55 protein-coding genes and 1 riboswitch (1 of these 56 running past the window's edge) are annotated in these 57,671 nt (G+C 40.0%); of the genes, 30 read left to right on the top strand and 25 right to left on the bottom strand.

Going from position 1 to position 57,671, the window contains the following annotated elements:
• Together MORIYA_RS02115 and MORIYA_RS02105 are read right to left on the bottom strand one after the other, a co-directional pair.
• A protein-coding gene (locus MORIYA_RS02115; RefSeq protein WP_197713341.1) for a ShlB/FhaC/HecB family hemolysin secretion/activation protein crosses the window boundary here: on the bottom strand, positions 1-1,193 show its 5' portion. 481 nt of this gene lie to the left of the window's left edge; only the first 1,193 of its 1,674 coding nucleotides appear in the window; its start codon is at positions 1,191-1,193; the stop codon falls past the left edge of the window.
• A gap of 395 nt (positions 1,194-1,588) precedes the next feature.
• Positions 1,589-2,047, bottom strand: coding sequence for an HPP family protein (locus MORIYA_RS02105; protein WP_112712308.1), 459 nt, complete (start codon positions 2,045-2,047; stop codon positions 1,589-1,591).
• A gap of 93 nt (positions 2,048-2,140) precedes the next feature.
• Here MORIYA_RS02105 and MORIYA_RS02100 point away from each other — a divergent pair, with 93 nt between their 5' ends.
• Positions 2,141-2,719 carry a TetR/AcrR family transcriptional regulator gene (locus tag MORIYA_RS02100; RefSeq protein ID WP_112712306.1) on the top strand — a complete coding sequence of 193 codons (579 nt, stop codon included), beginning with the start codon at positions 2,141-2,143 and terminating at the stop codon, positions 2,717-2,719.
• Positions 2,720-3,109: 390 nt separating this feature from the next.
• Here the strand turns inward: MORIYA_RS02100 and MORIYA_RS21180 are convergent, their stop codons facing one another.
• From MORIYA_RS21180 to MORIYA_RS02075, 6 genes are all read right to left on the bottom strand, one after another.
• Entirely contained in the window at positions 3,110-3,454 is a 345-nt protein-coding gene (locus MORIYA_RS21180) for a CAP domain-containing protein (protein WP_232011471.1), read from the bottom strand.
• Positions 3,423-3,728 carry a hypothetical protein gene (locus tag MORIYA_RS21175; RefSeq protein WP_232011470.1) on the bottom strand — a complete coding sequence of 102 codons (306 nt, stop codon included), beginning with the start codon at positions 3,726-3,728 and terminating at the stop codon, positions 3,423-3,425. Before MORIYA_RS21175 ends, MORIYA_RS21180 begins: the two co-directional genes overlap by 32 nt.
• A 38-nt stretch (positions 3,729-3,766) precedes the next feature.
• Entirely contained in the window at positions 3,767-4,543 is a 777-nt protein-coding gene (locus MORIYA_RS02090) for a hypothetical protein (protein WP_112712304.1), read from the bottom strand.
• 107 nt (positions 4,544-4,650) lie between these two features.
• Positions 4,651-5,520, bottom strand: coding sequence for a TraB/GumN family protein (locus tag MORIYA_RS02085; protein ID WP_112712302.1), 870 nt, complete (start codon positions 5,518-5,520; stop codon positions 4,651-4,653).
• A gap of 65 nt (positions 5,521-5,585) precedes the next feature.
• Complete coding sequence (locus MORIYA_RS02080; protein WP_112712300.1) at positions 5,586-6,320, bottom strand: ABC transporter permease; 735 nt, start codon at positions 6,318-6,320, stop codon at positions 5,586-5,588.
• A gap of 3 nt (positions 6,321-6,323) precedes the next feature.
• A complete protein-coding gene (locus tag MORIYA_RS02075; RefSeq protein ID WP_112712298.1) occupies positions 6,324-7,064 on the bottom strand; it encodes a Crp/Fnr family transcriptional regulator in 741 nt (246 codons plus the stop codon).
• A gap of 243 nt (positions 7,065-7,307) precedes the next feature.
• Between MORIYA_RS02075 and MORIYA_RS02070 the strand changes: the two genes are divergently transcribed.
• A complete protein-coding gene (locus MORIYA_RS02070) occupies positions 7,308-8,561 on the top strand; it encodes a uracil-xanthine permease family protein (RefSeq protein ID WP_112712296.1) in 1,254 nt (417 codons plus the stop codon).
• Positions 8,562-8,627: 66 nt separating this feature from the next.
• Here MORIYA_RS02070 and MORIYA_RS02065 read toward each other — a convergent pair whose 3' ends face one another.
• Both MORIYA_RS02065 and MORIYA_RS02060 read right to left on the bottom strand, forming a co-directional pair.
• Positions 8,628-9,044: a GFA family protein gene (locus MORIYA_RS02065; RefSeq protein WP_112712294.1), complete on the bottom strand. Its 417-nt coding sequence runs from the start codon at positions 9,042-9,044 to the stop codon at positions 8,628-8,630.
• Between the two features lie 30 nt (positions 9,045-9,074).
• On the bottom strand, positions 9,075-9,290 hold the full coding sequence (locus MORIYA_RS02060) for a dodecin (protein WP_112712292.1): 216 nt from the start codon (positions 9,288-9,290) through the stop codon (positions 9,075-9,077).
• An 81-nt stretch (positions 9,291-9,371) separates the two neighbouring features.
• Here MORIYA_RS02060 and MORIYA_RS02055 point away from each other — a divergent pair, with 81 nt between their 5' ends.
• From MORIYA_RS02055 to MORIYA_RS02045, 3 genes are all read left to right on the top strand, one after another.
• On the top strand, positions 9,372-10,094 hold the full coding sequence (locus MORIYA_RS02055; RefSeq protein ID WP_112712290.1) for an SGNH/GDSL hydrolase family protein: 723 nt from the start codon (positions 9,372-9,374) through the stop codon (positions 10,092-10,094).
• Between the two features lie 274 nt (positions 10,095-10,368).
• Complete coding sequence (locus tag MORIYA_RS02050) at positions 10,369-10,734, top strand: hypothetical protein (RefSeq protein WP_112712288.1); 366 nt, start codon at positions 10,369-10,371, stop codon at positions 10,732-10,734.
• Between the two features lie 73 nt (positions 10,735-10,807).
• A complete protein-coding gene (locus tag MORIYA_RS02045; protein WP_112712286.1) occupies positions 10,808-11,734 on the top strand; it encodes a GGDEF domain-containing response regulator in 927 nt (308 codons plus the stop codon).
• A 58-nt stretch (positions 11,735-11,792) separates the two neighbouring features.
• Here MORIYA_RS02045 and hrpA read toward each other — a convergent pair whose 3' ends face one another.
• On the bottom strand, positions 11,793-15,701 hold the full coding sequence (gene hrpA / locus MORIYA_RS02040) for an ATP-dependent RNA helicase HrpA (RefSeq protein WP_112712284.1): 3,909 nt from the start codon (positions 15,699-15,701) through the stop codon (positions 11,793-11,795).
• Positions 15,702-16,204: 503 nt separating this feature from the next.
• Here hrpA and glpT point away from each other — a divergent pair.
• Entirely contained in the window at positions 16,205-17,566 is a 1,362-nt protein-coding gene (gene glpT, locus MORIYA_RS02035; RefSeq protein ID WP_112712282.1) for a glycerol-3-phosphate transporter, read from the top strand.
• Positions 17,567-17,635: 69 nt separating this feature from the next.
• Here the strand turns inward: glpT and MORIYA_RS02030 are convergent, their stop codons facing one another.
• Positions 17,636-18,061 (bottom strand): CBS domain-containing protein, encoded by a 426-nt coding sequence (locus MORIYA_RS02030; RefSeq protein WP_112712280.1) that lies wholly within the window; start codon positions 18,059-18,061, stop codon positions 17,636-17,638.
• Between the two features lie 392 nt (positions 18,062-18,453).
• On the opposite strand from MORIYA_RS02030, the gene leuC reads away from it, so the two are divergent.
• The 5 genes from leuC to MORIYA_RS02005 all read left to right on the top strand — a co-directional run bounded on the left by leuC (position 18,454) and on the right by MORIYA_RS02005 (position 25,739).
• Entirely contained in the window at positions 18,454-19,854 is a 1,401-nt protein-coding gene (gene leuC, locus MORIYA_RS02025) for a 3-isopropylmalate dehydratase large subunit (protein WP_112712278.1), read from the top strand.
• Between the two features lie 31 nt (positions 19,855-19,885).
• The gene (gene leuD, locus MORIYA_RS02020) at positions 19,886-20,506 is read left to right on the top strand and encodes a 3-isopropylmalate dehydratase small subunit (RefSeq protein WP_112712276.1); all 621 of its coding nucleotides are present in this window, start codon (positions 19,886-19,888) and stop codon (positions 20,504-20,506) included.
• A 497-nt stretch (positions 20,507-21,003) separates the two neighbouring features.
• Entirely contained in the window at positions 21,004-22,926 is a 1,923-nt protein-coding gene (locus MORIYA_RS02015) for a PrkA family serine protein kinase (protein ID WP_112718376.1), read from the top strand.
• Between the two features lie 23 nt (positions 22,927-22,949).
• On the top strand, positions 22,950-24,218 hold the full coding sequence (locus MORIYA_RS02010; protein ID WP_112712274.1) for a YeaH/YhbH family protein: 1,269 nt from the start codon (positions 22,950-22,952) through the stop codon (positions 24,216-24,218).
• A 9-nt stretch (positions 24,219-24,227) separates the two neighbouring features.
• Entirely contained in the window at positions 24,228-25,739 is a 1,512-nt protein-coding gene (locus MORIYA_RS02005) for a SpoVR family protein (RefSeq protein ID WP_112712272.1), read from the top strand.
• Between the two features lie 58 nt (positions 25,740-25,797).
• Here the strand turns inward: MORIYA_RS02005 and fadR are convergent, their stop codons facing one another.
• Complete coding sequence (gene fadR, locus MORIYA_RS02000) at positions 25,798-26,577, bottom strand: fatty acid metabolism transcriptional regulator FadR (protein ID WP_112712270.1); 780 nt, start codon at positions 26,575-26,577, stop codon at positions 25,798-25,800.
• Between the two features lie 241 nt (positions 26,578-26,818).
• Here fadR and nhaB point away from each other — a divergent pair, with 241 nt between their 5' ends.
• From nhaB to MORIYA_RS01985, 3 genes are all read left to right on the top strand, one after another.
• Positions 26,819-28,405, top strand: coding sequence for a sodium/proton antiporter NhaB (nhaB, locus tag MORIYA_RS01995; protein WP_112712268.1), 1,587 nt, complete (start codon positions 26,819-26,821; stop codon positions 28,403-28,405).
• A gap of 161 nt (positions 28,406-28,566) precedes the next feature.
• On the top strand, positions 28,567-29,091 hold the full coding sequence (gene dsbB / locus MORIYA_RS01990) for a disulfide bond formation protein DsbB (protein ID WP_112712266.1): 525 nt from the start codon (positions 28,567-28,569) through the stop codon (positions 29,089-29,091).
• Positions 29,092-29,104: 13 nt separating this feature from the next.
• Entirely contained in the window at positions 29,105-29,413 is a 309-nt protein-coding gene (locus MORIYA_RS01985; protein ID WP_112712264.1) for a DUF1244 domain-containing protein, read from the top strand.
• 72 nt (positions 29,414-29,485) lie between these two features.
• Here MORIYA_RS01985 and ppnP read toward each other — a convergent pair whose 3' ends face one another.
• The 3 genes from ppnP to MORIYA_RS21165 form a co-directional block, all read right to left on the bottom strand.
• On the bottom strand, positions 29,486-29,767 hold the full coding sequence (ppnP, locus tag MORIYA_RS01980) for a pyrimidine/purine nucleoside phosphorylase (protein ID WP_112712262.1): 282 nt from the start codon (positions 29,765-29,767) through the stop codon (positions 29,486-29,488).
• 203 nt (positions 29,768-29,970) lie between these two features.
• Positions 29,971-30,252: a hypothetical protein gene (locus MORIYA_RS21170; protein ID WP_232011469.1), complete on the bottom strand. Its 282-nt coding sequence runs from the start codon at positions 30,250-30,252 to the stop codon at positions 29,971-29,973.
• 14 nt (positions 30,253-30,266) lie between these two features.
• A complete protein-coding gene (locus MORIYA_RS21165) occupies positions 30,267-30,407 on the bottom strand; it encodes a hypothetical protein (RefSeq protein WP_232011468.1) in 141 nt (46 codons plus the stop codon).
• 160 nt (positions 30,408-30,567) lie between these two features.
• Here MORIYA_RS21165 and MORIYA_RS01970 point away from each other — a divergent pair, with 160 nt between their 5' ends.
• The 13 genes from MORIYA_RS01970 to MORIYA_RS01910 all read left to right on the top strand — a co-directional run bounded on the left by MORIYA_RS01970 (position 30,568) and on the right by MORIYA_RS01910 (position 47,565).
• Positions 30,568-31,524, top strand: a complete 957-nt coding sequence (locus tag MORIYA_RS01970; protein ID WP_112712260.1) for a lipid A deacylase LpxR family protein — start codon at positions 30,568-30,570, stop codon at positions 31,522-31,524.
• Between the two features lie 130 nt (positions 31,525-31,654).
• On the top strand, positions 31,655-32,710 hold the full coding sequence (locus MORIYA_RS01965) for a Preprotein translocase subunit SecY (protein ID WP_112712258.1): 1,056 nt from the start codon (positions 31,655-31,657) through the stop codon (positions 32,708-32,710).
• An 83-nt stretch (positions 32,711-32,793) separates the two neighbouring features.
• Positions 32,794-33,498, top strand: a complete 705-nt coding sequence (gene pdsR / locus MORIYA_RS01960; protein WP_112712256.1) for a proteobacterial dedicated sortase system response regulator — start codon at positions 32,794-32,796, stop codon at positions 33,496-33,498.
• A complete protein-coding gene (locus MORIYA_RS01955) occupies positions 33,495-35,555 on the top strand; it encodes an ATP-binding protein (protein WP_112712254.1) in 2,061 nt (686 codons plus the stop codon). Before pdsR ends, MORIYA_RS01955 begins: the two co-directional genes overlap by 4 nt.
• A 24-nt stretch (positions 35,556-35,579) precedes the next feature.
• On the top strand, positions 35,580-36,245 hold the full coding sequence (locus MORIYA_RS01950) for a DUF2982 domain-containing protein (protein WP_112712252.1): 666 nt from the start codon (positions 35,580-35,582) through the stop codon (positions 36,243-36,245).
• 105 nt (positions 36,246-36,350) lie between these two features.
• Entirely contained in the window at positions 36,351-38,393 is a 2,043-nt protein-coding gene (locus MORIYA_RS01945; RefSeq protein ID WP_112712250.1) for a hypothetical protein, read from the top strand.
• Between the two features lie 165 nt (positions 38,394-38,558).
• Positions 38,559-39,041: a hypothetical protein gene (locus MORIYA_RS01940; protein ID WP_112712248.1), complete on the top strand. Its 483-nt coding sequence runs from the start codon at positions 38,559-38,561 to the stop codon at positions 39,039-39,041.
• 1 nt (position 39,042) lies between these two features.
• The gene (locus tag MORIYA_RS01935; RefSeq protein ID WP_112712246.1) at positions 39,043-39,879 is read left to right on the top strand and encodes an FTR1 family iron permease; all 837 of its coding nucleotides are present in this window, start codon (positions 39,043-39,045) and stop codon (positions 39,877-39,879) included.
• Positions 39,880-40,021: 142 nt separating this feature from the next.
• Complete coding sequence (locus MORIYA_RS01930; protein ID WP_112712244.1) at positions 40,022-41,497, top strand: FAD-dependent oxidoreductase; 1,476 nt, start codon at positions 40,022-40,024, stop codon at positions 41,495-41,497.
• Positions 41,487-42,143, top strand: a complete 657-nt coding sequence (locus MORIYA_RS01925; RefSeq protein WP_112712242.1) for a hypothetical protein — start codon at positions 41,487-41,489, stop codon at positions 42,141-42,143. The genes MORIYA_RS01930 and MORIYA_RS01925 overlap by 11 nt, the downstream gene beginning before the upstream one ends.
• Positions 42,127-43,617 (top strand): hypothetical protein, encoded by a 1,491-nt coding sequence (locus MORIYA_RS01920; RefSeq protein ID WP_112712240.1) that lies wholly within the window; start codon positions 42,127-42,129, stop codon positions 43,615-43,617. The genes MORIYA_RS01925 and MORIYA_RS01920 overlap by 17 nt, the downstream gene beginning before the upstream one ends.
• 91 nt (positions 43,618-43,708) lie before the next feature.
• The gene (locus MORIYA_RS01915) at positions 43,709-46,675 is read left to right on the top strand and encodes a multiheme c-type cytochrome (RefSeq protein WP_112712238.1); all 2,967 of its coding nucleotides are present in this window, start codon (positions 43,709-43,711) and stop codon (positions 46,673-46,675) included.
• A 230-nt stretch (positions 46,676-46,905) separates the two neighbouring features.
• Positions 46,906-47,565 (top strand): EAL and HDOD domain-containing protein, encoded by a 660-nt coding sequence (locus MORIYA_RS01910; protein ID WP_112712236.1) that lies wholly within the window; start codon positions 46,906-46,908, stop codon positions 47,563-47,565.
• Positions 47,566-47,595: 30 nt separating this feature from the next.
• Here MORIYA_RS01910 and MORIYA_RS01905 read toward each other — a convergent pair whose 3' ends face one another.
• Together MORIYA_RS01905 and MORIYA_RS01900 are read right to left on the bottom strand one after the other, a co-directional pair.
• Positions 47,596-48,177, bottom strand: a complete 582-nt coding sequence (locus MORIYA_RS01905; protein WP_112712234.1) for a thymidine kinase — start codon at positions 48,175-48,177, stop codon at positions 47,596-47,598.
• A gap of 95 nt (positions 48,178-48,272) precedes the next feature.
• Positions 48,273-49,868 (bottom strand): Na+/H+ antiporter NhaC family protein, encoded by a 1,596-nt coding sequence (locus tag MORIYA_RS01900; RefSeq protein ID WP_112712232.1) that lies wholly within the window; start codon positions 49,866-49,868, stop codon positions 48,273-48,275.
• A gap of 111 nt (positions 49,869-49,979) precedes the next feature.
• Positions 49,980-50,165, bottom strand: a riboswitch (Lysine riboswitch).
• Between the two features lie 399 nt (positions 50,166-50,564).
• Here MORIYA_RS01900 and MORIYA_RS01895 point away from each other — a divergent pair.
• Complete coding sequence (locus tag MORIYA_RS01895; RefSeq protein ID WP_112712230.1) at positions 50,565-50,972, top strand: H-NS family histone-like protein; 408 nt, start codon at positions 50,565-50,567, stop codon at positions 50,970-50,972.
• Between the two features lie 10 nt (positions 50,973-50,982).
• Positions 50,983-51,414, top strand: coding sequence for an HIT domain-containing protein (locus tag MORIYA_RS01890; RefSeq protein ID WP_112712228.1), 432 nt, complete (start codon positions 50,983-50,985; stop codon positions 51,412-51,414).
• A 62-nt stretch (positions 51,415-51,476) separates the two neighbouring features.
• Here the strand turns inward: MORIYA_RS01890 and MORIYA_RS01885 are convergent, their stop codons facing one another.
• Both MORIYA_RS01885 and MORIYA_RS01880 read right to left on the bottom strand, forming a co-directional pair.
• Positions 51,477-51,719, bottom strand: coding sequence for a DUF3820 family protein (locus MORIYA_RS01885; RefSeq protein ID WP_112718374.1), 243 nt, complete (start codon positions 51,717-51,719; stop codon positions 51,477-51,479).
• Positions 51,720-51,853: 134 nt separating this feature from the next.
• Positions 51,854-52,480: a tRNA-uridine aminocarboxypropyltransferase gene (locus tag MORIYA_RS01880; RefSeq protein WP_112712226.1), complete on the bottom strand. Its 627-nt coding sequence runs from the start codon at positions 52,478-52,480 to the stop codon at positions 51,854-51,856.
• 31 nt (positions 52,481-52,511) lie between these two features.
• Between MORIYA_RS01880 and rrtA the strand changes: the two genes are divergently transcribed.
• The gene (gene rrtA, locus MORIYA_RS01875) at positions 52,512-53,090 is read left to right on the top strand and encodes a rhombosortase (RefSeq protein WP_112712224.1); all 579 of its coding nucleotides are present in this window, start codon (positions 52,512-52,514) and stop codon (positions 53,088-53,090) included.
• A 37-nt stretch (positions 53,091-53,127) separates the two neighbouring features.
• Here rrtA and pyrF read toward each other — a convergent pair whose 3' ends face one another.
• From pyrF to rpsA, 5 genes are all read right to left on the bottom strand, one after another.
• Positions 53,128-53,829, bottom strand: coding sequence for an orotidine-5'-phosphate decarboxylase (gene pyrF, locus MORIYA_RS01870; protein WP_006034596.1), 702 nt, complete (start codon positions 53,827-53,829; stop codon positions 53,128-53,130).
• Between the two features lie 78 nt (positions 53,830-53,907).
• On the bottom strand, positions 53,908-55,077 hold the full coding sequence (gene lapB / locus MORIYA_RS01865) for a lipopolysaccharide assembly protein LapB (RefSeq protein ID WP_112712222.1): 1,170 nt from the start codon (positions 55,075-55,077) through the stop codon (positions 53,908-53,910).
• 8 nt (positions 55,078-55,085) lie between these two features.
• Positions 55,086-55,373: a LapA family protein gene (locus MORIYA_RS01860; protein ID WP_112712220.1), complete on the bottom strand. Its 288-nt coding sequence runs from the start codon at positions 55,371-55,373 to the stop codon at positions 55,086-55,088.
• 231 nt (positions 55,374-55,604) lie between these two features.
• Positions 55,605-55,889: an integration host factor subunit beta gene (gene ihfB / locus MORIYA_RS01855; RefSeq protein WP_017219653.1), complete on the bottom strand. Its 285-nt coding sequence runs from the start codon at positions 55,887-55,889 to the stop codon at positions 55,605-55,607.
• Positions 55,890-55,956: 67 nt separating this feature from the next.
• The gene (rpsA, locus tag MORIYA_RS01850) at positions 55,957-57,624 is read right to left on the bottom strand and encodes a 30S ribosomal protein S1 (RefSeq protein WP_112712218.1); all 1,668 of its coding nucleotides are present in this window, start codon (positions 57,622-57,624) and stop codon (positions 55,957-55,959) included.
• Positions 57,625-57,671: the final 47 nt, after the last annotated feature.

Below are 57,671 nucleotides of genomic sequence, written 5' to 3'. Positions count from 1 at the left end.
GCGCCAAACCAGGGGAGCCCCTGTTCAACACTTACATTCAAATTCAGCTGACCTGCCGGTAAAATCTGCATATGGCTAACACCTACTTCGGCAACAGTTAACGTCGGGCTGCTGATATCGAGGCGTACCGTCTCAAAATAGTTATCTACCTGTTTATACGACAACTGAGTAAAGATGCTGTCTAGCTGATCTTGATCGCGATAAAACACATAATCAGCTTTTATCCCTGTTTGTTGGGTTTTACCGTGTAAAGCAACACGGTGAATTTTTAACTGCTGATTATTTAAATATTCCGAAAAACTGACAAATCCATTAACCGTAAAATAGCCAAATGGCACTGAATACAATAATGAATAACTTCGGTTATACCTTTCGCCATACTCTGTCAGTGATGAACTGACACTCACATTAACAAAGTCAGAGAGATTGAATGGATTATCCAGTGTTGCGCCAACCCGGGTTATCCATTTGCCGGTACTTTCTTGGCCGTAATTATCCATCGATGCTGACAGCTGCCACGGCTTGGCGCTGTCATTATGTAATTTGATCCATGACCCCCCAAGTTTACTGCCGGGAGTAATATCGAGTTGAACCTGATTTGACTGCAGTCTATTTGCCTGATCCAGGCCTTGTTCCAAATCCCGCAAGTTTAATGGCTGCTCGATTACACCGGGAAATAATTGGGTTAAGTTAAGTCGTTGGCTTGGATCGTCGATACCTTCGACAAATCCTTCTATTATTTGCAACCCTAATCTGGCCTGCTGATCCGGTGGTATAAATTTAACCCGGGTCGTGATGTATCCTCGGCTTACGTATAACAGGGTTATTTCTCTCACCAACACATTTAATTGTGTACTGGTAATACAGTGTTTAGGTAGCGCGGTTAGCCCACCCAGATCCTGACTCGTAAATAGCGTTATGCCCTGTAAATACACATTATTAATGGGTAAACATTGAGTTGTATCCGGCAATAGGGGTTTAGTTTCATCCCGAGCCTGTAGTTTTCTGCTATTTAATTGCTGATAACGACCCTGTTCAATTAATTGTTCAATGTTGCGCTGATTTGTTTGTAGCGCCTGACGCGCTTCATTGACGGGAGAAAGAGTGTTTAGCACATTTGTTTGAGCACTATAAGCCTGGACACTTATAATGATAGAAAAAACAAATAATAACGGCATGTATATTCTGCTCAATAATCACCTTCTTTAATTCTTACAATCATCCCGATTAAGAAAATCGAGCTTATTTAATAAAGAGCGACTATTTTCATTTAAAAATTAAATTTTATGAGTCCAAACGTTTATAAATCGCATAACGCACGTTATAAAAACGGCGTGGTAGTTAAAACGTTCATCGAAAACGGTGAACCAGGCTACCGATTTAGGGCTTATCGTCGGCGCGACGGGGTGCAATCATAGGCTCATTCGTCGGGACTAAATTACGTGGCCTAGCTGACAACAATCGATTACTGTTTACCATCAAATTACTACTGAGCCTATTAGCGATAAAGCCCTGATTGCAGGGCCTTTCACTGTCAACCAAAGTACCGTTACAATCAAACAGTAAACATTTTTTTCATGATAATCCTTCAGTCACTACTTTCAAAATACGATGTTCTCAATTTATTTAATATTAACCCTAAACCAACAATCACGCATGCTCCGATCAGCACAGGATTAAATAAGAATGCCCAGCTTTGACCTGCTAGCATAATAACCATGGGGTTTGCCCCAGCTGGCGGGTGCGTTGTGTTTGTCAGTAGCATAATAGTAACCGCTAATCCCGTTGCAATAGCCAGCGACCAAGGTGCCACGCCAACATATTCAACAAATAACACACCGATAAACGCTGTTAATAAGTGCCCAAAAATAACATTCTTAGGCTGAGCACGTGGACTTTTAGGTACGCCAAAAACTAAGACAACCGTAGCGCCAAAGGGGGCCATTAACCACAGTACAGAATTTGTAATACTACCTAAATAAGCCAAAACACCGATAGTTAGCGTTGCAAAAGTGCCCGCAATAATCGGAAAAACAAATTTTTTCATATAATCTCCTTTTGTGTAGACCACTCTGTCTACCCGTCATAGTAGACAGAGTGGTCTACATGTGTCAACATATTTCATAACAAGGGGTTATTCATGAATGAAAAGAAATTAGTATTAATTCAAACAGCCTTACAACTTTTTTATAGCAAAGGCGTTAATTCTGTTGGTATTAATGAAATATTGAAGCAGTCCGGTATTGCGAAGAAAACGCTATATAGTCACTTTTCTAGTAAGGATGATCTGGTATTAGCGACTCTTGAATATCGAGATAGTATTTTTAATCAGTGGTTTAAGGATATTATTGATAGTGAAGAGTTAGGCGAAAACGCCATACTTGCACTATTTTACGGTTTAGACGATTGGTTTAATAACAAGGTGCCAGAACTTAGCCCATTTAGAGGTTGTTTTTTTATCAATACAGCCGCCGAATACAGCGTAACCGACTCTCTGATACGTCAGTACTGTCGTTCGCATAAACAAGCCATCAGATCATTAATAAAGAACAAAATTAGTTTATTTATAGAAAATCCAGAAGACGTAAGCTCGCTTACAGACATGATTTTCATGCTTAAAGAAGGGGCTATTGTTTCAGCTTTAGTCGAAGGAAATAAAAACGCAGGCAAGGCATGCATCCCCGCTGTGACTAAGATCCTTGCTCTAAAAATAAATTAGAATTAGATACGCCATGTCTGGTTATCGATAAGCGCAAACTGATGCATAACATTGAAACAATGCAACTATTCTGACACTGGGGGGAATAATAAATATAACAATTTTTAATCATCCACGTTGATTAAAAAAGTATGATTAAACGAACGCTTTATTCACCGACATGACATTAGTCAATTACTTGGGTCATACATTTAGTTATAGTGACAGGGTATTTTACTTAACACTAAATTTATCGAACAAAGAGGATATTATTATGAGTTGTTGTGGTGGCTGTGGTGGACAAGATCAAGAAGAAACAAAAAAAGTTGAAGAAACGGAACAAGATTCAGAGTAGTTAGTAATTCTAACGCTTTAAATTAAGACCTTACTTATCATGAGTAGGGTCTTTTGCTATAACGGCGTCGCTAATACCTGTGTCCAATAAATCCCATAATAGGAATTTTTATTAGTATAAGGCGCCATGCCCATTTGCGAATACTCCGCATCCATAATATTCAAGCAATGCCCTTTACTGCCTAACCAGCCCTGGATGACAACGCTAGCCTCGAGCTGACCGGCTGCAATATTCTCACCCGCAGCACGCCAATTATACCCAGCGGCATAAGTCCGCTCTCCAACTCGATGGCCTTGTTTATCTCGATGATTGAAATAATCACCAGCGGCCATATTTTGCGAATGGGCATAAGCTGATTGCTGTAATTGCTCATCCCATACCACAGGGGCAACCGCTGACACGAGCAGCATTCACCGCGGCTAGCATCTGACGCTTAAAACCTGGGGTTGGCTCTGGACCAAGCCTTCTCGTCGGTTTTGAGGAAGGCGGAGTAACTTGCTCAACCGCTTTATCTGGTGATACAGCCTCACTATCGGTATTATCATATCGGCCATCACTTACACATGCGGTTAGCAATACAGCCATCACACAAGTCGAGATCCATTTCGACATCACTTTCGATTTAGCTCTTAATGTCGTCTGTAATCTAGCTTTAACTCGCTCAGGTTTGATCATTCGCTCTCTCGTTTCTATCTACTTACGGTGTAGTTATACTACTTTAACGCCAATAACTGCTGTAAGCGCACTGGCTCTCGCTCAATTTGCTTTAATGCCTGTTTAAAATCACGTCTTAAATAACCTTTCAAATTACGGGTCGCGTCGCTGGTTGAAATGCCTTTTAATCGGCAAAACAGGGCTAATGCAAAGACGACATTGTCTTCTGACAAACTGGCTTGTCGATTGGCTTGCGCATTATAACAACTGCCACAACCGCCCCTGAAAGTATAAGCAGAGTTCGCCATCATGATCCCAAAACCCATAAAAATAGCCACTATCTCGGTGCTCGCATTAAAATATTCAGCTCCACCTGGCGGTAATTGTTGGGATTGAGCCACAATATGTTGGGCTAAATGATGGGCATAACTCGAGGCTAGATCACCCGGCTTTGATGCCTGCTGTGGATTGTAGGTAATGGCTAAAGGCTGAGATACGATCAATGCAGGCAAAGTGTTAGGCGCAGATGAATTTCGTTTAATAACAGATAAATGGAGCAATGCAGGCGGTTGGCTACTGAAACTCTGCGGTGCTTGTAACTGTAGCGGCCAATGGCTTAATCCTGCATATTTAACTACGTGATCAAAAATGGTTTCTGCCATGCCGTGACGGCTGTCGATATTACCGGGAAAAAAATTATTCGTTGGTTGGATCAACTGACTGCGCTGAAAAAATTCTTGTGGGTCGAAATGTGTTAACGCCCACTCAAAAGTATCAAACATCCATTCACAACTGGCGTCGTCAATGAGCGGCTTAGAACGAAAAATTTTCAGCATAGATAGTCTTCAAACATAATAATAAGTTAACAAGTATCATATCCTAACTATCAATACCTTCCTAAAATCCAATGCCCATTTTTGGCTTTCACCACGATTTTTATCGATTATAACGGCGAGATCTTATACCCAGCAGCTTCGAGTCGCTGTAACAAACCATCTTTACCAACCAAATGTAGCGTTCCAACCAGGATTAATTCCGTTTGTTGATTATTAAACATCGCTTCAATTTGGGGTAGCCAGTTGTTATTACGCTGTACTAATAGTGATTGATAGATGTCGGGAAAATCTTTAATCAAAGGCGTGATGGCAAGATCAACCAATGCTTGCGGATCACCATTACGCCATGCCACTTTCATTTCTTGCATAAATATTGGCAGTGTTTTTAAATCTTCTAAACTGTAGCGGATCAAAGCATCCTCTTTGTCTTTACCCATACTGGCAATAAACGTCAGTTGCTCCTCAACAGTTTCTAACTTACCTAAGGGTTTAGCATCTGCGATGGCCTTATCATTATAGTACTGATCAACACCCATACCAGTGAAATTGAGACGCTGTAATTCAATCATGGTTAACATTAACGAGATCATGCTCGGTTTAAAGTTATTAATGACCTGCATACCTATACCGCGAGACTCGCAATATGCAGTTAACAGTTCATATGTTTCAGGCGTTAAGTGTTGCGTTAAATTTTGACCTTCAGAATAACTAAGCTGGCGTAGCATCGCTTGCTGGAATTGAGGGCTTGCTAATTTAGCCATATCAGTTTCTAATACCAAGGTATCAGCCAATGCATAGGCTTGGTCAAACTCGGCTGGTAACGGGTAATCATCGGCCCTTAAAACATGCACCGTCCCACCCAGATATAAACTTGATTTGCCGTTACTCACCTTCCATACCGATGATGTCGCATGCACGCTATTAGCCACACCGAAAATAAGCATAGAAAATATATACCATAATTTAACTATTTTCATTGAAGCCTCTACTTTATTTTACAACGTGGTTATAGTCATGATGATAAGTATCAGTATTGTACAACTTAATTTTTATTCAGCATAACAGGTTTAGTCGACATCAAAGGTTTTATCAACGATAAGAAAAATGCAGCGGAGATCACCGATGAACCGAACATCATGCACATGATCATTATCTGATAACGCACAGCAATAAACGGCGAAACGCCAGAAAGGATCTGCCCCGTCATCATGCCAGGCAAAGACACTAACCCGACAGCAAACAGTGCATTTATGATCGGAATTAACGATGCTTTTAGCGCAATACGACGTGCGATAAGATAATCTTCTCCTCGCCGCATTTCGGCATGTAAACGCTCTGCGGATAAGCTGACACTGTTCATTGCATTCGCAAATGCCATTCCCGCGAGTGGCACCATATATTGGGGGTTATACCAAGGGTCTAGGCCAAGTACACCCACACTCATAATAAATAAGGTAAAACCGCCGCCTAAGATCACCGCGGCTAACGCATATTTATACATTTTCCAGCGTTGGTCTGGCACCGCGCCTAAAGCAATCCAACTGGAGGCTATCACCATAATTAGCAGTACACCAACGACAATTCCGGCACTATGTGACTCAAAGATATAAGATAAAAAATAACCAATTAATAACAGCTGGATCAACATACGAGATAAAGCATACAAACCATTTTTAATCGGTAATCGCCATTGCAATAAGATCGCCAACGCCACTAAGACGGGAATAAATGCAAACGCTAAATGGCTAAACGAGATCACCTGCACAGCATTATTCACAACTTACTCACCCGGTACGAATTTCGTAGGAATATTACCCGTCACCGATTGTAGTGGAATACCCGACGCCGCATATAACGCGTCAATATCAACAATGCGAATAAGCCCTTTTCGCTCTTCGATTAAACCTTCTTTGGTCATTTTTTTAAGCAAGCGAGAGAACGTTTCGGGTTGAATGGACAATAACGATGCGAGCGTACGTTTTGGTATATCCAGTTCAATAATACCTTCATTACCGTTGTTATCTTGTAGGTTTTTTAATAGGAATAAGAGTAAGCGGTTTTTAGCATTTTCAACCGACAACATCTCAATTTCATTCAAATCATGGTGTAAACGAATACTCATATTCGCCATAATTGCGATACCAGCTTCAGGATTAATCTTGAGTATCTTTAAATATGTTTCATTATCAATCGCAATCAGGTCACTTTCCGATACGGCCTGTGCGGCAACCGGATAAAATGGCTTATTGTTAAACATTAATGCTTCAGCAAAGGTATTACCTTGGCGCATTACTTCAACCACTTTCTCTTGGCCACTTGGGCTAGTACGATAAAGTTTAAGGTGTCCGCGTAACACGAGGTAAAATCGATTGGCTTCATCACCTTGGTGAAATACGTTCTCTAATGGTTCCACTTTAAATCTTTTTGCTGTAGCAAATAACTGCTTAAATTCAGCGTCAGTGAGTGCCGAAAACAAATGATGTGTTGATACTATATCAATGATATGACTGTCGGTGATCATGGGGTTAGACCTTTAAATACGAATGTTATCGGCATATATGGAAGATAGCGTTAAACAAATGATACGAGTCAATATAATGCCACGATTTTGGTTTTAAACAAGCGCACTTATAACGATAACCAATCACGTAACAATGTCTAATTTGACTTACCACCTAAAAAGTAGCGGTTTATCTATTTTTAATATGAATTAAAATCCTTTTGTGCTACCTTCCAGCGGTTTGTTCACAAATGGAGAAAAAAAATGCAAGTTTTGCTCGGTCTACAAATGCTTTTTGTCGCATTTGGTGCCCTCGTACTAGTTCCACTGCTTACTGGCTTGGATCCAAATGTCGCTCTTTTCGGTGCTGGTCTCGGTACCTTGGTTTTTCAAATTATTACTAAACGTTCTGTCCCTGTCTTTCTTGCTTCCTCTTTTGCTTTTATTGCCCCGATCATGTTCGGCGTGCAAACTTGGGGTATTGCCAGCACGATGGGTGGTTTAATGGCGGCCGGTTTTACTTATGTATTATTGTCAGTCGTGATTAAATTTCGCGGTGTTAGTATCATTCATAAGTTACTGCCTCCAGTCGTTGTGGGTCCTGTGATCATGGTAATTGGTCTAGGCTTATCTCCTGTTGCAGTGAATATGGCAATGGGCAAAACGGGTGACGGAGCAATACAGTTAATTGATAATGAAGTTGCCATTATCATTGCGGCTATCTCATTATTCACCACGATTGCGGTAAGTGTTTTTGGTAAAGGTTTGCTTAAACTTATGCCAATTATGGCCGGTATTGTGGCTGGTTACATAGCAAGTTTGGCTTATGGCATTATTGATTTTACGCCTGTTGCTCAAGCAAGCTGGTTATCACTGCCAAACTTTACTTACCCAGAATTTAACATCAATGCGATATTGTTTATGATCCCTGTGGCATTAGCCCCTGCGATTGAACATGTTGGTGACATTCTCGCTATCTCTAATGCGACAGGTAAAGACTACCTTAAAAAACCAGGTTTGCATCGTACCCTTGCTGGTGACGGACTGGCGACAATGGCTGCGTCTATGTTTGGCGCGCCACCAAATACCACCTACAGTGAAGTAACAGGTGCTGTGATACTAACCAAAGCATTCAACCCTGCCATCATGACATGGGCAGCGGTGATCGCAATCGTGTTGGCTTTTGTGGGTAAACTCGGGGCGTTGCTGCAAACCTTCCCGGTACCAGTAATGGGTGGCATCATGATCTTACTGTTCGGTACAATCGCAACCGTAGGTCTTAATATCCTTATTACTAACCGTGTCGATCTACACAAATCTCGCAACTTAATCATTGTGGCGGTGACATTAGTATTCGGTATTGGTGGGATGGCATTTGGTATTGGCGATTTCAGCCTTCAAGGTGTGAGTCTATGCGGTATCGTAGCGATTATTCTTAACTTAATATTGCCTGATGAATTAGGTGATAACCATGTTGTTGATAATGTTGAAGTGAACACCGATATTAACACTAAGTAATATCGCTTCTGATTAGGTAAATAACAAGTTATAACGGATAATGTATCGGTTATAACTTGTTAATTCTTACTTTGGAAATCCTGCAAACGTCGGCGCAGCTAAAGCCGCGTCATACCAAACCGCCCGTTCATGCCAAAATATATTGTCTTGCGGTGCAACGTTAAGCACAGTCTCTTCGTCTAGATCCAATGAACCCGCAGGTACGATTAAGGTTTTACCTTTATTGACTAAATACGGTAATCCAGTGCCACATTCAGTGCAAAATACCCGTGCGAAATGACGGTCAGGATAATCGAAACGCTTGGTTTTATCCGTGCCTGCCAACCACGTAATGTGGCTGGATTTGCAGAATAAATTCGATGCATGCGCAGAGCCAGTGATCTTTTGGCACTGCTGACAATGACACAAATGAAATTGGCTAAAATCATTGCTCACTTCAAATTTAACCGCGCCACATAAGCAGCCCCCTGTTATCTTACCCATCTGTTATTTCCTTATAATTTAATTGCAAAGTTAACTTTCTCCGATACGGAAACCTATTTTCAGTGTCACTTGAAAGTGTCCAACCGCACCATCAACAATGTGTCCGCGAGTTTCAATCACTTCAAACCAATCCATATTTTTTACCGTTTTATTACACTCTGCAAGCGCATTCTGAATCGCGTCTTCAATACTTGTTTTCGATGAACCAACCATTTCAATTTTTTTATACGTATGATGATACGACATAATCAACTCCAATTAAATATAGAACAACCTAAGTGTAAATATAGCTCGATATTGCTACTATGATAAAAACAAGGAGGTTATATGTTCAAGTCATTAAATAAATTATTTACTAAAGCGGTGTATGCACCGATCATTATTGCACAAGGGCATTATGTAAAAAAAGTGACGCTGAAACTGCCGGAAGCGGCAGGTGAACGTTCTGGAACAGCAGGTAAAGGGCAAAAATTAAGACTGCTGATTGTCGGAGATTCAGCCGCTGCGGGGGTTGGTGTAGATGACCAATCACAAGCGTTAACCGGAAATTTAGTGTCTGCGTTATCCGACTGTTATCAAATTGATTGGCTGTTATTAGCCAGGTCAGGTCATACCACATTAGACAGTCTGAAAATGATATCGGAACAACCACAACAAACTTTCGATATTATCGTCACGTCATTAGGCGTGAATGATGTCACCGGTACATTACCCGTATCAACTTGGCTAAGCCAACAACAAGATTTAATCACGTTATTACGCAAACAATTTAGCTGCCAGCAAATTCTTATCACACAAGTCCCACCCATGGGACAATTCTCAGCACTACCACAACCATTACGACGTTATTTAGGTGCAAGGTCCGCCCTATTTAACCGTAAGTTAACGACCCTGATTGAAAGCCAAGATGATTGTCAGTTAATTGATATCAATAGTGAATTAAATAGAGATGATATGGCTGAAGATGGTTTTCATCCAGGACCAAACATTTACCAACACTGGGCTGAAATTGTTGCAGAGAAAATTAAATCACAATACAATTATAAATAACGAAAACAATGAAGCCCTGTATCGACAGGGCTTCTTAACTCATTATCATGACTCGATAACAACGTCTAAAGAGAACATAGTTACTTTCGTTATACAAAATCACAAGCCTCCATCGGTCTCTCCCTCACAGAACAAAACCTTAACACCATGATAATTAATTAAAAATAATTAATTAATTATATCATTCCATTTTTAAAGTAATAAATACTTGCAAACATCGCCTCAAAACACTACTGTATGCATAACCACTGGATATAAAAACAGGTAAATTACCATGCAAACTAAATCTCTTATGTATAGCGCGAACACAACTACACACGACTCTGATGTTATGGGTGTAAATAAAAAAATAATAGAAGACAGCCATGGTCAATGGACCGCCATTATTGCACCACCAATGACAATCACAGCGGCACTGTTATCACAGCATGGCATTAGTGCCGAGAGTGCATTAATCATCCACAAAGCTAAGATCAATAATAAATTCCATACATTGCTAAAAGCAGCCCAGAGCCCTACGATTTCAACAATCGTAACTTGGGATGACGAGTTAACCACGGATGAAATATTCCAAGTTAAAGCAACCATGAAAGCCTATAACACTAAGTGTGTGATACAGAGCAACAAGAAATTACACTAATTAAACAAATACTTGCTATATTTAGTTATTAGATCCGTATATTGGATAACAACTAAAAGAGCAAGGACTGCCGATGAAGATCCTCATAATTGATGACTCTAAAATTGAACGTGTAATTATTCGCTCTTATCTACAACATCTCAATCATGAAGTCTTCGACGCTGGTAACGGTGAAACCGGTATTACTTTATTCGCAGAATGCAACCCTGACATTGTGTTATTAGGTGTTGTCATGAGTGGCATTAACGGCTACGAAGTTGCAAGGAAAATCAGACAAGAGTTCACCGATTGGGTACCTATTATTTTTCTTAGTGGCAAAACCGCCCCTGAAGATATCATGATTGGTATTGAAGCCGGTGGCGATGATTACTTACCAAAACCAATCCAAAAAACAATTCTGATTGCTAAAATGACAGCGATGGAACGTATTGCTGCAATGCGAACACAACTATTAAAAACCAAAAACGATTTAGAGTTAGCCAATGAAGAGTTAGGGCGTCTGGCAACGCTTGATGGCTTAACCGGTATTGCCAACCGCCGACATTTAGACATCACCATAGCGGAAGAACTCGCACGTGCACAACGCCATGCACAACCACTTACCTTCATCATTGCAGATATAGATTTCTTTAAAAAGTACAACGATCACTACGGCCATATCCAAGGCGATGAATGCTTGAAAGCTGTTGCATCCATACTTGATAACTCTTTACGTCGCCCTGCAGAGCTGGCTGCACGCTATGGCGGCGAAGAATTTTGTATGGTATTACCCAATACTGACACAAAAGGTGCTAAGTTAGTTGCTGATAAACTTGTTAATGCAGTGCGCTCATTAGAGATTCTCCATGCAGGACTGCATGAACATGCCATTGTCACCATGAGTTTTGGTGTGGTTAGTATGATTCCAGACAGAAAGGTCACCGTCAAAAGCTTGATGCTCGAAGCAGACGCGAAACTATACCAAGCCAAACATAACGGTCGAGATCAGTGGGTTATATAACAACACAGGGTAGCCGATATGGCTTCCCTGTGTTGCTATAACTGATCATTAAGTCAAATTACAAACTCGCTTTAAACTCTGCAAATGCGATTTTAACGCGTTTAATCGACACCGGATAACTAGTCCCTAATTGTTGCGCAAATAACGATACTCGCAACTCTTCCAACATCCAACGCAATTTTAATAACTCACTTTGCTGCGCAAGTGTTAATCGTGGCATCTTTGTTAACTGCACATACTTTTCCAATAACGGTTGCACTTCAACTAAATGACCACGATCACGGATAGGATCAACCTTTAGCTTATTCAATCTATGTTCTATCGCAGCAATGTAACGTTGTACATCTGCTAATTTCTTAACACCGGTATTGGTCACAAAACCACTGTAAATAAGCTTTCCTAGTTGCGCTTTGATATCACCATTCGCCACGATCATATCAAGAGAAACTTTACCTTTAATCTGCTTATGCACTTGATGCGCAGCAGTGAGTATCTTCTCAACCTGCTTGGCTATTTCAACCGTTTCATCAGCAATATTGGCACGAACCAATTCTTTTAATACTTCAAAGCTGTCAGCATCACTCGGTGCAGGCTGTTTTTCGATTATGTTATCAACAGCACAAGAAATACAATCGTGGATCAAGTCAGTTATTTTACCAAACGGGTTAAAATACAGTCCGAGTTTCGCTTTGTTTGGTAGTTTCTGTTCAAGGTATTTAATCGGTGACGGTACATTAAGTAAAATCAAACGACGCAAACCAGCTTTTGCAGCGACAGCAGCATCTTCTTGATGATCGAACAACTTAATTTCAACCGAATTTTTGTTATCAACTAATGCCGGATAAGCTTTAATTTCATAACCACCATGTTTTTGCTTGAATTCAGTGGGTAAGTTACCGAAATCCCAAGTAATAAGGTCCTTTTTCTCAATGCCTTTATCGGCTACTTTGACTAACGTTTCTTGGATATTACCTTGTAGCTTTTGCTTTAACGCACCGAGATCATCACCAACACAAATTTGTTTTAGATTTTCATCTACAATCTTGAAATGCATTTTAAGGTGCGTTGGTAGCGTTAAGAGCTCCCATACATCTTGATCTAAACGGACACCCGTCATGCGCAATAACTGTTTATTCAGACTTGCGGCTAATTCACCTTGGCTAGGCTCCATATTCTCCAGTGCTGCTCCAGCATAATTTGGTGCTGGTACAAAATTACGACGTAGTGTTTTTGGCAACGCCTTAATCATGGTAATGATTAATTCTTCACGTAAAGCAGGGATCAGCCAATCAAAGCCTTGTTCATTCACTTGATTGAGGATCGCTAATGGAATAATCACCGTGATACCATCTTCAACGGTACCCGGTTCAAAATTGTATTCCAATTTAAATTTAAAGCTGTTTTGACTCCAAAATTCTGGATAGCTATGTGCAGTAATCGCTTCGGCATTATGCTTCATCAAACGAGCTTGGGTGAGCGTTAATAAATCCGGTGTTTGCTTGCTCTCTTTCTTCCACCAGCTATCAAAGTGACGACCAGAGCAAACGTGTTCAGGAATAAGATCAGCGTAAAAACCAAATAAATCATCGTCACTAACCAAAATATCACGACGACGAGATTTATGTTCTAATGCATGAATACGTTCTACTTCCGCCATATTGTGCTTAAAGAACGCATGTTTAGTATTAAACTCACCTTCAACTAACCCACTACGAATAAATATTTCACGGCATAATGCAGGGTCAATTTGACTGTAGTTCACCATGCGTTTAGCAACAATGACTAAACCATACAAGGTTACTTTTTCTGCAGCCACAACCGCAGCTCGGCGTTTTTCCCAATGCGGTTCACTGTAACTTGATTTGTTTAAATGTGTCGCAAGCGGTTCAATCCATTCCGGTTGGATCTTCGCCGCAATACGGCCAAATAAACGTGATGTTTCTACCAGTTCTGCAACCATCACCCATTTAGGCTGTTTCTTAAATAAGCCAGAACCTGGGAAGATATTAAATTTACTGTTACGCGCACCTAAATAATCTTGGTCTTTATCTTTAAAACCAATGTGGCTTAACATGCCTGATAATAAGGCTTTATGAATATTATCGCTGTTACTTACTTCACCCGCTTCATTCACTGCAACAGGGTTTACGGTAAAGCCTAACTCTTTCACTACTTGTGATAATTGACTGTAAATATCCTGCCATTCACGTACCCGCATATACGCAAGGTAATCTTTCTTACATAAACGACGGAACTGCGATGACGATAACTCATCTTGTTGTTGCTTGACGTAATTCCATAAATTAACAAAGGTAATAAAGTCTGATTCTTTATCATAAAAACGACGATGCTGTTCATCCGCCGCTTGCTGTTTTTCTATTGGTCGTTCACGCGGGTCTTGAATCGACAGCGCCGCAGTAATCACCATTACTTCATTCAAACAACCATTGGTATTTGCTTCCATGACCATACGCGCCAGACGTGGATCAATCGGCAACTTCGCCAATGCTACACCCACAGATGTGAGGCGTTTATTATGGTCAGCGTTACTGGTATCAATCGCACCTAGTTCTTCGAGCAGTTTTAGACCGTCGGTAATGTTACGGCTATCTGGCGGCTGTACAAAGGGGAAGTTAGCCACATCGCCTAACCCCAACGCATGCATTTTTAAAATAACCGAGGCGAGGTTAGTACGGGTAATTTCAGGATCCGTGAATTCGGGACGATTATTAAAATCTTCTTCACTATAGAGTCGAATACAAATACCAGCACTAACACGTCCACAGCGGCCCATACGCTGATTCGCGCTGGCTTGTGATATCGCTTCAATCGGCAGACGTTGCACTTTAGTTCGGAAACTATAACGGCTTATACGTGCAGTGCCCGGATCAATGACATATTTGATACCTGGTACCGTTAATGACGTTTCCGCTACGTTAGTCGATAACACAATACGACGCCCAACATGACTTTGGAAAATACGGTTTTGCTCCGCATTGGTCAACCGTGCATACAAAGGCAGCACTTCGGTATCTCGAAGTTTTAACTTGTTTAACGCATCCGCAGTATCACGGATCTCACGTTCACCGTTAAGGAATACCAGAATATCCCCGAGGCCTTCGCTCTGCAGCTCATCGACCGCATCAACAATGCCTTGGATTTGATCACGCTCATGCCCGTCTTCTTGTTCTGCTAACGCGTTATAACGCACTTCAACAGGATAAGTACGGCCAGATACTTCGATCATTGGCGCGTTATTAAAGTGTTTAGAAAAACGTTCTGGATCGATCGTCGCAGAGGTAATAATCACTTTTAAATCAGGGCGACGGTTAAGTAATTGTTTTAAATAACCGAGGATAAAGTCAATATTTAAACTACGTTCATGGGCTTCATCAATAATGATCACATCATATTTACTTAAAAAGCGATCTTGTTGGATCTCCGCCAGTAAAATACCGTCCGTCATCAATTTAATGTAACTGTTTTTACTGACATTATCGTTAAAACGGATCTTATAACCAACATGCTCACCAAGCTCTGAATCGAGCTCTTCAGCAATACGGTTCGCCACCGTACGTGCGGCAAGTCGTCTTGGCTGCGTATGACCGATCATGCCATCAATGCCTAAGCCAAGCTCAAGGCATATTTTAGGGATCTGAGTGGTTTTACCTGAGCCCGTTTCACCCGCAATAATAACCACTTGGTTATTTAAAATAGCGTTAGCGATATCGTCACGTTTTTGACTAATAGGCAGAGATTCAGGATATGAAACAACCGGTAAATTATCAATACGCGACTGACGCAGATTCGAAGATACAACAATATCTAGCTGTATCTTTTCAACTGTTTTTTGTTGTTTTTCAGAAGGTAATTTTTGTGCAGCTTGCAAACGACGTTTAAAACGAAAACGATCGAAATGCATACAATTAGATAATTCAGCGGTCAGGGATTTGAAGATACTCTGCATAATAGTTAGAAAGCGCCCATTAACTCTAGTTTAAAAGCGAAATACTATGCCAGTCCCTCTATAATTTCAAATGATTATTGAATTTCAAATGAAAAGCACTTTAGTCACATCACTATAACCCCAATTGGTAATCGTTATGGCACATTTTTTAGGCTATTAGTTCGACACTAAGCAAATATAAATTTAATTACATGTGGAACAAATTATTTACACTATTTGACATTACAATACCTTTCAACCATTAAAGCACCACTAAGTAAGTAGTATCTATATGACTTTACAAGCTGTCACGGTTTATTTACAGACACAATGCCGATTAACTAATTTACATATGCTTATTCACATGTCTTAGCTGCTTGATTTTAAACAAATTTATATTCGATCTCAGTCACATCAAAAGTAGTCGAAAGAAAATAGAATCACCTTGATTTCGTTCGAACGAACATCACACCCTATTAAATGGTTATTTAAACCCATCAACACATTGAAACTCGAGGTTATAAATGTTTGGAATTTTCAAACCCAAAGAGCACATTGCTCGTTTACCCGCAGATCAAATTGACGCCACCTATAAGCAATTAAGATGGCAGTTATTCTTTGGTATTTTCTTTGGCTATGCAGGTTATTATCTAGTTCGTAAAAATTTCAGTTTGGCAATGCCATACTTGATTGAACAAGGTTTTAGCCGTGGCGAACTTGGTGTTGCTCTCTCTGCAGTATCTATCTCTTACGGACTCTCTAAATTTTTAATGGGCAGTGTCTCTGATCGCTCTAACCCACGCTATTTCTTAACCGCTGGGTTATTAATGTCTGCCGTGATCATGTTTACTTTTGGCTATATGCCTTGGGCAACCAGCAGTATTACTGCAATGTTCGTTTTACTGTTTTTAAATGGTTGGTTCCAAGGTATGGGCTGGCCTGCCTGTGGCAGAACCATGGTTCACTGGTGGTCTAAAAAAGAACGAGGTGAATTAGTTTCCGTTTGGAATGTTGCGCATAACGTCGGGGGCGGTTTAATCGGCCCTATGTTCTTACTTGGCTTATGGGCATTTAATGACGATTGGCATGCCGCATTTTATGTGCCCGCTTTCTTTGCTGTCATTGTTGCCTTCTTTGTCTGGGTCACAGTGCGTGATACCCCTCAATCTTGTGGGTTACCATCCATCGAAGAATATAAAGATGATTACCCGGATGACTATAATGAAGAACATGAGCAAGAAATGACGGCAAAAGAAATTTTCTTCAAGTATGTCCTTAATAATAAATTGTTATGGTCTATCGCGGTTGCTAACGCCTTTGTTTATTTGATCCGTTATGGTGTTTTAGATTGGGCTCCAGTCTATCTAAAAGAGGCAAAAGGTTTCACCGTAGACAGCTCTTCTTGGGCTTATTTCTTGTATGAATGGGCGGGTATTCCTGGCACCTTACTTTGTGGTTGGATCTCAGATAAATTATTTAAAGGACGTCGTGCGCCAGCGGGAATACTGTTTATGGCACTCGTGACTATTGCGGTACTGGTGTACTGGTTTAACCCACCAGGAAACCCGGCCATTGATATGGCCGCACTCATTGCGATTGGATTCCTGATTTATGGTCCGGTTATGTTAATTGGTCTATACGCGCTTGAGCTTGTACCTAAAAAAGCAGCCGGTACAGCGGCAGGCCTAACCGGTTTATTCGGTTACCTCGGCGGTGCGGTAGCAGCAAACGCATTACTGGGTTATACCGTGGATCATTTCGGTTGGGATGGCGGTTTCATGCTCCTAGTCGCCTCTTGCTTCATGGCGATGATTTGTTTAACTTACGCGTATGTCGGTGAAAAACGATTCCACGAGAACAAAGCAAACGATGCAGCTATTGTATAGTTAGTACATATTGTTGGTAAATAGTTTAAAGGCTACAAATTTTGTAGCCTTTTTTGACATTGAAATTAACTAAATATTAGCGGCATTTTTATAACAAGCTTGTTGTTGTTTATCCATTGCTTTGAGTACATCTCGACGAGAAATGATCCCCACTAATAAACCCTCTTCGTCAATCACTGGATATACCTTAGGTTTAACACCTAACATTTGCTGTGCTAATTCAATAATACCGTCTTCAGCCCGAACCGTGAGTACATCCGCTCTCATCAGATCTTCAACAATCGCGACCTCTTCACAGTAATAACTCGATTCCAGTAACGATGCTAAGCAATCCTGCTCAGATATCCAGCCAATAAGCGTATCACTATCATCCACCACAGGAGCACCGATATGACCTGATTTTAGTAATCGGTCTACAGCGGTGGCCACAGGCATATCTGCGGTTAACTTAATTGGCCGTAACTGCATATAATCCGATACCTTTAAAGAATTCATTCCCTCACCCCTTTAATACGCTGATCTATTTAAAATAATACATAGCTATTACTTCTTTTAAGGATAGGTTATATGGTTATTTCTACAATCAAGACCTTAAAATGGCTAAAATTACTTTGTGTCCAGCATTGACAAGCTGAAAAGTAAAAAAACAAAACATAATTAAAAAACAAATAACCCCATAAAAACCAAAATTATCAGCATATAAAGCCAGTTTATTTAAATTAAATAGCATTAAAATCCTACGCAATTGCATATAACAGGATTACACCGCCCTCGACACTTATAATTACAACGGTTAATGAAATTATGTTCTTGAAGACGATCGCATAATTGTCATAGTATCGAAGGATAAGAAAGTATAAATATCTCGCTTGATGGGAAGGGAAGCAATGAAAAAGACAATGTATGAAAAAATTTGGGATTCACACTTAGTACACGAACCTAAGAATGGCACCCCGCTACTCTACATCGATCGTCACTTGATGCATGAAGTAACAAGTCCACAAGCATTTGAAGGCTTAAGAGTTCAACACCGTCCGATCCGTAATCGTCATAGTATTTTGGCAACAATGGATCACTGTGTACCGACTGTTGACCGTCATTTACCAATTAAAGATCCAATTGCCGCGAAGCAGATTGATACGATGGCAAATAACTGTAGTGAACACGATCTGCTTATTTACGATATGCAGAGCGTTAATAACGGCGTTATTCATATTGTAGTACCTGAACATGGTTTCATTCATCCAGGTATGACAGCAGTGTGTGGTGATTCACATACAGCAACACACGGTGCATTCGGTGCGTTAGCATTCGGTATCGGAACTTCTGAAGTTGAACATGTCATGGCAACTCAGACCCTACAACAACAAAAATCAAAAACCATGCTAATAAGCGTAGAAGGTACATTATCAAAATATTCAACAGCAAAAGACATTGCCCTTGCTGTTATCGGTAAAATTGGTACTGCTGGCGGTACTGGTCATGTCATCGAATTTGCAGGTTCTGCCATCCGTGACCTGACCATGGAAGGTCGTATGACCTTATGTAATATGGCGATTGAAGGTGGCGCTCGTGCCGGCCTTATTGCACCCGATGAAACGACATATGCTTACCTTAAAGGTAAAGAATTCGCACCCAAAGGTGAGCACTGGGCTGCTGCACTCGCATACTGGAAATCACTACCAACTGATGACGGTGCTATATTTGATACTATCGTCGAGCTTAAAGCGGAAGAAATTGCACCACAAGTTACTTGGGGTACATCACCAGAGCAAGTTGTAGCAGTTAACGAAACGGTACCTTCACCAAGTGATTTTAGTGATGAAATTAAAGCGTCGGCATGTAAAGGTGCCCTTGCTTACATGGACATTGAAGCTGGTGCCGCAATCACTGATATTAATATTGATCTTGTGTTCGTTGGTTCTTGTACTAACGGTCGTATTGAAGATTTCCGTGCCATTGCTGAATTAACAGCGGGTAAAAAGGTAAATGCTTCAGTACAAGCTATCGCAGTTCCTGGTTCATACCTTGTTAAAGAACAAGCGGAAAAAGAAGGTCTCGATAAGATCTTAGTTGCTGCGGGTTGGGAATGGCGTGATCCAGGTTGCTCTATGTGTTTAGCAATGAATGGTGATCAACTAGGTGAAGGTCAACGTAGTGCATCTACGTCAAACCGTAACTTCGAAGGTCGTCAAGGTAAAGGTGGACGTACTCATCTAGTATCTCCAGCAATGGCTGCAGCGGCAGCGATTGAAGGCCATTTTGTTGACATCCGTAACTGGGCATAAAATTTAGCACATTAGTGATCAAGGAATTACAATGAAAGCATATAAAAATCATACTAGTGTTGCTGCATTAATGAATCGTAGTAACGTAGATACCGACCAAATCATTCCAAAACAGTTCTTGAAAAAAGTAGAACGTACCGGCTTTGGCATTCACTTATTTCATGACTGGCGTTTTCTTGATGATGGTTCAGAAAATCCTAAATTTGAATTAAACAAGCCGGCATTCAAAGGGGCTAAAATTTTAGTTGCAGGCGATAACTTTGGTTGTGGTTCATCACGTGAACATGCGCCGTGGGCAATTGAAGATTTTGGTTTCAATACCATTATTTCAACTAGCTATGCTGATATTTTTTACTCAAACTGCTTTAAAAACGGTATTTTACCAATCCGTGTAAGCAAAGCAGAACTCGCCGCGTTAATGGCTGAAATTGAGGCAAATGAAGGTATCAAGTTTACTGTTGACCTACCTGCACAAACGGTAACAACACCGGGTGGTATTGTTATCAATATTGAGGTTGACCCATTCCGTAAGCAAAGCCTTATTGAAGGCGCTGATGATATCTCATGGACATTAAAGCATGAAGCTAAAATCACTGAATTCGAAGCTAAAAATAAGCAGCAGTTTCCATGGTTATGGACGGAAGCAAGCTAACTTTCGGTAAATCACAGAATACACTAATATTCGGTTTAAAAGCGGATAGTCATCTTCTATCCGCTCTTTCCCTACAATGTGAATGTTAAATAAATTGCTACATGAAAAGATCACAGCATAAAACCTCATCTATACCGAATATCGCAATGCCATGATAAATACAGAGCAATACCACCATTAACAAATATCAATCCTAAATAATGTTTATTCACATTTGGATTAGGCTATACTTTATCTATATATCGATAAATCAATATTTGACAATACAAAGACCCACAAAACAACTCTAATCAATCCGCATTCACTGACGCACGCACACTTATTATTAAAATATAATATTGCCACCACCATTATAAAATAATAAAACGCTTATAAAACCGCAATTTAATTGCGCAATTTTAAAATCAAAGTCTAAATTTAAACTAGCAATGAGAAATAGTTCAGACTTGTAGATGCTAATGTTTGCGGATGCAAGTAATTACATTTGGGGGTTACTAATGGGTATTTTTGAACATTATCAGCAAAGATACGACGAAAGTCGTGAAGAAGAATATACAATTCAAGAATTCTTGAATTTATGTCGTGACGACAAAAGCGTATATGCATCTGCCGCTGAACGATTATTAAACGCCATCGGTGAACCTGAAATGGTTGATACCGCGACCGATTCTCGCCTAAGCCGATTATTTTCCAACCGAGTTGTAGCACGCTACCCCGCTTTTGAAGACTTCTACGGTATGGAAGACGCTATCGAGCAGATTGTTGCGTATCTAAAACACTCAGCGCAAGGTTTAGAAGAAAAGAAACAAATTTTATATTTACTCGGTCCTGTCGGTGGTGGTAAATCATCGCTAGCCGAAAAATTAAAAGACTTAATGCAGAATATCCCCATTTACCGCATCAAAGGCTCTCCCGTAAACGACCATCCATTTAGCTTGTTTGATGTCAATGAAGATGCCAATATCTTACGTAATGAATACGGTATCCCAACCCGCTGTCTTGGTCATGTGATGTCTCCCTGGGCGGCTAAACGTTTAAAAGAATTTAATGGTGATATCAGCAAGTTTAAAGTAGAAAAAGTACACCCATCTATACTTCACCAGATTGCCATTGCTAAAACAGAACCTGGGGATGAAAATAACCAAGATATTTCATCGTTAGTCGGTAAAGTTGATATTCGTCAGTTAGAACATTTCTCACAAGATGATCCGGATGCTTACAGCTATTCAGGGGCATTATGTAAATCAAATCAAGGTATTATGGAGTTCGTAGAGATGTTTAAAGCACCGATTAAAGTGCTTCACCCCCTACTTACAGCAACGCAAGAAGGTAATTATAACAGTACTGAAGGTCTATCCGCGCTGCCTTTCGAAGGTATTATTCTTGCTCACTCTAATGAATCAGAGTGGCTAACATTCCGTAATAACAAAAATAACGAAGCCTTTTTAGATCGGGTATACATAGTTAAAGTACCTTACTGTTTACGTATTAGTGAAGAGCAGTCTATTTATCGTAAATTACTCGAAAACAGTGCATTACATAACGCAAAATGTGCACCAGGGACTCTCGATGTGCTCGCTCAATTCACCGTGTTATCTCGACTTAAAGACCCTGAAAACTCATCAATCTACTCGAAAATGCGCGTTTACGATGGCGAGACCTTAAAAGATACCGATCCGAAAGCCAAGTCATATCAAGAATACCGGGATTACGCAGGTGTAGACGAAGGTATGTCAGGTCTTTCAACCCGTTTTGCTTATAAGATTTTATCCAAAGTATTCAACTTTGATCACGTGGAAGTCGCCGCTAACCCTGTACACCTTTTCTATGTACTCGAACAGCAAATTGAACGTGAACAATTCCCGCAAGATATTGCAGATCGATATTTAGAGTTCTTAAAAGGTTATTTAATCCCGAAATATGTAGAGTTTATCGGCAAAGAAATTCAAACAGCTTACTTAGAATCTTATTCTGAATATGGCCAAAACATTTTCGACCGCTATGTGATATATGCAGACTTTTGGATCCAAGACCAGGAATATCGAGACCCTGAAACAGGCCAATTATTTGATCGAGTAGCATTAAATAATGATCTAGAAAAAATAGAAAAACCCGCAGGTATTAGCAACCCTAAAGACTTCCGTAACGAAATAGTTAACTTTGTACTCCGTGCCAGAGCCAATAACAATGGTAAAAACCCGTCTTGGGTTAGCTATGAAAAACTCCGTGTGGTGATCGAAAAGAAAATGTTTTCCAATACCGAAGAGTTGCTACCTGTTATTTCATTTAACGGCAAAACATCCACAGACGAACAGCAAAAACATGACAACTTTGTTGACCGCATGATGGAGAAGGGCTATACCAAAAAACAAGTGAGATTGTTGTCAGAATGGTATTTACGTGTACGTAAATCATCATAACGGTTTTCGTTTGAGGGGATGAAATGGCACACTTTATTGATCGCAGATTAAACGGAAAAAATAAAAGTACCGTTAATCGGCAACGCTTTATGCGTCGCCATAACTCACAAATAAAAAAGGCTGTATCTGATGCTGTCAATAATCGCAGTATCCAGGATATTACATCTGGAGAAAGTGTCAGCATTCCAACTCGCGACATCTCCGAGCCTATATTTCATCAAGGTAAAGGTGGTGAACGTACCATAGTACATCCAGGTAACGACCAATTTATAACTGGTGACAAAATCAATCGTCCACCACCCGGAAGCGGTTCTGGCGCTGGTGATGGAGAGGCCAGTGATAGCGGTGAAGGTAATGATGATTTTAATTTTCAGATTTCAAAAGACGAATATCTTGATTTGTTATTTGAAGACTTAGAATTGCCTAACTTACAAGAAAATCAACTGAACAGTATTGTTGAAATGAAAACCCATCGCGCTGGTTATACATCAAGTGGTAACCCAGGTAACATCGCGCTTGTGAAATCATTGAAAAATTCGTTAGCAAGGCGTACCGCTTTAACGGGTAGTAAAAAAAGAAAAATAAAAGCATTGCAACAGCAAATTGATGCGTTAACTAATCAGGGGGACATTGAAGGCCAGTTTGTTGACGAATTAAAAAATGAAATTGCAGCGCTTAAAGAACGGATCAGTAAAGTTCCGTTCATCGATACATTTGATTTACGCTATAACAATTTTGAGCAATATGCGGTACCGAATAGCCAAGCCGTCATGTTCTGTCTCATGGACGTATCAGGTTCGATGGACCAGCCAACCAAAGACATGGCTAAGCGTTTCTATATCTTACTGTATTTGTTTTTAACACGTACTTATAAAACGATTGAGGTGGTTTATATACGCCACCATACACAAGCAAAAGAAGTTGATGAACATGAATTCTTTTACTCGCAAGAGACAGGCGGCACGATTGTATCATCGGCATTAAAGTTGATGGATAAAATTGTCACCGATAAGTTTCCGGCTAACGAATGGAATATTTACGCTGCACAAGCTTCTGATGGCGATAATTGGGCTGATGATTCTCCTTTATGTCGTAAGATTTTACTTGATAAAATCATGCCGAAAGTGCGTTATTTCAGTTATATAGAAATAACGAGTCGTGCACATCAAACATTATGGCGAGAATATGAAAAAGTAGCGGAAGTATACTCACAATTTGCCTTACAACACATCCGCCAACTCGACGATATTTATCCTGTATTCCGTGAATTATTTAAGAAACAGGTCGCTTAGGGAGTCTATATGTTAAGAGATAAAGTGAAGCAGCTCGACGATGGTCCTGATTGGAACTTTCCATTACTTGAAGAATACCATGTCGAAATCAAACGTATTGCTGAATACTATCGACTTGATACTTACCCCAATCAAATTGAAGTCATCACCACCGAACAAATGATGGATGCTTATTCTTCTGTAGGGATGCCAATTGGTTATAACCATTGGAGCTTTGGTAAGAAATTTATTCAAACAGAGCAGAGCTATAAACATGGTCAAATGGGGTTAGCCTATGAAATTGTGATCAACTCAAATCCTTGTATCGCCTACCTCATGGAAGAAAATACCATCCCAATGCAGGCCTTAGTTATCGCGCATGCCTGCTATGGCCATAATTCTTTTTTTAAGAATAATTACCTCTTTAAAACATGGACTGATGCTGATTCCATTATTGATTATCTGGTATTTTCAAAAAACTATATTGCTGATTGTGAACAAAAATATGGCATTGATGCCGTTGAAAATATCGTCGACGCTTGTCATGCATTAATGAATTATGGTGTTGATCGATATAAGCGTCCTAGTGAGCCGTCGTTAAGTGAAGAAAAGCGCCGTCAGCAAGAGCGTACTGATTATTTACAAACTCAGGTGAATGAATTGTGGCGTACCCTGCCCCAATTCAATCAAAAAGAAGAACCTGTTGAGCCTAACTATCCCGCCGAACCACAAGAGAACATTCTTTATTTTGTTGAGAAAAACGCACCGCTGTTAGAATCCTGGCAACGAGAAATCATTCGTATTGTCCGTAAAATAAGCCAGTATTTTTATCCACAAAAACAAACGCAAATAATGAATGAAGGCTGGGCAACATTTTGGCATTATACGATGACTAACCATATGTATGATGAAGGATTAGTGTCCGATAAGTTTATGTTAGAGATTTTACATAATCATACTAACGTTATCGCACAACCAGCCTATAACAGTCCTAATTATTCAGGTATTAACCCCTATGCTCTTGGTTTTTCGATGTTTATCGATATACGGCGTATATGTGAGCACCCAACCGAAGAAGACCAGGCTTGGTTCCCCGATATCGCGGGTAGTGATTGGTTAGAAACATTACATTTTGCAATGCAAAATTTTAAAGACGAGAGCTTTATCAGCCAATACTTATCACCAAAAGTAATGCGTGATATGCATTTATTTTCAATCGAAGATAACGAAAATAGTAAGTATCTAGAAGTGTCGGCAATTCATAATGAAGAGGGCTATCAACGTCTGCGGAATAAGTTATCTGCTCAGTATAATTTAAGTAATAACGAACCCAATATTCAGGTATTCAATGTCGATAAGAAAGGTGATCGCTCTTTAACGTTACGCTACGTACCTCATAAAGACATACCACTAGACAATAAATCAGCGCAAGAGGTGATGAAACACCTCCATCGATTATGGAGCTTTGACGTTCGCTTAGAACAAGTTTTAGCCAATGGTGACATAGAGATTATCAGCCAAAGTTCTAGCCAAAAATCATAAATTCGGTATAAAAAACCAGTCAATGACTGATTTTTTATACCTCTATATTAGACAACAATTATTTAATGCGTTGTTCGAAAGCCACGCAAATATCATCCCATGTTTCGTCACGATACTGCTGCCAAAGCAGACCTGAATTCATACCGTAATTACGCACAATATTCAAACAGTCATCCGCTCGATTTTCTACTGCAACCTTTTTTAGTTGTTTATAAAAATCTTGTGCCAATAAACGCGCTTCTGGGTAATCGAAATAAATTTTCCCAAGAATACGATACATATTATCAAAGCCGTTTAGAATTAACGCATACACCAAGTTACCCGATAAAAAGGCTAATTTGTGTAACATGTGATAATCATATTCAGTGTAAGCATCTTTGTCATCCGCTAATGTTTCAGCTTCAGTTAAAATTTCAGCCACTCTTTCAGGATCACGTTTGATCGCAGCACGGATGAAAATCACACTAATATTGGTTCGCGCTGACAATAAGTCACGCACCAATTCTGGTAAACGCTCTGGATCTAATCGCACTAAATCTTCTAAAATTGAAAGACTTGATGTTTCCCAAAAGTTATTTACTTGTGTTGGTTTTCCATGTCGAATAGTGAGCCAACCATCACGTGCTAAACGTTGTAGTACTTCACGTAGCGTCGTTCTGGTAACGCCAATAAGCTCAGAAAGTTCTCTTTCGGCGGGAAGGATTGACCCCGGAGGAAAGCGATTTTTCCAAATCGATTCAATCAGATATTCTTCGGCAAAGCCAGCTGGACTTTTAGCCTTAATAATACCGTCATTCCGACGCTTTCTATTTGTTGTTTTACTATCAGTAATATCCATTTAACTTCTCATTTGGAAATATAACAGGTTGTGTCCTTTAGGATCTTAGCACCTACAAGCAACTCCGACCAGATTTAAATTAGATACTATCACCAGAATAATTATTCTCCGATTTAAAAATTAACATAAATTTATTTGCAATAACAATAATCTATATCAATAAAAAGGATGGCGCACGTCACAAAATATGCTTAGAATATCCCAGTTTTATAATTCTTATACACAAATATTGGACAACCTCATGGATATAAGCCTTAGTACGGCGGCAAAAATGAACTTCTTAGGCAACTCACCTCAGTGGTATAAAATTGCAATCATTGCCTTCCTTATTATTAACCCTTTCATTTTTGCAATCGACCCATTTATAGCAGGTTGGTTATTAGTCGTTGAATTTATTTTCACCTTAGCAATGGCGCTTAAATGCTATCCGCTTCAACCCGGTGGCCTGCTTGCTATTGAAGCGGTCGTAATAGGGATGACATCTGCAGATCAAGTCCAGCATGAAATTGTGAATAACATTGAGGTATTATTGTTATTAATCTTCATGGTTGCAGGTATTTATTTCATGAAGTCGTTATTACTTTATGTATTTACCAAAATGCTTATTAATATCAAATCCAAAGTATTACTTGCACTTTCTTTTTCTCTTGTTTCAGCTTTTTTATCTGCATTTTTAGATGCATTAACCGTTATCGCGGTTGTAATTAGTGTCGCTATTGGTTTCTACAGCATTTATCACAAAGTTGCTTCAGGCCGTGATTTTAAACAAGATCATGACCATACTGATGATGGTTCTGTCCATGAACTTAAACGTCAAGACCTTGATGATTATCGCGCATTCCTACGTACTCTTATGATGCATGCTGGTGTAGGTACTGCACTCGGTGGGGTATGTACTATGGTTGGTGAGCCACAAAATCTAATTATTGCTGAACAAACAGGTTGGCATTTTCTAGAATTTGCACTACGTATGGCACCTGTAACGGTTCCTGTGTTCTTTTTTGGTCTGTTGACATGCGTCCTGGTCGAGAAATTCAAAGTATTTGGTTACGGTGCTGAATTACCCACTTCTGTACGCACTATTCTTGTCGATTTTGACAAGTATGAAGATGCAAACCGCAGCCAACGTGAACGTGTAAAACTTTATACGCAAGCAGCGATTGGTGTTTGGTTAATTATTGGCCTTGCATTCCATTTAGCGTCGGTTGGTTTAATTGGTTTATCTGTCATCATTCTAGCCACTGCATTTAATGGTATTACTGAAGAACACGCACTCGGTAAAGCATTCGAAGAGGCGCTACCTTTCACTGCATTACTTGCCGTATTCTTCACTATTGTCGCGGTTATTATTGAGCAGCAGTTATTCATACCGTTAATTAATGCCGTATTAGCAGCGTCACCCCATGATCAACTGCCGTTATTCTATTTGGCCAATGGTATTCTTTCTATGGTGAGTGATAACGTATTCGTTGGTACCGTTTATATTACTGAAGTTAAAGCGGCATTAGATAATGGTTCCATTACGCGTGACCAATTTGATTTACTTGCTGTGGCAATTAATACTGGTACTAACTTACCATCTGTGGCAACACCAAATGGTCAAGCGGCGTTCTTATTCTTATTAACGTCGGCTGTTGCACCGCTATTACGTTTATCTTATGGCCGTATGGTTATCATGGCACTACCATATACTATCGTAATGACACTTGTTGGTCTTGGCGCTATCATGTTCTTCTTAGAGCCAATGACAAATAGCATGCTTGATATGGGCTGGATCACTTCCCATGCTGATGCTGCTATTGACGCGATAAAATCGACAGGTCACTAAGTCATATATTCACGAATAAAACGCCGCTATTAGCGGCGTTTTCTATATGGCGGACCCAACATAAGCTTTTATTCTTACACACTTTTACACGTTGCAGCGCATATCTAGTCCGGCAATATGTTATAACAGCAGATAATCATTAAATTCATTTGAGATAATATATGTACCAGTTTATTTCTAATCTACCCAAACAACGCCTCCCTTGGGTGTTACTCGCCCTAACAGGCATGGGATTAGAAGCATCAGCCCTGTTCTTTCAATATGTTATGGAGCTGAGCCCTTGCGTATTATGCGTTTATGAACGTGTTGCTATGATGGGGATAATCATTGCAGGTTTAGTTGGTGCGATTACGCCTGCCAACCCAATCATGCGTTTTAGTGGTTTTGCATTATGGTTCATCAGTGCAGGTTACAGCTTAAGCCTGGCTATTGAGCATGTCGATATTCAACTAAATCCGTCACCATTTTCGACGTGTGACTTCTTCCCTAATTTCCCGACTTGGGCGCCACTGCATGAATGGGCACCTTGGTTGTTTAATCCAACCGGTTTTTGTGATGAAATTAGCTGGCAGTTTTTATCGTATACAATGCCACAGTGGTTGATTGTAACTTCTTCAATTTACTTAGCTGTTGCAGTTATCGTATGTAGTTGCCATATTACGGGCCTGATTAAGTCAGCGAAATAACAAGGAATAGATAATGAACAAACCAGAATTAACACAAATTCAACAAGATCAATTGGATGCAAAAGTATTACAACGTTTATTAGCGCATTTAGATGAGAACAAACAAGTTCAAAATATTGATTTAATGATCTTGGCTGATTTTTGCCGAAATTGCTTAGGTAAATGGTACAAATCAGCGGCCGATGAACTTGAACTAGACGTGACAGACGAGCAAGCAAGAGAACGCATCTACGGTATGACTTATGCCGAGTGGAAAGCCAACCACCAACTACCAGCAACTGAAGAACAACTTGCAGCATTCAATGCTAAGCCGAAAAAATAACGCTTAGCGATTAATTGAATACTAAAAGGGGAGAGTAAACTTAACGTTTACTCTCCCCTTTTCACAGATCCACTAACCATATTGGCAAAGGTATGCTGTTTCTTGCGCGACTTTAACTTGAAACTTACTGTCGCTAGGCACATTGAACTGCTCACCCGCATTAAATGTTTGCCACTCAGATTGTCCTGGCAGTAACACAGTTAACGCACCTGTAATCACAATCATCACCTCGGCTAAGGCTGTACCAAATTCATATTCACCGACAGCCATAACACCAACACTTGCTGCTTTATCCGCTTCTTGAAATCCAATTGAAGCAACTTGACCATCAAAATACTGATTTACCTTAAACATCTTAAATCCTTTTATATGGTTAATTTAATCTACAACTCAGATATCAGAATAACCGAAAATAAATTGGATTAACAGTACCCTAACTGACGAACCGATAATTCATGTAGATTAAAAGTAATAATAACCAGTCAACTGGATCATATTATCATCATTGAAGGTTTTATTTGCGTAATCGTCATCACTCACATTAAACCACCAGCCTTCTAGGCCAACAGAAAATTAACATGCCAAACAGGGTCTCCGACGTCTGGAATAATTAATTCAGGTGTACGTGAATGTCCGCCAAAATAGCTCACGCCAACATCAATATTCTTGACGATCTTGCTATAACGTAGTGCCATAGCGGCTTCACGATAACCAATCAATATCATCGCTTCCAGCAGTGCGTCTTTAATATTAATACCTAACCTAAACATAGGTTGACCGAGCTTATCTTCTCCGTTCGGTGATTCGTTATAATCAGTTTGATTAACAATATCGACCAAATAGTGGTTCTCCATCACCCCCAATGTACTTGATCAAAGCCAAAAGAAGCTTGCCATTTTTTAGTGACAACAGCTGCTTTAAACTCTCTAAAATCAAAATTTGTACGTTCATCATCTCGTTCATCAAAACGAATAAAAAAAACCATGCCTAGCAAGTATCGATACCTAGCACTCCATAACCAAACAGCATGACGGCAAGCCTAAACCAAACATTAAATAACAACACTATACATAATATTGGTATAATTAATGCCTAAGGTTATTTGTTAACATATTTGACAGGTAACGACGTAAAAATGACACAAAGGAATACACATGCGTTTTAAATTATGCAGCATTATATTGCTCGTTTTAAGTCCAATGAGCAGTTTTGCAAGCGGTTGGCTATTTGGCATGCATAATGACGTTATCTCAGATGAAGATGGTAACTATACCAATGCAGTGTTCATTAACTACACTGCTGAAGCACCAGCTTTAAATAATCAGTTTTGGCAAGCATTCACGGCCTTTGATCCTAACGCCCTTAAATATGCAGTGAATTATCAATTCGGTCAGCAAATGTGGACGCCCAGTGATATATCAGCCATTACCCCCCAAACCAATGAGCGCCCATACGCTGGTCTGTTGTTTGGTGAAGCAAGTGTATTAGGTTACAGCGCCGTGAGTTCTTATCGGCTGTCATTGTTAGTGGGCGGTGTCGGTGAGCAATCCAGAGCAGGTGACACCCAAAAATTCATTCATGATGCGATTGATGCCACCACGCCACAAGGTTGGGACTATCAAATTGAAGATGAGATTGTTTACCAAGTCACAGCAGAAGCAGATCAACTCATTGGTCGTCCTCTGATGCTTATTGGAGAGTCGGATCTATCCGTTTATCAACGTCTCGCGGTGGGTAATTATCAAAGTGAAGCGGCATTCGGGGCAACGGTGCGTTGGGGAGTGGATTTAGGCGCAAATTATAATAATCTCAGCCTACACCCGCACCGATTACAGGGCATGTTACTGGCACCAAATAGCTCAGGTATCATGCTTTATGCGACAGCAGAAATTCGTTATCGTTTTAATGATATAACCATTGAAGGTGAGACCCCCGTTGAAGTGCCTGACATTACCTTAAAAAATATACAAGCGACGGCTGCAGCGGGCTTACTTGCTTATTATCAAAATATTGGCATAAAATTTAGTGTCGTGGCAATGAGTCCTGACTATGAAGAAGACCCACACAAGGAATATATAGTAGGCAGTCTGGGGTTATTTTGGCAGTTTTAATAGATCCCATCACAAAATGGTTGAAATATGCCCGTTTGTTAAAATAGCTAAAAGTAGTTATCCGTTACTAATTAGCCGTGTTAGTATGCCCGCAAATTAGTCACCTTTCTGCTTTAAGATACATTTAAACATGCATGATTCTTCATTAACATATACTCGCCGTCCTAAAGGCATCCTTGCAATGTGCAGCTTGTATGCCTTTACTGGCGCAGCGATTACTGCATCAGTAATATTCTCACTGCTACTCTTTTTATCTATTCACGATAAATTTCTCATGCAAATTTTGTTCGGAAGTTTAGCCGTCATTTTTGAACTGGGTAAATTCTTTGCTTGGTACGAATTTGGTGAGCGAGTTGCACGCAAAGCGTTCCATGCCGCACTTGTAGCGCTAGGTTTCTATTGTATCCTGGCTATCATTTCGATAGGCGGCAGTATCGGTGGTATTAATAGCGCAACCAATGTCGCACAGCAATATGTCGATCAACGTGATAACAAGGTCAATGCAATCAACTTTCAAATTTCAGCGATCGACGATGAAATCGCGCTTAATAACAAAGCCGCAGATAAATACCTCGAATTACAAATGATTTCACTGGGTGTGACTCGGATCCAAAAAGAAAATCAAATTCTCCGTGCAAAACAAACACAACTTAGAATTAAGCGTGATAGCGTTCCGGTCTCTGAAAAAGGGTCGGTTATCAGTTTGATCGCAAGCCTAGCGAAAATTCTTAATACCACAACAGAAAATGCACAATCATGGTTAGTGATCTTCTTATCGGTATTACTTGATATTTTTGCTGCTTTCTTTGTCGGTTTGATTGGCGAAGAACTGCGTTTCCGCCATTCAATTAACCGTAAAAAACAGCAAGAAAAAGAACAAGAAAAAGCCGATAAGGCTGAACATTTACGCCTGTTAGCGACACAAAACCATATCGAAATTGACGCACCTGCTCAATTAGAAAATCAATCGTTATTAATTAAAAAACAAATGTCCGTAAAGTCTTCCACTATCTTACAAGCGGCGCAAGAACAAGATCTAAAATGCTCTAAAAAATACATTGCTGAAATACTGCAGTTGAGCATAGATGAAATAGACCGTGCTTTTGAAGAGTTTCTATTTTTCGATATTGTTGAAAGAAAGCGTAACAACCATTTACGCTGGATAACACCAGCAGATGTAGCTTAACACTGTATTAATATTTTTATCCTTGATAACATAGCACGGTAGAAAAATGCACCTCCCCATTATCGATTTATGAGTTAATCCGAATGATTGAACAACAATTACATATTGCCCTCGTTGAAGATGAAATCAATATCGCAAAGAATTATCGTGATGCATTACAACGAATTGGCTACCGGGTTTCACTCTTTCATAATCGTCAGGACGCACTAGCTGCCTTTGCCCTTGCATTGCCTGATATGGCGATTATTGATGTCGGTTTACAGGGTGAATACGAAGGTGGCTTTGATCTATGCCGTACATTACGTCAACTTTCAGAAACCCTACCGATTATATTTTTAACGGCGCGAAACAGTGAACTAGACGAGATTTCAGCGTTACGTCTTGGCGCTGATGATTACTTAACAAAAGACGTCAGTATTCATCAAGTTTTAGCACGTGTTGCGGCGCTTTTTCGCCGGATCCAAGCGTTAAAAAAACCACCGTCATTAGACGAACAAGTCATCACTCATGGTTCATTGCGGATCAATATCGAACGTATTGAGACTTACTGGCAAGATCAGCCCGTTATGCTCACGTTAACTGAATTTTGGATTGTACATACCCTTGCGAAATACCCAGGTCAGGTTAAAAATCGAGACCAACTTATGGATGCCGCACATGTGGTACTCGATAACAATACCATCACCACACACATCAAACGCATACGCAAAAAATTCAGTTACATAGATGCAGATTTCAACGCCATTAAAACAGCTTACGGGATGGGTTATCGCTGGGTTATTGAGTGACAATTCGCTTCAACTTAAAGATGCAACTCCTACTGGTTGCCAGCCTAATGTTATTACTGCCTTGGGCTGGTTGTCAGAGTGTCCGTATTTTAGAAACCAGTCTACGCCAAAGCAACAGCCAGTTACTAGATGTGCAAATGACAGCGGCAATACAACAATTTCAACACACACTAAACCAGTCACAACATTCCGTCTTTAATACTCACCAAGGTAACTATTACGCCCCGCTCACTGACAGTAAAATGTTATTGGACGGATTTGATGGTGAAGAAAGTGATTGGAAAAATATCACCACACCTTGGTTTCAACTTAACAACTATGATCACGTGGCCGATTTATCGGCAGAAGCAAAGCCAGACACAACAGTCAAATTTAAGTTGGCGATTAATGATAGATTACTCTATATCTTTATACAGACATCAGCGCTGACACCGCATTATTATAATCCAATGCAACCGCAGCGAGCAGCAGATCAGCTTAATATCCGCAGTATCAATAATACTGGTCTGGTTTCGCATTGGCAGATTAACCCACAAGGTTCTGGTCGCGTAGAAATAAAAAACACGAGTCAGGCCATGACCACTGGCCGAGATGCTGGCAGCTGGTTATGGCGCGATGGTCACTACAATATTGAAATTGCAATACCAATTGACTTAGCAAGTAATGCGATTGGCTTTGAGCTCATACTTAATGACGGCCAAATAAATCAACATTTTAAATCTAAGCCAACAACAACTTACGAGCGCAGTCTCGTGCGTGAAGAATTAGATTTAAACCACCAACTCGCTAACTATTCACAACCCGGACTAAGTTTGTATTTACTCAATAGTCAATATTGGTTAATTGGGCAACAAAATGCAGATCAGTGGATAGATGACGCAGATGATGATAGTGACCAAGCAGAGCCATCCTGGTTCACCAATGCAATTTACAACAAGTTATTTACCTCCAACGCATTACCTTATTGGCGAGAGCCTACCAGCCAAGGTCGCTGGATATCCCCACAACAATTAGAACAAACAACTTGGTACCAAGACTCACCAATTAATAAGCAACTACACAGTAAAGTTATTATCGCTAACGGCCAACAATTCTATCTAGTTGCGGTACAAGATTCACGACAAAGTTTACTGTCTGCCAGCGAAGCGTTAAACCAATTATTAATATTACTGTTTACTATCATCGCCGTGATTGTCACTGGCTTATTTACATTTGCATCGTCCTTGTCTTGGCGTATTGTTCAAATGAAGAAAAACTACCGTGCAGCAATCGATAACGACGGGAAAATAATGGCAGTGCCAGCTGCCAGCAGACTGCCTGATGAATTAGGTGATTTATCCCGAGTGATGCAACAACTGACGATTAATCAAGGTAAGTACACCGACTATCTGGCTACCTTGGCTGATAAGCTTTCTCACGAATTGAAAACACCGGTTGCCGTTATTCGCACATCGCTCGAAAACCTTGAACTATCGAACTTAGACCCGGAAGCAACAAAATACCTCACACGGGCAATGCAAGGTACCAATCGCCTAAGCCAAACATTAAACGCACTCAGTGAAGCCAATAAATTAGAACAAAGCTTTGAATATGCACAGTGGCAAGTGGTCCCCTTTGACGACATGTTAGAAGAGTTAACTGAGGCTTATCGACAAATTTATAGCAATCATCAATTTCAATTAGAATACGAACATGGTGATGATTACACGATAAATTTAGCGCCAGAACTTATCGTCCAATTACTCGATAAACTCATCAGTAATGCCGTTGATTATGCGCCCGTAGATCAACCGATTCGCTTTAAGCTAAATAAGATCAACACGCAACTACAACTCTCAGTCGAAAACCAAGGACCGCACTTTAGCAGTGATAATATCCCCCAACTGTTTGACTCTATGGTCTCCAATCGTCAGTTATCAGATACTCCACATCTTGGCTTAGGTTTACATATCGTCAAGTTAATCAGTGATTTCCATCATGGCAACATAAATGCGAGAAACTTGCCGGGTGATAAAGGCGTTATATTTGAGCTATTATTACCTATAGAACACAAATAACCGCATTTAGCGAGGAGGAACCTCATGTTAATACGGCCTATCGCAAAACGTAATGGCGTCACAGTGACGATTATTGCTGCCCTGTTCATTTTCAGCAGTATCATATCGTTGTTAACAACATCCGCAGACTCAGACAATTCCCTTTATTTCCCTCTGTCCGCAGGGGCGCTTATGATTGGTATATGCTTGTTAATTGTTGGGATCGTAAAAATTAATGACGTATATTACCGTTTCTCACTGACCAAAGAAGGACTGCATTATTTCACCTCACGAGGTGGTTTCACTATCCTCTGGCAAGATATACAACGCATCGATATACCTAAGATAAATGACGGATTAGAGTTAAAAGAATTACCTTACATCGGCATCCGCCTCAAGCAACGAGAGCACCTTATCAATAGCGCTTCCCTGCCTACTTTATCTCATATGTTATTAGAACAAAGAGCCCTTACCATGCTCACAGAACCAAGTTCAAATCTGTACGGCAATGCCGATAACATGCTTTTCCCAGATATAAAAATAACCCACAATTATCACGGACTACAGGCCATGTTTATTAACCGTATGCAGTATCTCCACAATACACTTGGTTATGATATTTACTTCCCCAACGACGATCTCGATCGGACCCCATCAGAATTTGTTCAATTATTACGCGAGTTTAAAACAGACTGCTCTAGATCATTATAAACAGTAATAATTATCAATTAGAGTTGCATTAAGTATATTTATATGGATAATACGAATTATTCTCATTAAGACATAGTCTATTATAAAAAATAAAAAGGATTTGTTGTGAAAAAATCTGCCCTTTGCTTTGCCATCTCTTCGGCGCTACTTACTGCTTCATTTGCATCACATGCTGCAAATGTAAAAGTACTTGATAAAACCCTTTATCCTGCTGCAAACTTTCTTGCATATACAGAATTCGAATTATCCGGTGAACCACTTGCTGAAGCGCTCGGTTTAGACCTTGATGTTTTAGATCCTAACCAAGTTGATCAACCTACTGCTTTTGATTACGCCGCGGGTATTGAAAGCTACGAGTATTCTGAAGAAGCGATGTACGCGTTAAACTACCAGTCTTCTATGGGTCCTCACCTAGTAAATGGTCCAGTTAACCAAGCGCGTGGCGGTTCTCTTGCTGACTTAGGTAAACGCTTCATCTCACTTGCAGGCGCAGTTGGTTTCCCAAGTGAAGAAATCCCACTAAACATGTACCCTATTTCAGTACCGTACGTTTCAGGTAGCCCTGAATTTGTAGGTAAAGTAGATACAACGAAAGTTAATGGTGAAGAGTTAGAAGTATTATCTGCAACAGGTAAAGCAGCGGTACACAACACAGTGATCCCAGCTTACTTCCGTGACTACAAAACGCTGGCATGGGACAGCGCAAGTTTTGATAAAGCCTTAAACCCAGGCGCAATCGGTAGCATCTTCCTTAAAGAAGTAATGTGGTCACAAGATTTCCTCGGTGGCATGCACGTTACAACAACAGATGAAGAAGTTGAAGCAACATCAAGCACAATGGATCAAGACGGTAAACACAGCCTTGGTGTATCTGCTGCCGATGGTTTCAACGGTATGATCTTAACTGAAATGTCAATAGACAAACTGCTTATCCTGCAACAGCAACTTGGCTTTGACGGGAAGAACCTCGGTGTTAAATTCGGTCCTGACTACGATGCATCTAAAAACCCAATCTGGTTTGCACACAAAGTAGCAGTTAAAGAAACACAAAAGAACAACGTAAATAACATCGGTAAATTAACAGTTACAGATGGTTCATCATCACTACGTGATACGTGGATGTTATTATGGCCTGTAAGTGAATTCTATGCATTTACTGACCAACGCACAGCCAATACTGCACAAAACCCAGCGTTTAAAGCTGTATTTGATGGCAAACCATTTGCTGCCGCACCAAAACAAAATATCGATGGAAAAACAAACAACAATGTAGCTGCTGACGATGCATTCTCTCTTGCAAGCAACATTGCTAACCTATCGTTCCAAAATTTAGCAAATCTACATTTCAACAAAAAAGCGGGTACGTTTGTAACGAAATACGACGGCAAGCAAAATGCGCAAGTTGAAACATTTGACGCTGCATATAGCATCGTCGCACTATCTATTTACCAACGTTCACAAGATGCACTACCTGTTGGTTATGCAGCGGCAGCCGGCGGTGATGTAGACCTAGAAACACCTCAAGGTAAACAAGCACTTGGTCTAATCAAAGCGCAAGCAGATTTCATCGTTAACACCTTAGTGGCAAAAAACGGTCTAGTATATGACGGCGCGACGCTTAGTTCATCAGTGAATAATACGGTTAAATCAGTAGATAAAAATCAGTCACTTGACGCACAGTTTGCTGCAATCCGTGGTTTAGTTTCTGCATACCTTGCAACACAAGATGATACTTACAAGCAAGCTGCACGTTCTATCTTCCTCGCGGTAGAGAAAAACATGTTTGACGCTGAGTTAGGTACGTGGGCACAAACGCCGGGTAAAGCAACAATTCACACACCGTTAACGGCTGCGGCAATCTCGGGTGGTTTACGTGAAACGATGCTTCACCTTACTAACGAAGAAGGCGAACACGTACCAGCACTAGAACTACAACACTTAACTGAGCGTTACACTGCTTGGTTCAAGAAAGTAGTTAACGGTGGTCAACAATTAGCAGAATGGGTTGGTGATTCAGGTGAAAACTTACTGAAAAACAGTTCAACTACCGATTCAGACAATGATGGCGTACAACAAGTAACAGGTGCTGGCGGTAAATACGGTACAGCACAAACAATGGCAGCAAAAGTGTCGGTTAGTGCAAACTAGCCTCACCCTTTTGGCAATGAACAGCCATCTCGCAGCACACTTGTTAATTAACGTGTATTGATTAATGCAAATGTTGCGACACTAAAATAACAGTTGCAAAAAGGGATGAGTATTTACTCAGCCCTTTTCGCGTTTTCATTCCGTCGATATGAATAAGGTTTTATCATGTCAGTTCAAGTAGCAACCCCAACCGGTGATAATATCTGGTCACGTTTACAGTGTCATTTTAAACGTCTCGCTTTTCAGCATAAGAAAGCCGAAGCAATATTATATTTGATGTTCCTGTCAGGACTTTTACTGTGGCCATTTATTACTATTCCATGGCAAGTCGAGCGCACTGTGTTACTAATGCATATGCTTGCAGGTATTAGCATCTTCCCTACTTTTGTTGGTAGTTTCTGGCTGTCTCACCGAAATCTTATTCAAAACAGTAATAAAAAATTCTTACGTCAAACCGGTACCATTATCGAATACTTGCTCATTGCTTGTACCCTTACCGGTATCTACCTTACTTTTTGGGGTAACACGGGTAATAACTTCAGTATCCTCATGCAAGATATTCATTTTTACAGCTCATGGCTGCTTGCCCCGCTTGTTCTTCGCCACGCATGGCGCTGGACTGTGATCAAATTATTTAGGAAGTCTTAATATGTTTGCCAGTTTTTTAATCACTTTTCGTGAAGGACTTGAAGCCTTCCTACTCGTTGGCATTATACTTTCTTACTTAGCAAAGCTTGGTCAATCAAAACACAACAAACTTATCTATCTGGGTGTTGCGCTCGGTTTGATTGCCTCATTAATTGTCGCTTTCATTTTTCAATTCGTTGTCGATCAGTTCGATGCGCATGAATACCGTAATTTATTAATGGCAGGTATTTTAGGCTTTGCGACCTTGGTACTCACCTACATGGCAATTTGGATGCAACGCCAAGCCAAAACCCAAGTCTCTAACATGCAGCAGAACATTCGCGAAATATTAACGACAGGCAATGTCTTTGGTTTAATCTTTTTGGCTTTTCTGGCGGTCATGCGCGAAGGCTTTGAAACCGTGCTATTTTTCTCGGCGTTGATGTATTCAGGTCAAGGCGATTTCTCACTACAAGATGGGTTAATCGGTGCAGGCGCAGGTTTAATCGCATCACTGATATTAGTTATCGTACTGATGCGTGGTACCCGTAAAGTACCACTACAAGCATTTTTTAAATGGACTAGCTTGCTGATTATCATTATTGCCGCTGGCCTATTGTCTTCGGCAAGTAACATGCTACAAAGCGCAGACGTGTTACCGGTATTCCAGACTGCCGTGTTTGATATTAGTCATATCCTTGATGATCAAGGCGTATTCGGTACTTTCTTACGGGCTTTATTTGGTTATAATTCATCACCAAATTTATTACCGCTTGTTATTTGGTTCGTTTATTTAGCGATATTCACCGTGTTTTGGCACCGTGGATACCAAGTACCAGCTAAAACAGCTGCAACTTAAGTATTAAAGCCAACGCTAGATAATATATACATAGTCGGTGGTATAAACAAAAACAGCTGTTGCAAGCATGAATGCCTGCGCAAGCCCACGATAAGTTTATTCTACCTACTAAAAACTAAAAATATGAATCATTGAGTAAATAATGTCGAAACAAATTGTAATTTTAGGCGCAGGTCCTGCTGGACTCATGGCCGCATGGGAATTTAATCAAGCCGGTTACCAAGTAACTATTCTAGAACGTGAAGAGTTTGTTGGTGGCATGTGCGCAACGCAAACTTTCCAAGGTGAAAAAGGGGAATACCGCTTTGACTACGGTGGCCATCGCTTTATTACTAAAAACCCGAAACTATTACAGTTTATCGATGACTTAATGACTGATGATCTGCTGTATGCAGAGCGTACCAGTGTGATCCGTTTTAAAGGGCGTACCTACAACTACCCGCTGGCGATTGGTAACTTATTACGTAATGCGCCGATAAGTTTATTAGCCGGAGCGGCCATTGATCTGGTTTTCAAATTGCCTTTCCAAAAACGCCCAAATGAACAAAGCACCAGTAACTTTGCCGAATGGATTGAAACCCGTTTTGGCACCACCTTATACAAAAATTTCTTTGAAGGTTACACCAGTAAACTATGGGGTATCGACCCGCGTCAATTATCAGCCGACTGGGCATCGCAACGAATTAGCTTGTTAGATTTAAAAGATGTGGTACGTCGCCTGATCCCTAAGCGAGGCGCAACACCACGCACTTACGCAAAAAAATACCGCTATCCAAAACTCGGCTTTGGCCAGATGTACACCAAGCTTGCTGACAAACTGCAAGCACAAGGTGTCACCATTGTTCGAGGCGCTAATATCACCGCATTAGAGCAAGGTCGTGATGCGCTTAAAAATAATGATCTTAATAAGATAAATAGCATTGATGCTGTCACTTATGAGCTTAACGGTGAAACACATTCCATTAATTGTGATCACGTGGTCGGCACTATTCCTTTACCTGTGGTCTGTAAATTAACCGGGTTTGACTCTGGCCTAACTTACCGCTCTCTGCGCTTTTTCAATATGCCGATGGATATAGAAAACGTGTCACAAAATACCTGGCAGTACCTGTCTGATCCAGAGTTAATCGGTACGCGTTTGCAAGAACCACGTCGTCGTTCGCCATTCATGGCACCCAAAGGGCAAACGTCAGTGATGATCGAGATCCCGTGTAATAAAGGTGATGATGTTTGGCATATGGACAACGACAAACTATTAAAACGCGTAAAACAAGATCTTGATCATCTAGGTATCCCAGATGTAAGTACCGGTGAATTTTTTACTACTTACACCGAATACGCTTATCCTATGATGGATGTGAGTTATAACGCTAAACGTGAACGTGCCATCACTCATCTTAACCAATTTGGCAACTTGGTTATGACAGGTCGCCAAGGTACTTTCCGTTACATCTTTACTGATACTGCGATGGAAATGGGCTTAATGGCAGCAGAAGGTATTATTAAGGGTGAAGATAATCGCCGCCAGATCTTTGACCACCGTAACGAAAAAACCGTGATTGAAGTACAAAGCATTATGGATGATAAAAAAACGCCAGAGGGAAAACATGTCACTTAAACCGACTATACTATTGACCAAAATAAACACTAAACATACAGCTAATAAAACGACTATAAACAGAAACTTAGCATCACTGTTATTCAGTTTTTTGGTATTGTTATTTAGTGCGCAAAGCTTTGCGTATTCTTATGCTGCAGCGGGTAAAGAGCCGTTAATTGAGGGTCGTGAGGCCTTGTTAAAAGCGTTATCGGCAAATGATTATAGTGCCGTACAGACTGCCTATGATTCGATGCAAAAAGAGTTTGTTTATTTTAACGAACACCATGGACTCGCTGTCGATGAACAAATGCAAACCGCAATCACCAACAAAGATCAACAAGGTGTCGCAACAGCATTAATCACCACGATAAAAGCCGAAGTCATGCGCCGTCTCGACGGTGCAGAGCAAAACATCAATGAATATCAAGTGGCTAAAGTGCTGGTTGTCAAAAGTAAGTTATTCATTGATTTACTTGCTGCCGATTTAACTGCCGACAATCGCCAACAGGCCGATAAAGCTATTCGCGGCGCCCTTGCATCGATTGGTAATCCGGGGGTATTTGGTGTGGGCCAAAAACCTGCAGACTTAACGCGCTACATTGAATACCGCACTAGTTTACAAGCGGCATTACAATTTACATTACCCGATGCACCAACCAAATAATACGCTTTGGCGCGCTGATTTAATCGTCGGTATTAGCTTAATAGCCTGCATTGCAGGCTATTTTGGTTTACTCAATTATTACAGCTTTGATATTAGCAGTGATGATGCGCTTTATTTTCAGCGGGCCTTGAGCCACTTTTCAGTATTAGAGTTTAGCCCTCACTTTCCCGGTTACCCTGGTTTTGTTTGGCTAGAACGACTTATCAGCGCAATAAGTTCACATCCCAACAGCAATGTATTACTCAGTTTCCTTTCTGCAATAGCGTTAACCTTCAGTGTTTTTGTGTATTGCTATCAACGTATGCGCATAAAATCATTTGCATTATTTTCAGTGCTACTTTTTTTACTACAAGGCAACATTGCCGAATTGGCCTTTAACGGTTTATCAGACGCTTCCGCCCTGTGGTTCTTTAGCTTATATTTATTATTAACCCGTTTTCATCTACCGCTCGGCTCAAGCCCTTTATTAAAGACTCGATTACATTGGGTATTACAGTCTATTTTACCAAGACAAACATTTAGAGCTGTTGTTAGTGGGTTATTATTAGCGGCATGTTTAGCAACCAGGCCTTCTTATTTACCGCTAGTAGCCAGTGCTATGTTGCTAGGACTGTGTTATCACCGTCAACGTAGACAAGGTTATCAACAACTAGGCTGGCAGATATTCAGTATTACCCTGGTAGGCATCCTTTGCGCGCTCTATGTGTTCATGCAAGACGGTTGGGCCTATATTGAGGAAGGTCGGCGATTCACCCAAGGTCACTTTACGATTTGGGGTAATACCACCAGTGCCACAGACTCGCGATTAAGCCAATGGCTAACTACATTAACCAATACTTATTCCGCTCTCGGAGTAATATTATTGACCTCAATGCTAAGCGTTGGTTTATATTTACCAAAAACCCGTGGATTAAGTATTCTGGTGTGTTGCTGGTTTGCCTGGATCATCCGCGGGCAGAATCCAGAAAATATTCGTCACTTAGCCGTTTTCAGTTTATTGTTACCGATTATCTGCGCGCAACTCATTGAACACGTTTACCAAACTCAGCGTATGCGCCCTGCTCTATACATATTGAGTTTTATCTTACTTGTCACACTGGGTTATCACAGCCTCAAACAATTCACCCAACAAAGAAATGCCCCTGTATTACAAGCGACTCAGTTCTTTAACACAATCAACAAGCAGCAAATCATCATCAGTAATTATAATATTGATAATTTACGGCATAACCTGCCCCAACATGTGATTTTAGACCGTCATTATCAAAGCAGCAGTAATTACCAAGCACAGCAGCAAGGCTACTGGCGACTGAGCAGCAATAAACTAAGCACTGATAAACTGGATATTGATAAACTAAATACAGATAAACCCGTTAACGGCAATTTAGTGGCATTGTTTAAAGGCCGTTTTCTTGGCGAACGAAATTTATACCTATATTACTTTGATCTTAATCATTTAATCACGCGAACATAGCTACACATATTGCACTATGATTTCAACACGATATAATGATAACCATTCTTAATCGTAATACCTCGTTTCCCCACCAAGATACCGTAGATCTATGCATATAAATATTTTTTCTAAATTAATGTTCGCTTTGTTACTCTTAACAAGCCAATCGCTTTATGCCAGTACTGTTTATACAAATAACAGTGATACCAATATTCGTTATTCGAATACGAAAAGTAACAGTTTATTATTATCTGTAGATGGGTCGCAGTTTATTAGTGCAAACATGGATGCGGGTAGCGTCAGTATTATCGATGCTGAAAGTGGTGAGCTATTAACAGAACAAGCGCTGGGCAAAGATCTACGTCGACTTGCATTAGATCCAATCCATAATCAATTATTGGTCAGTGACTATCTTGCCGATCAACTTTACCTCATTGATGCTAAAAGCCTTAAACTAATTAAAACCATCAAAACAGGCTATCGCCCGTTTGGTATTGTTTATGATGAATATAACAAACAATATTACGTGACATTGTTTGAAGCTAAACAGCTAATAACCGTTTCAACTGATGGTGACATAACCGCAACAACACAAACCGCAGATACGCCACGTGGTCTTGCGTTAGCAAATGATGGTCGTTTGTTTGTTACTCACAGCATGACAGGTCAAGTGTCTATCTATAATACTCGCACACCAACGCTCGAATTAAACAAAATAATTCAACTTAGCGATACGCCTGTACATAACTCTCGTGCCACACCACAAGGTAAGCCACGGGTATTAGATAACATTGCGATATCTCCAGATGGCACACAAGCTTGGATACCGCATGTATTGTGGTCGTTTACACAAGACTTCCAGTTTCAATCAACCGTCTTCCCAACGATTTCGTTACTTGATTTAACACCAGGAAAAGAAAAAGAATTAGTTGATAAACGTAAGCAACTATTCAAACAAATAAACATTATTGAGAACAACAATACCACGCGTATAGTTTCTAATCCGCATGATGTTGCGTTCCGTGAAGACGGCAAAAAAGTATTTATTACCCTGTCAGGATCAGAAGACCTGCTGGTGTTTGATTTATCTCGCCAAGGTAAAATAGGTAAAAAATCTAAACGCCATCGCCGTACTAAATTACAAGGCGGTGTGAAAGCGACACAAATTTACCGTCATATTCCAGGGTCTAATCCGCGCAGTTTGATTGCCAAAGGCGGCACCTTGTATGTACAAAATGCCATGTCGCATGATCTGGTTAGTTTTGACATAAGTGGTCAAGGTCCTTTCGCCAAAGTAAAATTAGCGGAAGCTCAATTTGCCCAGTTAATTAGTAAAGATCCCATCGCACCAGAACTACGCTTGGGTAAAACACTGTTTAATCTTGCGAATAGCGATAAGTTTGAAAACGCTGCCATGGCTGGTGATTTTTGGATGAGCTGTAACTCTTGTCACCTAGACGGGTTTAACTTCACCAACAAATACTTATTAGCCGATGGCACCAAAGACGTCAAGAAAAACGCGATGACGGGTCACATTGGGCTAGCTAGCATGATTGCGGGTGATCCTATCGAAGCCTATATCGATATGATCCAAAAAACTCAAGGTGGTATGGGAGCAGATCCGAAGAAGCCGGAGTTACCGAAAATTGATCCCAAATCCCCACCTGCAGATATTGTGCGCTTAATGTCGGCATTAAACCTGTACGTGACAACCAAAGAGAATTTACCTTACCTATCAACTTGGTTACGTTTTGATGACGAACGTAAGTTCACCCACAAGTCTGATTGGTTAAATTCGGCCAGTTGTGAATCATGTCATAGCACGCTTTATAAACAGTGGGCAGACTCCAATCATGGCATGCATATGGATAGCCCTTACTATCGTTTCCAGGAAAACCTTGCAGCAGAATCAGAAGGGGAACCGTTTAGAAACTTATGCCGTGGTTGTCATGCCCCGCAAACGATTTTAAATAATAATACCGCGCCGCTGACTCATCTTAATAGCATGTATGAAAAAGAAGGGCAGAGCCTACGCGATGCACTAAGAGAAGGTCTACCCGTAGACGAAACCGGTACCAGCTGTGTTTTCTGCCACCGTATTACTAAAGCCGAAGATGCAGGCGGTAATACCGATCTTACCGTTAACCTAAAAGATCGTGCGGAATATTTGTTTGAGTTTTCCAGCAACCCAGCATTAAAATTCATTGCGGAAGCGCAAATCAATGCGTCACCACAACAGCACAAAGACAGCTATTCAAATCCAGAATTGTACAAAAGCTCATTATATTGTGCAACCTGTCATAATGAATTCACTCCCGGCCAAGGTGCTAATGTAAATAACAACTATGGCGAATGGCAAGCATCTAAATTTAACGCACCAAACAACCCTGAACAGAACAAAACCTGTATCGATTGCCACATGCGTTTAGACATGACTGATTTCGATAACAAAGTACCGGGTCAAGCCACCGATAACGGACCTATTAAGCCAAACTTAATCGCGCATAACTTTATTGGTGGTAACTACTACTTCTCGGATATGCGCTCGAAAGAGCACGGTAAACTCAGTCGTGATATTTTACGCAACGCCCTACTACTTGACGTTGAAACCAGTGCCGATGGACGTAATATCAACGTTAAAGTAACAAACCATAATACCGGCCATAAAATGCCGGGTGGCGCACGTCGTCAAGTATGGGTTGATCTCGTCGTAACGGATAGCAAAGGCATAGCGCGTTTAGTGAGTGGTCAGTTAAACGATGGTTACTTACCAAAAGACAGCCGGGTATTTGCTAAAAAATCCGGTTACATGCATGGCGAACCGGTTGGTCTTAAGTTCTGGCGCGTAGAAAAGATTCTATCAGATACCCGTATCTCTCCTGATGAAACTCGTGTTGAATCATTTGAACTACCCGAAGGTATCAGCTATCCAATCACAGTAGTCGCTAAAATAAACTACCGTTCATTCTCTAAGCCACTGACAAGTAAGGTTCAAGCAGCCTTCCCTGAGCAAAACATACCTTTTGCTGATGTGATTGAGATAAATAAAATAACTAAGGTTTTCCAACAACCATAGTCAATACACCTTCATTCAGCCGTAGTAGATACTAAGTCTATTGCGGCATAAATTTATTCACCTAGTCAAAATACAATACGTTTCGTTAATAAAATAATAGTACTGCACAACACAGTACCAATCACTTTCTCACACATAGTAATGAACAGTTACCTATATTGACTAAATAATTAGCCTTTTTGACAATTACGCATAAGCTTATAGGTACCTTTATTAATAAAGTATTCTTTATGCTCTCATATATCGCTAAACAACCAATCCTAAATAGCACCCGTCACGTTGTCGCTTATGAACTGTTATATCGTGATAGTTTAGAGAATACCTTCCCGATCATAAATGCCGAAATAGCAACACAGCGCTTAGTTCACGAGCACTTATTGAGTTCTAATATTAATAAACTTGTTGATAACAAGCCCTACTTTATCAACTTTACAGAGCAAAGTATTCTCGATGGTTTGCCTCATAAACTCATCAACAAGCCAATTGTGGTTGAAGTTCTCGAGGACGTACCACCAACAAAGGCTATATTAAAGGCGCTAAAACAATTAAAAACTATGGGGTTTACCATTGCATTGGATGATTTTATATATTCAGAAGATTGGCTGCCATTTTTCGGCGTTGTTGATATTATCAAATTTGACATTACCCTGACCTCATTTAAAGAAATTAAAGCACTAAAACCATTATTAGCGAAACATGAGATAAGTATATTAATAGAAAAGATAGAAACAGAGCGCCAATTTAAACAAGCCCAGAATCTGCAAAGCACATATTTTCAAGGTTATTTATTCTCTGAACCAGAGATAGTATTAAATGAAATTAATAGTCGAGATACACCAACAACACAGATGACAAGCGCAATATTATACGCTCATCACCGGGGCACTTAATCATGCCAGAATAATAACGAGTGAATATGACTAAGCGCTCGCGTTGCCATTCATAAAATGCTTACGGCACAAGGATACGTAGAGCTCATTACCACCAATTTCAACTTGTTCGCCTTCTCTTAATACCACGCCAATATCACTCACTCGAGCATTCATGTGCGCTTTATTACCACACCAGCAAATGGTTTTAAGTTCTTCAACTTTATCAGCCAGACACATCAAATGGTACGAACCTTCAAACATCTCTAATTTAAAATCTGTTTTTAAGCCATAAACAAGCACAGGGATGTGCAGTTGGTCAACAACATTGGCTAATTGATAAACCTGTTCTCGCGTTAGGAATTGACCTTCATCAATGATAAATACATCGATTTTTTTATTTTCTAATCGGGTAGAAACAGTAGTAAATAAATTGGTATCTTTCTCAAACACTTCAACTTCTAATTTTAAGCCAACACGCGCACCAATAACACCCTTGCCATAACGACTATCACACTCAGGTGTCATTGCTAATGGGTACATACCACGTTCAATATAATTAAAGTGTGCTTGGATTAATTGTGTTGATTTACCCGAATTCATAGCTGCAAATTTGAAATGCAAAGATGCCATTTTATACCCTCAAAAAAAACGCCTGTATCAACAGGCGTATATAATTATATCTCATTAGCACTGTTCATTATAAACAGCGTGTTTTTAATGTTTTATTAAACTTTACGACTTATTCGAGACATAATAGCAACCACCACTGTAAATGCAATTGTTGACGCGATAAAGCCCGATAGTACAGAACTTGTTACACCTAGCACTAAATAACCAATCGCACTAACTAACGCAACAGATAATGCATATGGAAGTTGAGTCATTACATGGTCCATATGGTGACAGTTAGCACCCGTTGACGATAAAATCGTAGTATCAGAGATAGGTGAACAATGATCGCCAAATACAGAACCCGCAAGCACAGATGCTAACATAGGTAACATCAACGATATTTCAGTACCCGCAGCCATATCGCCCGCGATTGGTAACATGATACCGAATGTGCCCCAACTTGTACCCGTTGCAAAGGCCATAAAGCCAGCTAATACAAACATAATAATTGGTAATAGACTCATTGGGATTGAATCACCCACTAATGCAGCCAGGTATTTACCGGTTTCCATAGAACCAATAGTCGAACCAATTGCCCACGCGAAGAATAAGATATAAACCGCGGGTAGCATTGATTTAGCACCGTGGAAACTTGCTTGTGCTAGTAATGAAATAGACACACCAGAAATAAGGCTTAGCACGAGTGCCACAACAAGACCTGATAATGCACCAAACACTAAAGAACTACCGACATCTGTATTTTCAAATGCACCTAGAATATCAAATGCTTTACCACCCGCAGCTAGTGTCGATGCACCCGAGTTGATCATAAAGAAGATAGTCGCAAAAATAAGCACTAAAATAGGTAGAATTAGACCTGAAATATGACCACCTTCCGCTTCTTTTAGCTCTACAGTTGAACCTGCTGGATTGCCTTTTTTAGCATCAAACAACTCACCATTTTTTGCCGCTTCTTCTTCTTTTGCCATCAAGCCAAAATCAAGGTTGAAGCAAGCAACCGCAAACACCATTGCGATAGCAAAGATAGCGTAGAAGTTCATTGGTATCATTTGTACGAATGCCGCCAGAGGGCTGATATCCGTAATAGCGTGAGTGGCTAAAATACCACCTATAACGGCAATGATATAAGCACCCCAACTTGATATTGGCGTTAATACACACATAGGTGCTGCGGTTGAATCAAGTAAGTAAGCTAATTTAGCACGAGAAACTTTATAACGGTCTGTCAGCGGACGACTGACGCTACCCACAGCAAGGCTGTTAAAGTAATCATCCACAAAAATGAAAACACCTAAAAATGCAGTTAATAGTATACTACCACGACGTGTCGTGATTTTTTGTTTCGCCCAATCAGCAAATGCACTGGTTGCGCCACTTACCATCATAATACTCGTTAACATACCCAGTATTAATAAGAATACGATGATTGATAGATTCCAAGTATTGAACGAACCTATTTCCCAGAACGAGCCCTTGCTCGCATCACCCGATTCCCAAACCAAACTTAATGATAAGTCTGCAAGGTGTTTAGCTGCATTAACAATATTAAAGTCTGTTAAAAATAGAGCGCCAAGTAAAACACCACAACCAAGTGATAACAATACTTTACGAGTAAGAATGGCTAATGTAAGTGCAACTAGAGGTACGACTAGCGATAACGCTGAGTCTGAATAATTAATGAGTTCCATGATCCCTTTGACCTAATAATTTTTACAGGGAACGACTAAACAAGACAGATGAGATGTGCAATAAGGATATTTACAAATATGATAAGTGTAAAAATTACCCATATACTCTTCTATTCCAGTAGCGCCCCATAGTTAATTTAAAATTGACTATGACAGTGATGTCTCTATTCGGACACATCCCCAGAATGAATACTTTTAGCTTAGAAATTCATTCTTCGGCGCAATTCCCTTTTGTGTCGTTATTATCGGAGCTACCTAAATAACACTACTGATGAGTTGCGCACCTCTACTTAGGAGGAAGCCAGATAATAGCAGATAACGCCACCACTTCAAGCGATAATCAGCGTTAACGTCCGCATATAAATCCATATATGACACAAAAACCTGACACGATACCCAATTTTTCCACCTAAAGTATATCAACTTCAAATAATAGACCATTAAATAGTTTAAAAACAATATCTGCACTAATGTCCGCACTATAGTTTAAAGTTACATTTATGGTTTACATAATTAATCCATACCCGTTAATTTTATAAATAAATATAAAGACGTTTCTAATATTTATTTGGCTATAATATATTAATTGTATTAGAGTATATTAATTGTATTAGAGTATATTTATTATATTAGAGTATATTTATTATATTAAAGTATTAACATTTACTCATCCCTGTCTACTTTTAGGTATTAATTATGAATGATTTTATTAAAATATTTTTAAATGCACGTAGCCTGCGCGCTACGACAAGAGAATTAAGCGTTGAACAACTAGAAGAAGTTTTAATTAAATTCACTACGATTGTAGATGAAAGAAAAGAAGCTGATGCCGTTGAATTAGAAAATCAGCAAGCAAAACAAGCTAAAATGACCGAGATCTTATTACAACTTAAAGAAAATGGCATTAGCCCTGAAGAATTAGTAGGCTTAACTGATTCAACAGCTGAAAAAGCAAAAAATAAAACTAAACGAGGCCCTCGTCCTGCAAAATACGCATATAATTTCAATGGCGAACCTAAAACATGGACAGGCCAAGGCCGCATGCCTTTACCACTCCAAGAAGTAATGAATGAAAAAGGCTCGATTGAAGAATTCTTAATATAGCGGGATATTTGTGACACAATTTGTATTACATCCACAACTTGCTGCTGATACCAGCCTTGTTGGTGAATTTCCATTATGTCAGGTCCTACTGGCTAATGATGGTAATTTTCCATGGTTAATTTTAGTACCTAAAATTAATAATATCAGCGAATTTCATGAATTAACTGATGAACAACAAGTTCAGTTTTTATCTGAATCTAACGCTGTCAGTAAACTATTAAAAGACGGATTAAGCGCCGACAAGATCAATATTGCAGCGTTAGGTAATATGGTGCCACAGTTACATATCCATCATGTTGCACGCTTTAAACACGATGCTTGCTGGCCGAAACCAATTTGGGGTCAAATACCAGCAATCAGTAGAACAGCGCAACAGACCCTACAATTAGTCACCATGATTTCAAGTAAGCTTCAAGCTGGCTTTGTCACTCATAAAGGTTAATAACGCTAGACATTATCAGCGTCAAGCATCTATTCCAATCTGATGCTTGACGTCATTGCGATTTATTTCCCTTCATTATTCAAATACACCGATGGTCGTTTCAATAATGGCGCGAGCATTGACTCCAGTCCATTCAGCTTTACCTCATACATGAGTGCAAGTTGTTGCCCTAGTTTAGAATCTGGAAAGCCATTACTGTGAAACCAAACTAAATAAGGTTCAGGCAATTCAAGTAATAAACGTCCTCGGTATTTACCAAATGGCATCATGGTATTAATTGCTTCAATCAATGCTTGTTGTGACATATTAAATCCAATATTAATTAATAACTTAGTAAAAATTTGATATACTTTTCGATAAGGTAAGCTAATCATTAGATAATTAACCTATGTAGGTTATTACTACTATATATTTATTTTATCATGAGATGATTACGTCACTATTTGTAATTTTTGTTAAACAATCCGGCTGGCATTTTCGCTATTTGAAAATTAATCATATATTCAAATGCAGTCAGCAAAGGCTGATATTTCTCTTTATCTTTGTCTAAGGTTGAAAGCAATAAAAAACCCGCTTCAACAGTCGATAAACCGCCTTCAACAGACGTTTGTCTTATTGTATATTGGCTTTGTTGTTCTGCATTTAATCGCACAGCTGGCAGTTTTTGTAAATTTATTGATGATTGATACATTTTAAACGCTTTACGCCACGTACCATCAAGCAAAATAAAGGTACGTTTAATATTCGCGTCTCGATTGCTACTTTCATTACCCGCTAAATACTCCGCTGCAATACTTTCTTCGCTCGGATAAAGCAAAAAACATTGTCTTGCCCGATCATTTAATATGTCATTAATCTGAGTATTATCAGTAAAATCCTCACCAATTATAATTTGACATTGTGGTAATGAAAGGTTGAGAATACGAGCAGTACCGATCGCATTTTTAACTTCACTTGGGTGTTGTAATATTATTAGTTCAATATCAGAATCGATCACTGTTATGTGCTGACATATACACGCGGCTAATGCTTTATCACATACAGTACACTTTTTTCTTTTGCTCACAACAAACCTAAATATTATGGATTAATAAGATATGCAAATTCAACATCGGTGGTTAAACTGGTTTTTTCTCGGGCTATTATGCCTAATTATATATGCCATTTCAGCCGAAAATATAACCGCGTTAGATTATAACAGGGAATCAATTATTAATGGTGAATACTGGCGCTTGATCAGTGGTAATTTTAACCATACCAATATCTATCACCTGCTCTTAAACTTAGGAGCTTTAGCTGTGATAGGCGGCTTACATTACCGTTATTATAATAGTGCCGCATACACAGGGTTGATTTTACTATTATCAATAGGCGTCGGTGTAGGCATACTGTGGTTATCCCCAAGTACGCATTTATACGTCGGCTTATCCGGTATTTTACATGGCATTATAATTGTTGGTGCAGTAATTGACGTGACGAAGAAATATTATTCAGGTTATGTTTTGATGATTGGTACGATTATCAAAGTAATCAATGAACAACTTTTTAATAGCCCAGTAGAAATAAGTCAATTAATTGAAGCTAGAGTGCTCACAGAGGCGCACCTATATGGCCTTGTGACGGGATTAATCATTGCCCCACTTTATGTTTATCTAAACAAAAAAAAGAGCGCCTGAGCGCCCTTATCGATACCGACTAGAATCTAAGCAGTGGTTAACTTGCTAAGCTGTCGTTGATTTCAGTTAATACTTGCATTGGTGACTCAGCTTGCGTGATAGGACGACCAATCACTAAATAGTCTGCACCAGCAGCTACCGCTTCAACTGGCGTCATGATACGGCGTTGATCACCCGCGGCACTGCCTGCAGGGCGAATGCCTGGCGTAATTAACTGGAATGACTTACCCAATGCTTCTTTAAGCATTGCTGCTTCTTGTGAAGAACAAACAACACCGTCTAAACCACTTTTTTGTGTTAGCGTCGCTAAACGAATAACTTGTTCCGCAGGGGTAATATTAACGCCCATTTGTGCTAAATCTTCTTGTTCCATACTGGTTAGCACAGTCACGGCGATCAAGATTGGTGCTTTATCACCATAAGGTACTAATGCCGCTTTTGCCGCTTCCATCATCCGCTGGCCACCGCACGCATGTACATTCACCATCCATACACCAAGCTCTGCAGCTGCGGCGACGGCTTTCGCCACCGTGTTAGGAATATCATGGAACTTAAGATCTAAGAACACATCAAAGTCACGCGCAACTAATTTACGCACAAATTCAGGTCCAAATAATGTGAACATTTCTTTGCCTACTTTCAGACGACATTGGCTAGGATTAATCTTATCAACAAAATTTAATGCACTTGCTTCATCAGCATAATCAAGTGCGACAACTACTTTACTATCTTGCAACATATTTCTTCCTAAGTCCCGTTACTCATTATCGTATTCTTGTTATTACGTATAGCTATTAGGTTGGCTTATTAGGTAAAGTTACTCGCCATCTAATCCACGAATTGGTTTAATACTTCCCCAGCGCTTACACGATGGACAATGCCAGTAAATACTTTTAGTACTAAACCCACATTTACGACACCGGTAAATGGGTTTTAATTTAAGCTGCTCACCGACTAGATTCCGTAACATGGTTAAACTTTCTTTTGCTTTACCTTCTTCAGCAGCCTGTTCTTGGTATTTCATCAGGTGGTAAAAACCTTTCATCGTCGGTGTTCGAACGATTTGATTTAAAATCAATTTTTCTGCTGGCTCTAATCCAACACTGTTTACGGTAAAATCGGCTAATGCAATAGCGACACTGATACCCGCTTTATTATTTTGGGCATCGTTAAGAAAGTGGATAAAACCATCTTCATTATTAATTTTAACGTAGCATTCTTTTAACTTTTGGAGTATTTCGGTGACAAAATCAACATCTTGAATCAACACATGCTCAAGCCAAACAATCGCTTTTTTATGTTCATCTTGCTCAATATGCAAATCGGCAAGCATGATACTTGCTCTCACGCAGTGCTTGTCATACTGTAGGGCTTTCTTAAGACTCGTTAGACGTTTCTTAGGTTCATCAAGCATTGCTGGTGATGCTGCTAACGAACAATAAAAATGTGCAATTTTACGTTCAATTTTTGCATCACCCATTTTCTTCAGCTTATTGCCGATCGCAATCGCTTGTTCCCATTCTTTGGTTTGTTCATAAATAATGATGAGTTGCGATAACGCGACTTGACGATGCTCAGGTTCATCAATCAATTTCAAAAATAATTCTTCCGCGCGATCCACTAAGCCCGCAGCAAGATAATCTCGCGCTAATTGTAATAAAGCAAGATTCCGCTGTTCATGAGTCAATGAAGGTCGAGCAATGAGATTCTGATGGATCTTAATTGCACGTTGAACTTCGCCACGTTGACGAAACAGATTGCCTAGCGCTAAATGCGTATCAATCGTTTCACTATCAACATCAAGCAAATCGATAAATAAATCAACCGCTTTATCAGGTTGGTCTGATAATAAAAAGTTAAGCCCGGTTACATACTCTCTAGAGATCGTATGCTGCTTATCTTGTTGTAAATAGCGACCATTTCTTCTACCCATATACCAGCCATATGCAGCGGCAACAGGAAGTAAAAGAAATAAAAGTTCGAACATACGGTAAATTAACCTTTAATTTCAGCAGCACGTAATCGCTCAAGCTCTACAACTTGACGCTTTGATTTACGTTTAAATTTCGAAAGCGATAATCTTAATTTCATCATGAATAAGCTCATGCATACACCAGCAACCACTAAACCTGATGCAAATGCACCAATAAGCAAAGACGATAACTTAAATGAATCTAGGGCAATTAGATAATTAAAATCCACTAACTGATCGTTACTCGCAGAAAATGCAGCTGCCAGCGCCAGTGTACAAGCGATAATAATAAAAAAGATAAATGATTTCATCGACGTCCTCTCTGAGATAAATGGGTAATACAAGGGATTATCGCCAATAAATGGGTCAAGTGCTAGTAATATATGGTGTAATCCAAAACTACTATTCCCTGCTAGTATATAAACAACACAACAACTATACCCAAGCTACTTCAAGATGCACAATCGGCAACTTGGGTATGGGTATCATGACGCAAAAAAAAACGACATACCTAAGTATGTCGTTTTTACAAGTATCAACTGCTATAAAGAAGCGTTAACACGATCTCGAAGTTCCTTACCTGGCTTAAAATGAGGAACATATTTGCCCTCTAATTCAACCTTTTCACCTGACTTAGGATTACGCCCAACTCGAGGTTCACGGTAATGTAGAGAAAAACTTCCAAAACCCCGAATTTCAATTCGATCACCAGTAGCTAAAGTATCTACCATCTGATCAAGTATAGCTTTCACAGATAATTCAACATCTTTAGTCGCCAGCTGCGAATTTGCAGTGCAAAGACGTTCGATTAGTTCTGATTTTGTCATATAATCTCCATTAAGAATATTGTCGACATCGTACTAATGAGGGATGAATAAACATCCCTCAGGCTAATTATTTGCCTTTAGCAGCTTTAAATGCTTCTTCCATAGCAGAAAGACCAGACTCTTGTGGTTGGCTGTTTACACTAGCCATTGCTTCTTTCTCGTCAGCTTCATCTTTAGCTTTGATTGAAAGACTAATTACGCGGTTTTTACGATCAACACCAACATATTTAGCTTCAAGTGATTCGCCTACAGATAATACTAAGCTTGCATCTTCGATACGGTCGCGAGAGATATCGCCAACACGGATGTAACCTTCAACACCTTTAGCAAGTTCAATTGTCGCGCCTTTAGCGTCAACAGAAGAAACTGTACCATTAACAATAGCATTCTTCTTGTTATTCGCTAGGTATTCGTTGAACGGGTCTTCATCAATTTGCTTGATACCTAAAGAAATACGTTCACGCTCTGGGTCTACTTGTAGAACTACAGCTGTGATTTCATCGCCTTTCTTGTATTCGCGAACTGCGTCTTCACCAGTAGAATCCCAAGAGATGTCAGATAGGTGAACTAGACCGTCGATGCCACCGTCAAGACCGATGAAGATACCGAAATCTGTGATAGATTTGATCTTACCAGTAACTTGCTCGCCTTTCATGCGTGAAGTTGAGAAGTTTTCCCAAGGATTAGCAATACATTGCTTAAGACCTAGAGAAATACGACGACGTTCTTCGTCGATATCAAGAACCATAACTTCAACAGAGTCGCCAACGCTAACAACTTTAGAAGGGTGGATGTTTTTGTTAGTCCAATCCATTTCTGAAACGTGGACTAAACCTTCAACGCCTTCTTCGATTTCAACGAAACAACCGTAGTCAGTTAGGTTCGTAACTTTACCCGTAAGCTTAGTGTTTTCAGGATAACGTTTCGCGATAGCTACCCATGGATCTTCGCCAAGCTGTTTAAGGCCTAGTGATACACGTGTACGTTCACGATCGAATTTAAGAACTTTAACGCTGATTTCGTCACCAACATTAACGATTTCACTTGGGTGCTTAACGCGTTTCCAAGCCATATCAGTAATGTGTAGAAGACCATCAACACCACCCAGATCAACGAATGCGCCATAGTCCGTCAGGTTCTTAACGATACCTTTAACTTCTTGACCTTCTTGAAGGTTAGCAAGAAGTTCTTCACGTTCTGCACTGTTTTCAGTTTCGATAACTGCGCGACGAGAAACAACTACGTTGTTACGTTTTTGGTCAAGTTTGATTACTTTGAACTCTAACTCTTTGCCTTCAAGGTGAGTAGTGTCACGTACAGGACGAACGTCTACTAAAGAACCTGGTAAGAATGCGCGAATTGTGTTCACTTCAACCGTGAAACCACCTTTAACTTTACCGTTGATAACACCGATAACAGTTTCTTGATCTTCGTATGCTTTTTCAAGCTGGATCCAAGACTCATGACGTTTAGCTTTTTCACGAGAAAGTTGAGTTTCACCGAAACCGTCTTCAATTGATTCTAGGGCTACATCAACTTCTTGACCAACTTCAACTTCAAGTTCGCCAGCAGCGTTCTTGAATTCTTCAGCAGGAATAGAAGATTCTGATTTAAGACCAGCGTCAACTAAAACGTAACCATTTTCGATTGCAACAACAGTTGCTTTGATGATGCTACCAGGAGTAGCAAGTTCTTGTAGTGACTCTTCAAAGAGTAAAGCGAAAGATTCATTCATAATGAGTTATTTGTACTTATAAAACGTTCACATAAGCAATCCGGCTA

This window comes from Moritella yayanosii (assembly GCF_900465055.1).
In the GTDB taxonomy this organism is placed as follows: Bacteria; Pseudomonadota; Gammaproteobacteria; order Enterobacterales; family Moritellaceae; genus Moritella; species Moritella yayanosii.
The sequence above is the reverse complement of the archived record's forward strand: the minus strand, read 5'-3'. Positions and strand labels throughout refer to the sequence as shown.

Excerpts from the sequence above, each read along its gene's own strand:
- leuD (WP_112712276.1), top strand. The coding sequence starts at position 19,886 with ATGAAAGCATATAAAAATCATACTAGTGTTGCTGCATTAATGAATCGT.
- MORIYA_RS01915 (WP_112712238.1), top strand. The coding sequence starts at position 43,709 with ATGCATATAAATATTTTTTCTAAATTAATGTTCGCTTTGTTACTCTTA.
- MORIYA_RS02100 (WP_112712306.1), top strand. The coding sequence starts at position 2,141 with ATGAATGAAAAGAAATTAGTATTAATTCAAACAGCCTTACAACTTTTT.
- MORIYA_RS02030 (WP_112712280.1), bottom strand. The coding sequence starts at position 18,061 with ATGAATTCTTTAAAGGTATCGGATTATATGCAGTTACGGCCAATTAAG.
- MORIYA_RS01985 (WP_112712264.1), top strand. The coding sequence starts at position 29,105 with ATGAACAAACCAGAATTAACACAAATTCAACAAGATCAATTGGATGCA.
- rrtA (WP_112712224.1), top strand. The coding sequence starts at position 52,512 with ATGCAAATTCAACATCGGTGGTTAAACTGGTTTTTTCTCGGGCTATTA.
- dsbB (WP_112712266.1), top strand. The coding sequence starts at position 28,567 with ATGTACCAGTTTATTTCTAATCTACCCAAACAACGCCTCCCTTGGGTG.
- MORIYA_RS01965 (WP_112712258.1), top strand. The coding sequence starts at position 31,655 with ATGCATGATTCTTCATTAACATATACTCGCCGTCCTAAAGGCATCCTT.
- MORIYA_RS02085 (WP_112712302.1), bottom strand. The coding sequence starts at position 5,520 with ATGAAAATAGTTAAATTATGGTATATATTTTCTATGCTTATTTTCGGT.
- MORIYA_RS01935 (WP_112712246.1), top strand. The coding sequence starts at position 39,043 with ATGTTTGCCAGTTTTTTAATCACTTTTCGTGAAGGACTTGAAGCCTTC.
- MORIYA_RS02015 (WP_112718376.1), top strand. The coding sequence starts at position 21,004 with ATGGGTATTTTTGAACATTATCAGCAAAGATACGACGAAAGTCGTGAA.
- fadR (WP_112712270.1), bottom strand. The coding sequence starts at position 26,577 with ATGGATATTACTGATAGTAAAACAACAAATAGAAAGCGTCGGAATGAC.
- MORIYA_RS01940 (WP_112712248.1), top strand. The coding sequence starts at position 38,559 with ATGTCAGTTCAAGTAGCAACCCCAACCGGTGATAATATCTGGTCACGT.
- MORIYA_RS01885 (WP_112718374.1), bottom strand. The coding sequence starts at position 51,719 with ATGTCACAACAAGCATTGATTGAAGCAATTAATACCATGATGCCATTT.
- rpsA (WP_112712218.1), bottom strand. The coding sequence starts at position 57,624 with ATGAATGAATCTTTCGCTTTACTCTTTGAAGAGTCACTACAAGAACTT.
- nhaB (WP_112712268.1), top strand. The coding sequence starts at position 26,819 with ATGGATATAAGCCTTAGTACGGCGGCAAAAATGAACTTCTTAGGCAAC.
- glpT (WP_112712282.1), top strand. The coding sequence starts at position 16,205 with ATGTTTGGAATTTTCAAACCCAAAGAGCACATTGCTCGTTTACCCGCA.
- leuC (WP_112712278.1), top strand. The coding sequence starts at position 18,454 with ATGAAAAAGACAATGTATGAAAAAATTTGGGATTCACACTTAGTACAC.
- MORIYA_RS02050 (WP_112712288.1), top strand. The coding sequence starts at position 10,369 with ATGCAAACTAAATCTCTTATGTATAGCGCGAACACAACTACACACGAC.
- MORIYA_RS02070 (WP_112712296.1), top strand. The coding sequence starts at position 7,308 with ATGCAAGTTTTGCTCGGTCTACAAATGCTTTTTGTCGCATTTGGTGCC.
- MORIYA_RS21175 (WP_232011470.1), bottom strand. The coding sequence starts at position 3,728 with ATGATCAAACCTGAGCGAGTTAAAGCTAGATTACAGACGACATTAAGA.
- ihfB (WP_017219653.1), bottom strand. The coding sequence starts at position 55,889 with ATGACAAAATCAGAACTAATCGAACGTCTTTGCACTGCAAATTCGCAG.
- MORIYA_RS01925 (WP_112712242.1), top strand. The coding sequence starts at position 41,487 with ATGTCACTTAAACCGACTATACTATTGACCAAAATAAACACTAAACAT.
- MORIYA_RS02010 (WP_112712274.1), top strand. The coding sequence starts at position 22,950 with ATGGCACACTTTATTGATCGCAGATTAAACGGAAAAAATAAAAGTACC.
- MORIYA_RS01860 (WP_112712220.1), bottom strand. The coding sequence starts at position 55,373 with ATGAAATCATTTATCTTTTTTATTATTATCGCTTGTACACTGGCGCTG.
- MORIYA_RS01905 (WP_112712234.1), bottom strand. The coding sequence starts at position 48,177 with ATGGCATCTTTGCATTTCAAATTTGCAGCTATGAATTCGGGTAAATCA.
- hrpA (WP_112712284.1), bottom strand. The coding sequence starts at position 15,701 with ATGCAGAGTATCTTCAAATCCCTGACCGCTGAATTATCTAATTGTATG.
- MORIYA_RS01930 (WP_112712244.1), top strand. The coding sequence starts at position 40,022 with ATGTCGAAACAAATTGTAATTTTAGGCGCAGGTCCTGCTGGACTCATG.
- pdsR (WP_112712256.1), top strand. The coding sequence starts at position 32,794 with ATGATTGAACAACAATTACATATTGCCCTCGTTGAAGATGAAATCAAT.
- MORIYA_RS02090 (WP_112712304.1), bottom strand. The coding sequence starts at position 4,543 with ATGCTGAAAATTTTTCGTTCTAAGCCGCTCATTGACGACGCCAGTTGT.
- ppnP (WP_112712262.1), bottom strand. The coding sequence starts at position 29,767 with ATGTTTAAGGTAAATCAGTATTTTGATGGTCAAGTTGCTTCAATTGGA.
- MORIYA_RS01950 (WP_112712252.1), top strand. The coding sequence starts at position 35,580 with ATGTTAATACGGCCTATCGCAAAACGTAATGGCGTCACAGTGACGATT.
- MORIYA_RS02075 (WP_112712298.1), bottom strand. The coding sequence starts at position 7,064 with ATGATCACCGACAGTCATATCATTGATATAGTATCAACACATCATTTG.
- MORIYA_RS02060 (WP_112712292.1), bottom strand. The coding sequence starts at position 9,290 with ATGTCGTATCATCATACGTATAAAAAAATTGAAATGGTTGGTTCATCG.
- MORIYA_RS01970 (WP_112712260.1), top strand. The coding sequence starts at position 30,568 with ATGCGTTTTAAATTATGCAGCATTATATTGCTCGTTTTAAGTCCAATG.
- MORIYA_RS02105 (WP_112712308.1), bottom strand. The coding sequence starts at position 2,047 with ATGAAAAAATTTGTTTTTCCGATTATTGCGGGCACTTTTGCAACGCTA.
- pyrF (WP_006034596.1), bottom strand. The coding sequence starts at position 53,829 with ATGTTGCAAGATAGTAAAGTAGTTGTCGCACTTGATTATGCTGATGAA.
- MORIYA_RS01900 (WP_112712232.1), bottom strand. The coding sequence starts at position 49,868 with ATGGAACTCATTAATTATTCAGACTCAGCGTTATCGCTAGTCGTACCT.
- MORIYA_RS02055 (WP_112712290.1), top strand. The coding sequence starts at position 9,372 with ATGTTCAAGTCATTAAATAAATTATTTACTAAAGCGGTGTATGCACCG.
- MORIYA_RS02005 (WP_112712272.1), top strand. The coding sequence starts at position 24,228 with ATGTTAAGAGATAAAGTGAAGCAGCTCGACGATGGTCCTGATTGGAAC.
- MORIYA_RS02045 (WP_112712286.1), top strand. The coding sequence starts at position 10,808 with ATGAAGATCCTCATAATTGATGACTCTAAAATTGAACGTGTAATTATT.
- MORIYA_RS01920 (WP_112712240.1), top strand. The coding sequence starts at position 42,127 with ATGCACCAACCAAATAATACGCTTTGGCGCGCTGATTTAATCGTCGGT.
- MORIYA_RS02065 (WP_112712294.1), bottom strand. The coding sequence starts at position 9,044 with ATGGGTAAGATAACAGGGGGCTGCTTATGTGGCGCGGTTAAATTTGAA.
- MORIYA_RS01895 (WP_112712230.1), top strand. The coding sequence starts at position 50,565 with ATGAATGATTTTATTAAAATATTTTTAAATGCACGTAGCCTGCGCGCT.
- MORIYA_RS01910 (WP_112712236.1), top strand. The coding sequence starts at position 46,906 with ATGCTCTCATATATCGCTAAACAACCAATCCTAAATAGCACCCGTCAC.
- lapB (WP_112712222.1), bottom strand. The coding sequence starts at position 55,077 with ATGTTCGAACTTTTATTTCTTTTACTTCCTGTTGCCGCTGCATATGGC.